Source organism: Capnocytophaga sp. oral taxon 412 str. F0487, assembly GCF_000271925.1.
GTDB classification, from domain to species: domain Bacteria; phylum Bacteroidota; class Bacteroidia; order Flavobacteriales; family Flavobacteriaceae; genus Capnocytophaga; species Capnocytophaga ochracea.
The window spans coordinates 1-57671 of the sequence record NZ_AJZR01000054.1 but is presented as its reverse complement, the minus strand read 5'-3'; the positions used below and the strand labels follow the sequence as shown (position 1 = coordinate 57671).

Annotated in this window: 48 protein-coding genes and 1 pseudogene (1 of these 49 running past the window's edge); 31 read left to right on the top strand and 18 right to left on the bottom strand. The window is 38.2% G+C overall.

Annotated features, from left to right (window positions below; all coding sequences use genetic code 11):
* Positions 1–152, bottom strand: partial view of a hypothetical protein gene (locus tag HMPREF1321_RS09080; RefSeq protein WP_009422313.1) — the 5' portion only. 364 nt of this gene lie to the left of the window's left edge; 152 of the gene's 516 nt are visible here — the first part of the coding sequence; its start codon is at positions 150–152; its stop codon lies beyond the left edge, outside the window.
* A 596-nt stretch (positions 153–748) separates the two neighbouring features.
* Here HMPREF1321_RS09080 and ctlX point away from each other — a divergent pair.
* From ctlX to ruvB, 11 genes are all read left to right on the top strand, one after another.
* A complete protein-coding gene (gene ctlX / locus HMPREF1321_RS09075; RefSeq protein ID WP_009422288.1) occupies positions 749–1681 on the top strand; it encodes a citrulline utilization hydrolase CtlX in 933 nt (310 codons plus the stop codon).
* A 15-nt stretch (positions 1682–1696) separates the two neighbouring features.
* A complete protein-coding gene (locus HMPREF1321_RS09070; RefSeq protein WP_009422286.1) occupies positions 1697–2215 on the top strand; it encodes an adenine phosphoribosyltransferase in 519 nt (172 codons plus the stop codon).
* A gap of 162 nt (positions 2216–2377) precedes the next feature.
* Positions 2378–3445 carry a F0F1 ATP synthase subunit A gene (gene atpB / locus HMPREF1321_RS09065; protein ID WP_009422330.1) on the top strand — a complete coding sequence of 356 codons (1068 nt, stop codon included), beginning with the start codon at positions 2378–2380 and terminating at the stop codon, positions 3443–3445.
* 40 nt (positions 3446–3485) lie between these two features.
* On the top strand, positions 3486–3686 hold the full coding sequence (gene atpE / locus HMPREF1321_RS09060; protein ID WP_002671466.1) for an ATP synthase F0 subunit C: 201 nt from the start codon (positions 3486–3488) through the stop codon (positions 3684–3686).
* Between the two features lie 155 nt (positions 3687–3841).
* Positions 3842–4333 (top strand): F0F1 ATP synthase subunit B, encoded by a 492-nt coding sequence (locus tag HMPREF1321_RS09055; RefSeq protein WP_009418426.1) that lies wholly within the window; start codon positions 3842–3844, stop codon positions 4331–4333.
* A gap of 7 nt (positions 4334–4340) precedes the next feature.
* Positions 4341–4889 (top strand): ATP synthase F1 subunit delta, encoded by a 549-nt coding sequence (gene atpH, locus HMPREF1321_RS09050; protein ID WP_009422342.1) that lies wholly within the window; start codon positions 4341–4343, stop codon positions 4887–4889.
* Positions 4890–4986: 97 nt separating this feature from the next.
* Positions 4987–6567, top strand: a complete 1581-nt coding sequence (atpA, locus tag HMPREF1321_RS09045; RefSeq protein ID WP_002671460.1) for a F0F1 ATP synthase subunit alpha — start codon at positions 4987–4989, stop codon at positions 6565–6567.
* 29 nt (positions 6568–6596) lie between these two features.
* Complete coding sequence (locus tag HMPREF1321_RS09040; RefSeq protein ID WP_009422340.1) at positions 6597–7310, top strand: DUF1266 domain-containing protein; 714 nt, start codon at positions 6597–6599, stop codon at positions 7308–7310.
* Between the two features lie 36 nt (positions 7311–7346).
* Positions 7347–8210 (top strand): ATP synthase F1 subunit gamma, encoded by an 864-nt coding sequence (atpG, locus tag HMPREF1321_RS09035; RefSeq protein WP_009422323.1) that lies wholly within the window; start codon positions 7347–7349, stop codon positions 8208–8210.
* Positions 8211–8250: 40 nt separating this feature from the next.
* Positions 8251–9399, top strand: coding sequence for a pseudouridine synthase (locus tag HMPREF1321_RS11710; RefSeq protein WP_009422295.1), 1149 nt, complete (start codon positions 8251–8253; stop codon positions 9397–9399).
* A 38-nt stretch (positions 9400–9437) separates the two neighbouring features.
* A complete protein-coding gene (ruvB, locus tag HMPREF1321_RS09025; protein WP_009418380.1) occupies positions 9438–10463 on the top strand; it encodes a Holliday junction branch migration DNA helicase RuvB in 1026 nt (341 codons plus the stop codon).
* Positions 10464–10538: 75 nt separating this feature from the next.
* Here the strand turns inward: ruvB and HMPREF1321_RS09020 are convergent, their stop codons facing one another.
* Positions 10539–12167 carry an acyl-CoA carboxylase subunit beta gene (locus HMPREF1321_RS09020; RefSeq protein WP_009422320.1) on the bottom strand — a complete coding sequence of 543 codons (1629 nt, stop codon included), beginning with the start codon at positions 12165–12167 and terminating at the stop codon, positions 10539–10541.
* Between the two features lie 648 nt (positions 12168–12815).
* On the opposite strand from HMPREF1321_RS09020, the gene HMPREF1321_RS09015 reads away from it, so the two are divergent.
* The 5 genes from HMPREF1321_RS09015 to lipB all read left to right on the top strand — a co-directional run bounded on the left by HMPREF1321_RS09015 (position 12816) and on the right by lipB (position 17581).
* A complete protein-coding gene (locus tag HMPREF1321_RS09015) occupies positions 12816–13838 on the top strand; it encodes an OmpA family protein (RefSeq protein WP_009422283.1) in 1023 nt (340 codons plus the stop codon).
* Between the two features lie 102 nt (positions 13839–13940).
* Entirely contained in the window at positions 13941–14939 is a 999-nt protein-coding gene (locus HMPREF1321_RS09010) for a cellulase family glycosylhydrolase (protein ID WP_009422312.1), read from the top strand.
* Between the two features lie 24 nt (positions 14940–14963).
* Positions 14964–15971 carry an aspartate--ammonia ligase gene (asnA, locus tag HMPREF1321_RS09005; protein ID WP_009422332.1) on the top strand — a complete coding sequence of 336 codons (1008 nt, stop codon included), beginning with the start codon at positions 14964–14966 and terminating at the stop codon, positions 15969–15971.
* A gap of 61 nt (positions 15972–16032) precedes the next feature.
* The gene (locus tag HMPREF1321_RS09000; RefSeq protein WP_009420053.1) at positions 16033–16908 is read left to right on the top strand and encodes a neutral zinc metallopeptidase; all 876 of its coding nucleotides are present in this window, start codon (positions 16033–16035) and stop codon (positions 16906–16908) included.
* Positions 16886–17581 carry a lipoyl(octanoyl) transferase LipB gene (gene lipB, locus HMPREF1321_RS08995; RefSeq protein ID WP_009422319.1) on the top strand — a complete coding sequence of 232 codons (696 nt, stop codon included), beginning with the start codon at positions 16886–16888 and terminating at the stop codon, positions 17579–17581. Before HMPREF1321_RS09000 ends, lipB begins: the two co-directional genes overlap by 23 nt.
* Positions 17582–17644: 63 nt before the next feature.
* Here the strand turns inward: lipB and HMPREF1321_RS08990 are convergent, their stop codons facing one another.
* From HMPREF1321_RS08990 to bioD, 11 genes and pseudogenes are all read right to left on the bottom strand, one after another.
* Positions 17645–19627 carry an OmpA family protein gene (locus tag HMPREF1321_RS08990; protein WP_009422339.1) on the bottom strand — a complete coding sequence of 661 codons (1983 nt, stop codon included), beginning with the start codon at positions 19625–19627 and terminating at the stop codon, positions 17645–17647.
* A 110-nt stretch (positions 19628–19737) separates the two neighbouring features.
* A complete protein-coding gene (locus HMPREF1321_RS08985) occupies positions 19738–21690 on the bottom strand; it encodes an OmpA family protein (protein WP_009422299.1) in 1953 nt (650 codons plus the stop codon).
* A gap of 57 nt (positions 21691–21747) precedes the next feature.
* Positions 21748–22659, bottom strand: a complete 912-nt coding sequence (locus HMPREF1321_RS08980; RefSeq protein WP_009422290.1) for a type IX secretion system membrane protein PorP/SprF — start codon at positions 22657–22659, stop codon at positions 21748–21750.
* Positions 22660–22804: 145 nt separating this feature from the next.
* The gene (locus HMPREF1321_RS08975; RefSeq protein ID WP_410492495.1) at positions 22805–27190 is read right to left on the bottom strand and encodes a gliding motility-associated C-terminal domain-containing protein; all 4386 of its coding nucleotides are present in this window, start codon (positions 27188–27190) and stop codon (positions 22805–22807) included.
* Positions 27191–27668: 478 nt separating this feature from the next.
* Positions 27669–28694: an endolytic transglycosylase MltG gene (gene mltG / locus HMPREF1321_RS08970; protein WP_009422297.1), complete on the bottom strand. Its 1026-nt coding sequence runs from the start codon at positions 28692–28694 to the stop codon at positions 27669–27671.
* A 12-nt stretch (positions 28695–28706) separates the two neighbouring features.
* Positions 28707–29501: a Fic family protein gene (locus tag HMPREF1321_RS08965; protein WP_009422306.1), complete on the bottom strand. Its 795-nt coding sequence runs from the start codon at positions 29499–29501 to the stop codon at positions 28707–28709.
* Between the two features lie 6 nt (positions 29502–29507).
* Positions 29508–29927 carry an HXXEE domain-containing protein gene (locus tag HMPREF1321_RS08960; RefSeq protein ID WP_009422285.1) on the bottom strand — a complete coding sequence of 140 codons (420 nt, stop codon included), beginning with the start codon at positions 29925–29927 and terminating at the stop codon, positions 29508–29510.
* Positions 29914–30327 (bottom strand): annotated as a pseudogene (locus HMPREF1321_RS12415) (hypothetical protein). Before HMPREF1321_RS12415 ends, HMPREF1321_RS08960 begins: the two are co-directional and overlap by 14 nt.
* Before the next feature lie 127 nt (positions 30328–30454).
* Positions 30455–32662 carry a polyribonucleotide nucleotidyltransferase gene (locus HMPREF1321_RS08950; protein WP_009422341.1) on the bottom strand — a complete coding sequence of 736 codons (2208 nt, stop codon included), beginning with the start codon at positions 32660–32662 and terminating at the stop codon, positions 30455–30457.
* 112 nt (positions 32663–32774) lie between these two features.
* Positions 32775–33044, bottom strand: coding sequence for a 30S ribosomal protein S15 (rpsO, locus tag HMPREF1321_RS08945; protein ID WP_002671426.1), 270 nt, complete (start codon positions 33042–33044; stop codon positions 32775–32777).
* A gap of 236 nt (positions 33045–33280) precedes the next feature.
* Entirely contained in the window at positions 33281–33889 is a 609-nt protein-coding gene (gene bioD, locus HMPREF1321_RS08940) for a dethiobiotin synthase (protein ID WP_009422333.1), read from the bottom strand.
* 184 nt (positions 33890–34073) lie between these two features.
* Here bioD and HMPREF1321_RS08935 point away from each other — a divergent pair, with 184 nt between their 5' ends.
* Entirely contained in the window at positions 34074–35006 is a 933-nt protein-coding gene (locus tag HMPREF1321_RS08935) for a malate dehydrogenase (RefSeq protein ID WP_009418361.1), read from the top strand.
* Between the two features lie 117 nt (positions 35007–35123).
* On the opposite strand, the gene HMPREF1321_RS08930 is transcribed toward HMPREF1321_RS08935, so the two are convergent.
* From HMPREF1321_RS08930 to HMPREF1321_RS08915, 4 genes are all read right to left on the bottom strand, one after another.
* Positions 35124–36848, bottom strand: coding sequence for an MBOAT family O-acyltransferase (locus HMPREF1321_RS08930; protein ID WP_009411884.1), 1725 nt, complete (start codon positions 36846–36848; stop codon positions 35124–35126).
* Positions 36845–38395 carry a LysM peptidoglycan-binding domain-containing protein gene (locus tag HMPREF1321_RS08925; RefSeq protein WP_009422329.1) on the bottom strand — a complete coding sequence of 517 codons (1551 nt, stop codon included), beginning with the start codon at positions 38393–38395 and terminating at the stop codon, positions 36845–36847. Before HMPREF1321_RS08925 ends, HMPREF1321_RS08930 begins: the two co-directional genes overlap by 4 nt.
* Before the next feature lie 37 nt (positions 38396–38432).
* Positions 38433–40178 (bottom strand): GDSL-type esterase/lipase family protein, encoded by a 1746-nt coding sequence (locus HMPREF1321_RS08920; RefSeq protein ID WP_009422296.1) that lies wholly within the window; start codon positions 40176–40178, stop codon positions 38433–38435.
* Positions 40179–40250: 72 nt separating this feature from the next.
* A complete protein-coding gene (locus HMPREF1321_RS08915) occupies positions 40251–41387 on the bottom strand; it encodes a trans-sulfuration enzyme family protein (protein ID WP_009422325.1) in 1137 nt (378 codons plus the stop codon).
* A gap of 588 nt (positions 41388–41975) precedes the next feature.
* Between HMPREF1321_RS08915 and HMPREF1321_RS08910 the strand changes: the two genes are divergently transcribed.
* From HMPREF1321_RS08910 to HMPREF1321_RS08850, 13 genes are all read left to right on the top strand, one after another.
* Positions 41976–42977, top strand: coding sequence for an AAA family ATPase (locus HMPREF1321_RS08910; RefSeq protein WP_002671404.1), 1002 nt, complete (start codon positions 41976–41978; stop codon positions 42975–42977).
* Positions 42978–43051: 74 nt separating this feature from the next.
* Positions 43052–44221 carry an aspartyl protease family protein gene (locus HMPREF1321_RS08905; RefSeq protein WP_232205447.1) on the top strand — a complete coding sequence of 390 codons (1170 nt, stop codon included), beginning with the start codon at positions 43052–43054 and terminating at the stop codon, positions 44219–44221.
* Between the two features lie 126 nt (positions 44222–44347).
* Positions 44348–45211: a DUF58 domain-containing protein gene (locus HMPREF1321_RS08900; protein WP_009422301.1), complete on the top strand. Its 864-nt coding sequence runs from the start codon at positions 44348–44350 to the stop codon at positions 45209–45211.
* A 42-nt stretch (positions 45212–45253) separates the two neighbouring features.
* Positions 45254–46894: a hypothetical protein gene (locus tag HMPREF1321_RS08895; RefSeq protein WP_009422294.1), complete on the top strand. Its 1641-nt coding sequence runs from the start codon at positions 45254–45256 to the stop codon at positions 46892–46894.
* A 1-nt stretch (position 46895) separates the two neighbouring features.
* Positions 46896–47897: a vWA domain-containing protein gene (locus HMPREF1321_RS08890; RefSeq protein ID WP_009422293.1), complete on the top strand. Its 1002-nt coding sequence runs from the start codon at positions 46896–46898 to the stop codon at positions 47895–47897.
* 26 nt (positions 47898–47923) lie between these two features.
* Entirely contained in the window at positions 47924–48376 is a 453-nt protein-coding gene (locus tag HMPREF1321_RS08885) for an HYC_CC_PP family protein (RefSeq protein WP_009422302.1), read from the top strand.
* 86 nt (positions 48377–48462) lie between these two features.
* Positions 48463–50718, top strand: a complete 2256-nt coding sequence (locus HMPREF1321_RS08880; RefSeq protein ID WP_009422305.1) for a TonB-dependent receptor — start codon at positions 48463–48465, stop codon at positions 50716–50718.
* A 76-nt stretch (positions 50719–50794) separates the two neighbouring features.
* On the top strand, positions 50795–51145 hold the full coding sequence (locus tag HMPREF1321_RS08875; RefSeq protein WP_002671387.1) for a heavy-metal-associated domain-containing protein: 351 nt from the start codon (positions 50795–50797) through the stop codon (positions 51143–51145).
* 119 nt (positions 51146–51264) lie between these two features.
* Positions 51265–52164 (top strand): DnaJ C-terminal domain-containing protein, encoded by a 900-nt coding sequence (locus tag HMPREF1321_RS08870; protein ID WP_009422336.1) that lies wholly within the window; start codon positions 51265–51267, stop codon positions 52162–52164.
* Between the two features lie 2 nt (positions 52165–52166).
* Complete coding sequence (locus HMPREF1321_RS08865; protein WP_009422326.1) at positions 52167–52439, top strand: chaperone modulator CbpM; 273 nt, start codon at positions 52167–52169, stop codon at positions 52437–52439.
* Positions 52439–52624 (top strand): hypothetical protein, encoded by a 186-nt coding sequence (locus HMPREF1321_RS11920; protein ID WP_034575972.1) that lies wholly within the window; start codon positions 52439–52441, stop codon positions 52622–52624. Before HMPREF1321_RS08865 ends, HMPREF1321_RS11920 begins: the two co-directional genes overlap by 1 nt.
* Positions 52625–52806: 182 nt before the next feature.
* Positions 52807–53634 (top strand): S-adenosyl-l-methionine hydroxide adenosyltransferase family protein, encoded by an 828-nt coding sequence (locus HMPREF1321_RS08855; protein ID WP_009422314.1) that lies wholly within the window; start codon positions 52807–52809, stop codon positions 53632–53634.
* Positions 53635–53772: 138 nt separating this feature from the next.
* A complete protein-coding gene (locus HMPREF1321_RS08850; protein ID WP_034554435.1) occupies positions 53773–54852 on the top strand; it encodes an efflux RND transporter periplasmic adaptor subunit in 1080 nt (359 codons plus the stop codon).
* 8 nt (positions 54853–54860) lie between these two features.
* Here HMPREF1321_RS08850 and HMPREF1321_RS08845 read toward each other — a convergent pair whose 3' ends face one another.
* Entirely contained in the window at positions 54861–55418 is a 558-nt protein-coding gene (locus HMPREF1321_RS08845; RefSeq protein ID WP_009422292.1) for an L-threonylcarbamoyladenylate synthase, read from the bottom strand.
* A gap of 36 nt (positions 55419–55454) precedes the next feature.
* Here HMPREF1321_RS08845 and HMPREF1321_RS08840 point away from each other — a divergent pair, with 36 nt between their 5' ends.
* Positions 55455–57647 (top strand): FUSC family protein, encoded by a 2193-nt coding sequence (locus HMPREF1321_RS08840; protein ID WP_009422316.1) that lies wholly within the window; start codon positions 55455–55457, stop codon positions 57645–57647.
* The last annotated feature ends 24 nt before the right edge of the window (positions 57648–57671 follow it).

Sequence of the window (57671 nt, the reverse complement as noted above, 5' to 3'; positions counted from 1 at the left end):
TTTCTTAGGCAACTATTATTTTTAGTTATTATTATGTATGTATACCCAACTTTTAAATTCGAAAAAAGTATATAGCTACCAGTGTTGTCAGTAATATTTTGTCCCCTTATTGATTTTGTACCATCAATAGTACCTTCTTTATCTTGTTCCAATAGAGTAACTGCTATCTTTTTAGGGTCGTTCTCTATAACAGGAAATTATAAAGCGAAACGCTAATTTATGTCTTTATGTAAGTGTTTTTTCTGTTTCTTCTAAATAGTGTTTAAATGGTTTTTAAATTCGCTAGAAATGTACAACTAATTTTTAATTGTACAATTTTTTGGTGCATATTTTTTAGGTACGAGCTACAAACTCACACTAGCAAAGAGATTAATGGTTAATGGTGAAATTAGGGGTAACTTATACAGAGCTTAAACGATAAACGAACAATGAGTGGCTCTACAGTGGCTCTACAGTAGCTCTACAGTAGCTCTACAGTGGGTCTACAGTGGGTCTACAGTGGGTCTACAGTGGGTCTACAGTGGCTCTACAACGAACGAAAGACGAACAAAAGACGAACAAAAGACGAACAATGAACGAAGATAAGGTGAAGATAAGAGGAAGATAAAATAGAGACAAGGTGAAATTAAAATGGAGCCTGATAAAATCGGAATTGTAGCGTTTTTGAAAAAATAATTTTTCTTGCTTCATTGTTAATTACTGATTATTTTGTACCTTTGTCGCTTTGAGTGCTAACCATTGTTTACTGATGAAAAAACAAATTACCAATACTGTACTAATGGTGCGCCCTGTGCGCTTCCGTATGAACGAAGAAACCGTTGTGAACAACTATTTCCAAGAGGAAATGGATTTGAAGAACGAGGAAATCAATCGCCAAGCGCAACAAGAGTTTGATGCCTTTGTGCATAAACTACGTGAGGTAGGAGTAAAAGTGATTGGCGTAGACGATATTTACGAGCAAAACACTCCTGATTCGGTATTTCCGAATAATTGGATTACCTTTCACCAAAATGGCAACGTAGCAATTTACCCTATGTTTGCCGAAAATCGGCGTCGTGAGCGTCGTGAGGATATTTTGGACAAGGTAGAGGAAGAAGGTTTTCTCATCGAAAATGTGTATGACTATACTGATGCTGAGCAAGAAAACATCTTCTTGGAAGGTACGGGGGCTATGGTGCTCGACCGCGTGCATCGCAAGGCTTATTGTGCGCTCTCGCCCCGCGCTGATGAGGAACTATTTATTGAGTTCTGTGAAGATTTTGAGTATACGCCTGTAATTTTCAAGGCTTACCAAGAGGTAGACGGTAAGCAAGTACCTATCTATCACACCAATGTGATGATGGCTTTAGGTGAAGATTTTGCGGTGGTGTGCTTAGATACTATCACCGACAAGAGTGAGCGCAAGAACCTTTTGCACCACCTAAAAGAGGACAAGAAAGAGATTATCAGCATCACCCCTGAGCAGATGTGTCAGTACGCAGGCAATATGCTACAAGTGCAGGGTAAGGACAGTACTTATTTGGTGATGAGTGATGCCGCTTATAACGCCCTTACCCCTCAACAGATACAAACGATTGAGAAATATACCCAGATGCTCCACAGCAATTTAGAAACTATTGAGACTTGTGGAGGAGGCAGTGCGAGGTGTATGCTAGCAGAAGTGTTTAATCCACGTAATTAGGTAACAAGTAAAAAAATGGACAAAAAAGAATATATCAAAAGTAAAATCAGAGATATTAAAGATTTTCCTAAAGAGGGAATTATCTTCAAAGATATTACACCATTGCTAATGGATGTGAAAGCAGGGCAATATGTAATCGACTTGCTCGTGGAGAACCTGCACGGACAGAAAATAGACAAAGTAGTGGGTATGGAAAGTAGAGGTTTCTTCTTCGGAATGTTGCTTGCACAACGATTGGGGGCTGGCTTTGTACCGGTACGCAAAAAAGGAAAATTACCTTACAAAACCCTCTCACAAACCTACGATTTGGAGTACGGACAAGACGTATTGGAAATTCACACAGACGCTATTATGAAAGGTGAAAAAGTCCTCATTCACGACGATATCCTCGCTACCGGTGGTACTGCTGAAGCGGTAGTAAAACTTGTAGAACGCCTCGGTGGCGATATTGTACAACTAGATTTCTTGATGGAACTCCATTTTTTGAACGGCAGAGAGAAACTCAAAGGACACCCTGTGTATAGCATTTTATAAGAATTAGAAGTTAATAATTAGAGCGAAACCTAAATTTCAACTGCTAAAATATAACTTCTGTATTTCAGTAGGTTATATTACATTAAGTGAAAAAATGTGTTAAATAATTTCGCCACTTAAATAAAAACTCCTACATTTGCACGAATAAAAACAAAACAAGTAATGAAAGTAAAGAATTACATTCTATATATCGCTTTATTTGTAACCTCACTCATTCCTCTACAAGGTTTTGCAACTGAAAATGAGGAAGGAGAACCTTTTCAAATCAACGATTTGATTGATGAACACATCAACGATTCACACGATTTTCACTTGTTTGATTATAAAGGGCACACTTATTCGTTACCCTTGCCTATCATTCTTTATACCGATAAAGGATTAGTGACTTTCCTATCGAGTGCCTTCCATCACGATAACAAAGGTACGGTAGTAGTAGATAAAGACGGACAGCGATTTGTGCGCTACAAAGAAGATATTTACTACGCAAATGCTGATACACCTCTCTCTTTCAACGAGAAAGGAGAAGTAACCAATACACGTCCGTTGAACTTTTCTATTACTAAGAACGTGTTTTCATTGCTTTTAGTATCGGTATTGATGGTGCTCATCTTCACCTATATGGCACGTTCTTACAAGAAGAACCCCAAAGCCCCTAAAGGCTTAACAGGAGTTTTAGAACCTATAGTGCTTTTTGTGCGCGATGAGATAGCGATTCCTAACATAGGCGAAAAGTACTACAATAGGTATATGCCTTATTTGCTTACTGTGTTTTTCTTGATTTGGATAGGAAACCTCTTCGGATTAATTCCGTTTTTCCCCTTTGCTGGTACGGTAACTAACAATATTCTTTTCACAGGTATGTTGGCTATCTTTACCCTTATTCTCACTTTATTTAGCAGTAACAAACACTATTGGAAGCATATTTTTGCTCCCCCAGGAGTTCCTACCTGGATATTACCAATTATGATACCTATTGAAATGTTGAGTGTTTTTACTAAGCCTTTTGCCTTGATGATACGTTTATTTGCCAATATGACGGCAGGGCACATCATTGTACTGAGCTTGATTTCACTCATTTTCATCTTTGGAACGGTGTATATATCGCCTGTGTCGATAGTTTTTACCTTGTTTATCTCTATCTTGGAGCTATTGGTAGCTGTTTTGCAAGCCTATGTGTTTACACTGTTATCAGCTTTGTTTATAGGACAAGCAGTGGAAGAAGAACACTAATCAATTGATAATTAACAAGTAACTAATTAATTTTATATATATGGTTTTAGCAGGAATTGGGGCTGGATTAGCAGCCATTGGAGCCGGAATCGGTATTGGTAAAATTGGTGCTTCTGCTGTTGAAGGAGTAGCACGCCAACCCGAAGTGTCTTCAAAAATTCAAACTGTGATGATTATTGCTGCAGCACTTATCGAAGGGGTAGCCCTTTTTGCTGTGGTAGTAGCACTCATCGCAAAATAGGACGACAAAACCGTTGTGCAACGGTTGGTTGCACAACGGTTTTATAAAATTAGGGCGTATGCCACTAATGGTGAATTGCCTTTTATCCCTACATAAAGGGACACAAAAGAGAATAAAATAATCATATTATTAAAGACTAAATAACAACTAAAGAAATGAATTTAGCACACCCCGAAAGTTTATTATTCTGGAATACTCTCATATTTCTGATATTGCTTTTCCTCTTAGCAAAATATGCTTGGAAGCCCATAATGAATGCGGTAAAGCAACGCGAAGACTCTATCAATAAGGCTTTGGAAGCTGCTGAAGAAGCTCAAAAACAAATGGCAAATCTCAAAGCCGATAATGAGCGTCTTTTAGCTGAAGCACGTGCCGAGAGAGATATAATCTTGAAAGAGGCAAGAGATGTTAAAGATAAAATCGTAACAGAAGCCAAAGAAGAAGCACAACGCGAAGGTGAAAAACTTATCAAGCAAGCGCAACAAGCGATTGACAGTGAGAAGAAAGTAGCCTTAGCACAGCTGAAAGACCAAGTAGCAGCTCTTTCTGTTGAAATGGCTCAGAAAGTGATGATGAGCGAACTCTCAGACGAGAAGAAACAAACTGCCCTCATCAACGATTATCTAAAAGGTGTTACGTTAAACTAAATAGGTTATGTACGGATTGAGAGTAGCAAATAGATATGCCAAGGCACTCTTGGAATACGCTCTTCTACAAAATGCATTAGAAGGGGTTTTCGCTGATATGACCTTGATAGATAAAACAATAAAAATGAATAAGGACTTGGAGCGTATGCTCATTTCGCCTATTGTGAAAACAACGGTAAAGAAGAATGTCCTTACTAAAATATTTACAATGGTTACTCCTGAAACGCAACGTTTGTTCGACTTGCTTATTCAGAACCGACGCTTGCCAATACTCGGAGCAGTAGCCGAGAAGTTTGTTGTATTGTACAACGATTATAAGCATAACAAAACAGCAGTAGTAACTACGGCAACTCCGCTTAATGAAGCTACCCGCAAAGAGATACTCGAAAAGGTAATGATGCTTACTAAAAATAAAAATGTCACCCTTGAGAACAAGGTAGATAAAAATATTATTGGGGGTTTTATTCTTCGTGTAGATGATGTGCAATACAACGCCAGTGTAGCGCATAAACTTAGCAGATTACAACAAGAGTTTCAAGAGAAACTGTTTCTGTAAGTAAGAGATGAATGGTAAGGAGAAAGAATTGTTTAAAGATTGATATAAATAAGACTGACAACTAAAAACTAACAACTAAGAAATAAAAACTGAAAAAATGGCAGAAATAAAAGCCGCTGAAATTTCAGCAATTTTAAAAGAACAATTAGCTCACTTCGACGCCAATGCTTCTTTAGAAGAAGTAGGAACGGTATTACAAGTGGGAGACGGTATTGCGCGTATCTTCGGACTATCAAATGCGCAATATGGTGAATTAGTGAAATTTGACAACGGACTACAAGGGATTGTCCTCAACCTCGAAGAAGACAACGTAGGGATTACCCTCTTAGGACCGTCAACCGATATTAAAGAAGGGGATACCATAAAACGTACAGGGCTTATTGCCTCTATCAATGTAGGTGAAGGCATCGTAGGGCGTGTGGTAAATACCTTAGGACAACCTATTGATGGAAAAGGACCTATTACCGGCAAACTATACGAAATGCCTTTGGAACGCAAAGCCCCTGGGGTAATCTTCCGTCAGCCTGTAAACGAACCTCTACAAACAGGTATCAAGGCTATCGACGCAATGATTCCTATCGGTCGCGGACAACGTGAGTTAGTGATTGGTGACCGCCAAACGGGTAAAACTACCGTGTGTATCGACACTATCCTCAACCAAAAAGAATTCTACGATGCGGGCAAACCAGTATATTGTATCTATGTGGCTATTGGTCAGAAAGCTTCTACCGTAGCAGGTATCACTAAAACCTTAGAAGATGCAGGTGCTTTGGCTTATACTACCATTGTAGCAGCTAATGCTTCCGATCCTGCTCCTATGCAGGTATATGCACCTTTCGCAGGAGCTGCTATTGGGGAATACTTCCGTGATACAGGTCGCCCAGCTCTTATTATCTACGACGACCTTTCTAAACAAGCGGTAGCTTACCGTGAGGTATCACTTCTATTACGCCGCCCACCTGGACGTGAAGCTTACCCTGGTGACGTGTTCTACTTGCACTCTCGCTTATTAGAGCGCGCTGCCAAAGTAATTAATGATGATACTATCGCACGCCAGATGAACGACCTACCCGAAAGCATTGCACCACTCGTAAAAGGGGGAGGTTCTCTCACTGCCTTGCCAATCATCGAAACTCAAGCGGGTGACGTATCAGCCTATATCCCTACTAACGTGATTTCTATTACTGACGGACAGATATTCTTGGAGTCTGATTTGTTCAACTCAGGGGTACGTCCAGCTATCAACGTGGGTATTTCGGTATCGCGTGTAGGAGGTTCAGCACAGATTAAATCGATGAAGAAAGTAGCGGGTACCCTCAAATTAGACCAAGCACAATACCGAGAACTCGAAGCTTTTGCTAAATTCGGCTCTGACCTCGATGCAGCTACTATGGGAGTTATCGAAAAAGGGAAACGCAATGTGGAAATCTTAAAACAACCACAAAACGACCCTTACCCCGTAGAAAACCAAATTGCGATTATCTATGCAGGTTCTAAAAACTTATTGAGACAAGTGCCTGTGGACAAGATAAAAGAATTTGAGAGAGAATATTTAGAGTTCCTCAATGTATCCCATCGTGACATTTTAGACGAGCTAAAAGCTGGCAAACTCACTGATGAGATTACAGCTACTCTCGAAAAAGTAGCAAAAGATTTGAGTGAAAAATACGCGAAATAGTAAATACATCTTTTTAAACATTTATTCTTATGAGTGTTATTATATGGGTAATTATTGGAGCCGTCTTTTTATTTGCGCTAAAGATTTATGTAAACAAAGTTTATACAAAAAAACATTTGCAAAAACAAATAGGGCACATCAATCAAAACCCTTTAACAGAGGAACAGATACGATTGCTTACTTTTGGGGCGATACTAACGTATTACCGTGGTGAAAATCTACTAAACCTGATACCTACTGAAATATTAGAAACATATCAGAAAGGATTACGTCGACAATGGGAAATAACAGATACAGCATCTGCTAAAGAAACTATAAGTAACTTATTGGCAGAGAAACGTTCGTTACAGTTCCGACATCTGCTAACGCAAACCTCACCTGAGCTTAGCAAAATACAGAAACAAATAGCCAAAGGGTTGGAGATAGAATTAGCACAAGTAGAAGCAGTAAAATCGGCTTATGCGTGGGATTTGTGTAGAGCAGCTTCTTTGGCTAAATGGTGTTATTGGTGCCAATATATCACAGAAACTGAAATGTGGGATATATTGCAAAAAGTATCAGAAATAGCAAAAGAACAAGGTAAGAATTGGCAAGAATATACCATATCTTTCCTTTTAGGACGTACTATTCAGGGTTTTGATTTGGAAAACCTTATTATTCTAACCTCTCAGCTATTCCATAGCAAATCACCTTCATTAAGGAAGATAGAAGGAATAGATGTTTATCAAAGGTATTCTTTTTAACAGCAATGATAAAATTGCTAACTGTTAATTCATAAAATGGCAAATTTAAAAGAAATACGAAGCAGAATTTCATCGGTAAGTTCAACGATGCAAATTACAGCAGCGATGAAAATGGTATCGGCAGCCAAACTGAAAAAGGCTCAAGATGCTATTGTAGCGATGAAGCCTTATGCTTATAAACTCAAGCAGTTGTTAGAACACCTTAGCGCTGCCTTGGGTGATGAGAATGTTTATAATCCGCGCAAAGGAAAAGTAAGAAAAGTACTTTTGGTACCTATCACCTCCAATAGAGGACTCTGCGGGGCGTTCAATGCCAGCGTGATTAAAAAAGCGTTAGAGTTAGAACAAACTACCTATAAAGACAAGCAGGTGCGACTCTACACCATAGGTAAAAAAGGCAATGATGTGCTGAAAAAATACGACAATATTATAGCTCATAACAGCGAGATTTTCGATAAGCTCACCTTTGCTACAGCTGCTGCTTTGGCTGAAGAACTAATGGAATTGTACACTTCGGGTAAATATGACCAGATAGTATTGGTGTACAACAGCTTTAAGAATGCAGCTACTCAAATCCTTACAGAAGAAACTTTTTTGCCTATTCAGCCTATAGCGACTAAAGCAAAAGGCAAAGAACTAAACACAAATTATATTTATGAGCCTTCTAAGCAAGAGATCGTAGAAGAACTCATTCCGCGTTCGCTAAAAACAGAAATTTTCAAAGCCTTACGCGACTCAGTAGCTGCTGAGCACGGTGCTCGTATGACAGCTATGCACAAGGCTACCGACAATGCCCAAGACCTTAAGAACGAACTCATACTCACCTACAACAAAGCCCGTCAGGCTACTATTACTGGTGAGATTATAGAAATTGTAGGAGGTTCAGAAGCCTTAGCATAATGTAATGCGTCGGCATACATAATAGAGAGATTTAATTTATATGGAAAACAAAAAATTTAATAATTACAAGAAGAATAGCTATTCCTCTAATGGGAATTCAGAGAAAAAGCCTTACAATTCTTCTTATAACAGCGGTAACAATCGCAACAACAACGGCAATAGTTCATTCAAAAAGAAAACTTACGGACAGAACGAAGGACGCAGTTACAGCAATAACAGTGGCAACCGTTATGAAAATAATAACGGTAATCGTTATGAAAATAACGGTGGCAATCGTTACAACAATAGTAACGAAAACAGAAAATCTTACAATCCTAACTTCAAAAAGAACGAGGGATATAACAAGTCTAACAACTACAACCGTAATGAAGGTTATAACCGAAACGATAATTATAAAAAACCTTTCAATAAAAAACCTTATAACAATACCTACAAACCTCAAAACAATGCTCCTATAGACTATCCTACTACCACTCCAGCTGAAGTGCGCTTGAACAAATTCATCGCCGATGCAGGTATCTGCTCACGTCGTAATGCCGATATGTACATTTCCGCAGGTAATGTAACGGTGAATGGTGAAGTAATGACCACGCTCGGCTATCGCGTAAAGCCTACCGATGAAGTTCGTTTTGATGGAAAACTCCTTTCTTCTGAAAAGAAAGAATACATCTTGCTCAACAAACCCAAAGGTTTTATCACCACTACCAACGATGAGAAAGGACGCAAAACTGTAATGGATTTGGTCGCAAATGCTACTAATGTACGCATCTTGCCTGTAGGTCGTTTAGACAGAGCTACTACAGGTTTGTTATTGCTTACGAATGATGGAGAACTTACCAAAAAACTCACTCACCCCACTCACGGTGTGCGCAAAATATACCACGTAATTCTCGACCGCAAACTCGACTACAAAGACTTTATGAAGGTACAAGATGGCTTGGAGTTAGAGGACGGTTTAATCGAAGTAGATGAAATCAGCTATGTGAACGACAAACCTAAGAATGAAATAGGCATCAAAATTCACAGTGGTCGCAATCGCATTGTACGTCGTATTTTTGAACACTTGGGCTATCAAGTAGAAAAACTCGACCGTGTAGTATTTGCTGGGCTTACTAAAAAAGATTTACCTCGGGGTCATTGGCGTCGTCTCACTCAGCAAGAAGTAATCAATCTTCGCAATATGAAGTGATACTATCTCCTAACTCGTATTACCTAAATCCTAAAATCTTGAATAAAAACTTAGACCCAAATAAAGAAAATTATTCGGCGCAAGAACTCGATATAGAAAGAGCCTTGCGCCCTTTGTCGTTTGATGATTTTGCAGGACAAGAAGCAGTTTTAGAAAACCTAAAAGTATTCGTAAAAGCTGCTAATATGCGTCACGAAGCACTCGACCATACCCTTTTTCACGGACCTCCTGGACTTGGAAAGACTACCCTCGCTCATATTTTAGCTAACGAATTGGGCGTAGGTATCAAAATTACTTCAGGTCCTGTGCTTGATAAACCTGGTGATTTGGCAGGATTACTCACTAATTTGCAAGAGCGTGATGTGCTTTTTATCGACGAGATACACCGCTTGAGTCCAGTAGTAGAAGAGTATCTCTACTCGGCTATGGAGGACTACAAGATTGATATAATGATAGAATCAGGTCCTAACGCCCGCACAGTGCAAATCAATCTCAATCCATTTACACTTATAGGGGCGACTACCCGTTCAGGGCTACTTACAGCTCCTATGCGTGCACGTTTTGGCATTCAAAGTCGATTGCAGTATTATTCTACCGAACTTTTAGCAGATATCGTTCAGCGCAGTGCTTCTATCCTTAAAGTACCTATTTCTATGGAAGCTGCTATAGAATTAGCGAGCAGAAGTAGAGGTACCCCGCGTATTGCGAATGCTCTTTTGCGCCGTATTCGTGACTTTGCTCAGATAAAAGGCAATGGTGAAATAAATATTGCTATTACCCGCTTCGGACTTAAAGCCTTAAATGTAGACGCACACGGATTAGACGAGATGGACAACAAAATTCTCTCAACCCTTATTGATAAGTTCAAAGGAGGGCCTGTGGGAATTACCACTTTGGCGACTGCCGTTTCCGAAAGTGCTGAGACTATTGAAGAGGTGTATGAACCTTTCCTCATTCAAGAAGGATTTATCGTGCGTACTCCTCGCGGACGCGAAGTAACCGATTTAGCTTATAAACACTTAGGTAGAGTGAATCCTGCAAGGCAAGGCACTTTATTTGATTAAACAAATAACAATTAGATAGAAAAAATCCCTTAAAGTATGATGTTACTTTAAGGGATTTTTTATTGTTTATCTATTTTATACTTGTATCACACCCAAATTAAACGCTCTTTCGATGGGGGCGTTGTTGGCAGCTTCTATACCCATTGCTATCCATTGGCGGGTTTCTAATGGGTCTATAATAGCATCCGTCCAAAGGCGTGCGGCAGCATAGTAGGGTGATATTTGCTCGTCGTATTGCTCTTTGATATGAGCAAAAAGCACGGCTTCTTTTTCAGGGGTAAGTTCCTCTCCTTTTTTTCTTAGGTTGGCAGTTTCTATCTGCAAGAGTACTTTAGCAGCTTGCGTACCTCCCATTACCGAGATATTTCCACTGTGCCACGATACGATAAGACGCGGGTCGTAAGCTTTACCGCACATTGCGTAGTTACCAGCCCCATACGAGTTGCCTATCACGACCGTAAATTTAGGCACTACCGAATTAGCAACCGCATTCACAAGTTTAGCCCCATCTTTGATGATCCCTCCGTGCTCTGATTTGGAGCCTACCATAAAACCGGTAACATCTTGCAAGAAGAGCAAGGGAATTTTCTTTTGGTTGCAATTGGCTATAAAGCGAGTCGCCTTGTCGGCACTGTCAGAGTAGATTACTCCCCCAAACTGCATTTCCCCTTTCTTAGTTTTTACCACTTTGCGCTGGTTGGCAACAATGCCTACTGCCCAACCCTCAATACGTGCATAGCCGGTGAGAATGGTTTGTCCGTACCCTTCTTTATATTCGTCAAATTCTGAATTGTCTACCAATCGAAGGATAATTTCCTTCATATCATAAGGCTCTGTGCGCAATTTAGGCAAGATACCGTAAATTTCGTTAGGGTCTTTCAGCGGTTTATGAGCTTCAATGCGGTTAAAGCCGGCTTTTTCGGCATCGGCGAGTTTAGCCATTGTACGGCGTACACGGTCGAGAGCGTCTTTATCATCGGTTGCCTTGTAGTCGGTCACCCCGCTAATTTCACAATGGGTAGTTGCCCCACCTAAGGTTTCATTGTCGATGTTTTCGCCTATCGCTGCCTTCACTAAATAGCTACCTGCCAAAAAAATACTGCCCGTTTTATCTACTATCAGTGCCTCATCGCTCATTATTGGTAGGTAAGCCCCACCCGCCACACAACTGCCCATTACTACGGCTATTTGAGTGATGCCCATACTACTCATCAGGGCGTTGTTGCGAAAGATGCGACCAAAGTGTTCCTTATCGGGAAAAATCTCGTCCTGCAAAGGCAAGTACACCCCTGCACTATCCACCAAATAGATGATAGGTAATCGGTTCTCCATTGCAATTTCTTGAGCGCGTAGGTTTTTTTTGGCAGTAATAGGAAACCACGCTCCCGCCTTTACAGTAGCGTCGTTAGCTACTACTACGCATTGTTTACCAGCTACATAGCCTATCACCACCACTACACCAGCCGAGGGGCAGCCGCCGTGTTCTTCGTACATTCCCTCACCGGCAAAAGCGCCTATTTCTATTTGGGGTTTATCGTTGTCTAACAGATACTCTATGCGTTCACGAGCCGATAGTTTACCTTGACTGTGAAGCTTTTCGAGGTTCTTTTTGCCCCCGCCTTCTTTTACTTTTTTCAAGCGTTTGCGTAGCTGACTAAGGGCTAATTTATTGTAATCTTCGTTTGTATTGAATTGAATGTCCATTGTAATGTTATGAGGGTGCAAAGGTAGGAAATAATTATGAATTACAAATGATGAATAATAAGTAACAAAATAATACAGAAAATGAATCGTATAGACCTTTTGTATTTTTACATCAGTTCAATATAACAAAGTAGTACTCTTCAATCACTTTTGCGTTGCTACAATCTCTCCCAGAAAGCAGGTCGATTTCGTTTTTCATCACTTTTCTTTCGCCAAAACCTCTTTTCATCCTTCACTTTTAACCATTCACTATCAACTACTTATATACCCTTTCTATACCAATCTTCCAAGATTCGTATAAGCTTCCTATAAGCTCTCTATAAGCTAAGCATACCCATTTACCCCTCATTTTTCACTTTTTAGCCAATTTACTCCTTCCGAACCTCTCCGAAATCTTTCGATAATCCAACTCTCTCAGCTTGCTAACTTAATCACCTGGATAGCTCGCACTGTCCATTATACCACAACTGCCCGTACAGCTTACACTTAATCTGCTAATCAAAAAAATTGGCACTAATTTTGTAAAGGTAGAAATAAGGTATAAGTTACCTAACTCTAACTAAGAGAGAAATTGTTAAAAATGTTAAATTAAAAAGGAAAACTGTACAACTTTTAAGAAGTTTTTGTACATTTGTGCCTTAATTTGAAATGAAAAATATGAAGATAAAAGTATTATTTGCCCTATTCTTAGGAGGTTGCTCCTTAGGTTTTTCACAAATAAGAGTTTCTCCTGTCGAAATTTATAACACAGTAGTAGATAGAGGATATGAAATACAAGAAGTTGTAGAACGATTAGGCGATTATTACTATGCTAGTAAAGATTATCCTAAAGCGTTCCATTGGTATGAAAAACTGATGAAAGACGGCAACTACTCTCCCCAACCCATCAACCGTTACCGCTATGCAGTGGTATTGCAAGCCTTAGGTAAAAAAGACGAAGCTAAAAAACAATTTAATCTATTTGAGGTACTCACAAAAAAAGGTGACGCTCCTCAAACTAACCCTACACCAGATTGCTCTCGTGAAATTATAGGCACTGTAACCGATGCCGAAACAGGTGCCAAGATTTCTGGTGCTCAAGTTTTTATATTCGATAGTGCTATGGGAGCTCTTTCCAGCAATACAACTGATAGTAAAGGCTCTTTTACTACCAAAAAACTGAACTGTAACTTCCAAAATGGCTTTGTGGAAATCGTAAAAAAAGATTATGATATTGCCGATGTTCCTATCGTTTTTGAGAACAATAACACTCTCAAAAAAACAATATCATTAGCCCCTCACACAATAAGCCTTAACGAGGGCGATGATTTAGCCCCTGTTTTTGCCATTGATAATATTCATTTCAACTACGGAAGAACCAATATCCGATATGACGCCTCTGTGCAATTAGCCAAAATTGTGGCTTTCTTGGAAGCCAATCCTACTGTAAAGATAGCAATTAAAGTGCACACCGATAGCCGAGGAGAAGACGGTTACAATATGAACCTCACCGAAACTCAAGCACAATCTATCTATCAATGGCTTGTAAGCAAAGGTATTTCTCCTAACCGATTAACTGCCAAAGGTTATGGCGAAACGCAATTGGTAAATGGTTGCGAAAACGGAGTACCTTGTAGCGAAGAAGAACACCAAGCCAATAAACGCGTAGAATTTATTATTATCGAAAAATAAAATACTTTTTTCATTAATTTTCATAGCTTCTACACTTTGTTAAACAGCAAGTTTAGCAAAGTGTAGTTTCTTTGATTTTAAAATTAAAAAAACTTACACAATATGAAAGGAAAATATTTACTCCTATTTTTTGTTTTACTAATCGCTTGTAAAGACGAAAAATCAAATCCTGAAAACAAAGAACCAAAAGCAGGAGTAGGATTAAGAATTGCTACTGCTTATGGAGCTCCTAATGTCGATAAATGGATTGCTAATGCTAAAGCTATGGGTATTAATTGTATGCGATTGACTGATATGATACAAAAAGATAAAGGTCATTTGCAAGATTTAACCAGTGACCCCGAGCATAAGTTTGACGAAATGGATAAGAAAGTAGCCAAAATAGTCGCCAGCGGTATGACTTATGTTTTAGATTTATCCTACATACGAAATCAACTCATAAAAGAAGGTATCAACCCTTATTCACCTTCTACCGATTGGACTCCGTATTTAGAAGTTGTTTTAAACAGAACCCCCATAAAGGGATATACTTATAAAAACGACCCTCACCTTGCTTTCATAGCCATAGCAGGCGAGCCTTTTAGTAAATACAGTGATAATCCAATAGAGAAAGCGGGTAATAAAGCTAATCTCATTGCCTTCTATAAACGGTTAGCCCTTCAGTTGAGGAAAATGGGAGTAACTCGCCCTATTTCAGCAGGTGGGTTTCTTCATCAAGGCAAAGACGGCTGGGGTACCGATGCCGATTTAGGTTTTAAAGAAATATGGTCGTTGCCCGAGATTGATATCCCCACCATACACGTATACGACGACGACGCTATTAATAGTATTCCCCAATTAGTTGCCTTTTGCCATAGCATTGGTAAACCTTTGGTTATTGAGGAAACAGGAAAAGAATACAAAGGAAATGATGCTGAGAGAGCTAAATGGTTTGAGAAGATTGCCTCCAAAATTAAAGACTCTAAAGCCTTCCCTGATGGTATAGGTTTGTGGAATATAGGCGAAATGAATGGTTATGATGTTCGTGCCGATGAACACCCTATAACTACCAAAGCAGTACGAGAACTAATGCTATTAACTCAAAGCAAGCTACTAAATTAACAAACAGCTTATTATCGTCTGATTATGACTATTATTATCCCTAAGAACTACTCAACTCCCTACGGAATAATGGATACCGAGCGAGCTATAAAACTAATCAAAGACTCTTTTGAGCAGGCTTTGGCGCGTGCTTTAAACCTCACACGTATTTCGGCTCCTTTATTTGTGAAGCGTTCCACAGGCCTTAATGATAACCTCAACGGAATAGAACGCCCTGTTAGCTTCGAAATGAAAGATTACAAAGGTGAAGTGATAGAAATTATCCATTCGCTTGCTAAATGGAAACGTTTAGCCCTGAAACGTTATGGTATTACAGCAGGCGAAGGCATTTATACTGATATGAATGCTATCCGTAGAGATGAAGAATTAGATAATACCCATTCTATTTATGTAGACCAATGGGATTGGGAAAAAGTGATAAGTCCCTCTCAGCGCACTTTATCTTATCTCAAACAAACCGTAAAACAGCTATATAATGCCTTTCTTGAAACAGAAGCGCTTTTAGTAAAAGAATATAACAAGTGTAAGGTTTTTCTACCTCGTGAAGTAACATTTATAAGTTCACAAGAATTAGAAGATATGTATCCTAACTTATCACCTTCTGAACGCGAACATAATTTCACCAAAGAAAAAGGAGCTATTTTTATTACTCAAATAGGCAAAACACTTCTTTCAGGAAAAAAACACGACAATAGAGCCCCCGATTATGACGATTGGGAACTCAATGGCGACCTTATTATTTGGAATCCTGTACTAAACAGCGCTTTAGAACTTTCTTCAATGGGTATTCGAGTAAACGAAGCCTCTCTACATTCTCAACTGAAAGCTTCAAAATCAGAAGAACGCGAGAAGTTAGAATATCATCAGATGCTATTACGCGGTGAATTACCCTTAACTATTGGGGGAGGTATCGGTCAATCTCGTATCTGTATGCTACTCTTGCAAAAAGCTCATATCGGTGAAGTACAAGCATCCATATGGACAGATGATATGGTTCAGTTATGCGATAAGAACGGAATTCATTTATTGTAAACGGATATTGTACATATTGAGAAAAGATGTATCTTTGCACCAAAATATAACAAGATAAACTATGAAATGGGAAGGAAGAAGACAAAGTAGCAATGTAGACGACCGTCGCGGAATAAGTGCTAAAGGTGGTCTTATAGCAGGCGGCGGTATCGTAGGTATCATCGTAGTATTGTTACAACTCTTTGGAGGCGAAACAGGACAACAAGTAGCCTCTGTAGTAAGTCAAGTAGCAGGTGGTAACCAAACTCAACAAGCGGTAGAACGCGTAGAACTTACTGCCGAACAAAAGAAAATAGGTGAATTTACCGCTACAGTACTCGCCGATACCGAAGATGTATGGGATAAAATATTTGCTCAAAATGGCTTAGGAACCTATAAGAAACCTACCTTGGTACTCTTTACTGCTAATGTAAATACAGGCTGTGGAACTGCCTCTTCTGCAGTAGGTCCATTCTATTGTCCTGCTGACCAAAAACTCTATATGGATATGGATTTCTTTGAAGAACTCAAAACACGCTTCGGAGCTAAAGGTGGGGACTTCGCTATTGCCTACGTAATGGCACACGAGGTAGGGCATCATATCCAAACACTTTTAGGTACTTCGCAACAAGTACGCCAAAAACAACAAGGGCTCTCCAAAGCAGCTGCCAATAAATGGTCGGTAGCACAAGAATTACAAGCCGATTTCTATGCGGGAGTATGGGCACATCACAACCAAAAATATTTAGATGCCGATGATATTGACGAAGCTCTTAGTGCGGCTAACGCTGTAGGTGATGACGCTATACAAAAACGTATGCAAGGACACGTAGTACCTGATTCTTTCACTCACGGTACTTCTGAACAACGCAAATATTGGTTTACCAAAGGGTACAATACTGGAGATATCCGTCAGGGTAATATTCAAACTATTTATGAACAAACAAGTAATCGTTAAGGATTTAGGTAATAAAGACTACAAAGAAACGTGGGACTACCAAGAGTCGCTGTTTGAAGAAATAGTCGCGCAAAAAACAAATAACAAAGCTAATGGCACAACCTTGCCTACTACTAATTATTTCCTTTTTGTAGAACATCCTCACGTATATACACTTGGCAAAAGCGGTCATATAGAGAATCTGCTCATCGATGAAGAAGGACTAAAAAATAAAGGAGCTACTTTTTACAAAATCAATCGTGGTGGAGATATCACCTATCACGGACCTGGACAAATTGTGGGTTATCCTATCTTAGATTTAGAAAACTTTTTCACCGATATTCACAAATATTTGCGTTCTTTAGAAGAAGTGATTATCCGTACTCTTTCCGATTATGGTCTCAAAGGCGAACGCAGTGAAGGTGAGACAGGGGTTTGGCTTGATGTAGGAACGCCTTTTGCTCGTAAAATTTGCGCAATGGGAGTCCGTTGTTCTCGTTGGGTAACAATGCACGGTTTTGCCCTAAATGTAAATACTGATTTAGGCTATTTTGATAATATCATCCCTTGTGGTATTCGCGGTAAAGCAGTAACGTCCCTAAATGTAGAATTAGCAAAAGATAAGGTGGATACTCAAGAAGTAAAACAACGTATCCTAACTCATTTTAAAGAAATCTTTGAAGCAACATTATAAAGAATAAAAAAGGGAGGTATCAAAATGATAACCTCCCTCCTATTTTATAGAAATATTCTTTTCTTACATTGATATAATAATAAATTCACTACGACGGTTTGCTTGATGCTGTTCTTCAGTACAGGGTACTCCATTTGAGCAACCATTTACTAATTGCGTTTCTCCATATCCCTTACCCGTAATCCTATCTTTGTGAATACCGTGAGCTATAAGCCACTTAATAGTTGATTTTGCACGTCTTTGTGACAAAGCTAAGTTATAGCTATCAGAACCTCTACTATCAGTATGCAAGCGCACATCTATTTTCATAGTAGGGTATTCTTCCATTACTTTTACTATTTTAGCCAACTGTTCAGCTGCATCAGGACGAATATTAGCTTTATCATAGTCGAAGTATATATTATCTATTTTTAATTCCTTTGATAAATCATCTCCTATTTTTATAGGTTTCTTCTCAACAATAGGAGATAACAATACTTCAGCATACGCGTCTTTTAATCCTGTTAAAGTAATATTTTGTTCGTCAGAAGAAAAACCTTCCCTTATTGTTTTAATTATTAGCTGTTCATCTTTGCAATTGGAAGTATAAAGAAAACTAAAAGACCCCTCCTTATTCGAGATTTGTTCTTCTATTAACTTCAATGACTTATCTAATAAAGTAATTTTAGCATCTGCTATTACTTCTAAACTTTTTGCATTTTTAACAACCCCATTAATGGCTTGTTTGCACGAGAACTGTACTGGGGCTTCTTCATAAAAACTATAAATATCATCACTTCCTTTACCTCCTGGTCTGTTTGAAGTAAGATAACCTATTTTAGTATGAGTGTTAATTACATAACAGAAATCATCTTCAGCACTATTGGCTGGGCGACCTACATTCACAGGTTTAGAAATAGGATTGTCTTCCTCATCTAATTTTACGGCATAAATATCTAATCCACCTAAACCTGGAAAACCATCTGATGAATAATACAATATGTTATCATCTGAAACAAATGGGAAAGACTCTCTACCTTGTGTATTGATAAGTGCTCCTAAATTCTCTGGCTTCCCATAACCGTTTTTCAGTATTTTAGCACGATAAATATCCGATGCTCCAATAGTACCTTTCATATCCGATGCAAAATAAATATATTTACCATCAGGACTTAAAGCAGGGTGAGCTACACTATGAATATTACTATTAAAAGGCATTTCTTTTACATCTTCCCACTTACCGCTCTTATTTTTGGTAGCTTTAAATATCTTCAACAATACTGTTTCGTCCCCATTAGTCTTTACTTCATTATGGATAAAGTTATTACGAGTAAAATAAACCGTATTTCCATCTTTGCTAAACGCAGCTGTCGATTCGTTAAACTTAGTATTGATACCATTGAGCTTTCCTTTCTTAAAAACTTGCAAGCTATCGGTAGTTGCCTCATACAAACTATAAAAATTATCTCCTGTCCAATCTGCACGCTTCTTTAAGATACCACCTTTGCTAGTAGCATATACTATATTATTACCATAAAAAGCTGTCCCATACTCTGATTTATTAGTATTAATCTGCAAGGGGTGTAATACCATTCTATCAGAATTCCGCTTAATTTCTGCCTGATAATCTCTGTTCTTTTGAAAGAGTACTGCACGCGAATCACTATTCCCTTTAAGAGCCACAAACTTATCCATCATTTTGTCAGAAGCTTCATAATCTTCCACTGATTTTAAAGTTTGCGCATAACGATAGTAATATTCAGGATTAATATTATAAGGTTTTCCTGTCTTAACATCAGTATTTGCAAAGAGTTTTGCATACCACTTATTCGCTTGTTTGTAATCGGCATTATAGTAGTAAGCATTAGCCAAATTTTCTAATAGCTCTTGGGGTTCTACTCCTTTACGGGCAATACTTTCATAGGCATTAATAGCCTGTACATAATCCAAGTTCTTGTAATAGTTAGCTGCTTTCTGTAAAGCTTCTTTTTCACTTTGTCCACAAATAGTTTGTGTGAAAGTACTTACAAGAATGGCTAATAAATAGAAAGGTATTTGTTTCTTCATAAATCAATAAAAGGAAAAAATTATAAAAAAGAAGGTTTGTAATATCAACTGGGTAAATAGAAAAATAGGAGTTAATTTATAACTCCTAATCTTCCATTACAATATTTCTATTAATCCATACTTACCACAATAAACTCACTACGGCGGTTAGCTTGATGTTGTTCTTCAGTGCAAGGCACTCCATTTGAGCAACCATTTACTAATTGCGTTTCTCCATAGCCTTTCGCTTTCAATCGCTTGCGGTCAATACCTTGCTTAACTATCCATTCAAGAGTTGATTTAGCTCGGCGGTCAGATAAAGCTAAGTTATAAGCATCTGTAGCTCGGCTATCGGTGTGCGAACGAATATCTATCTTCATCTTAGGATATTGTTTCATCACTTCCACAATCTTAGCTAATTCTACCGCTGCATCTGGTCTGATGTTCGACTTGTTTAAATCGAAGTATATTTCTTTTATCTCAAATACTTTAGCTAAATCAGTATCCTTTGAGATAGCTATTTCTCTCGGTTTTAACAAGAACTCGTAGAAGATATCTCCTTCTTTACCCGTTAATACTTTCACTTCTGTGGTTTCATATTTATCTTTTTCAGCTCTTAGGTAATAATATAATTCTTTACAATCCACTTTCTTGAATGCAAAAGTACCATCTTCTTTAGTTCTTTGAGTATCTACCTGTTTCATTGTTCTATCTGATAGTACTATAAGAGCATCTACAATAACGCTTTTTGTATTAGCATCTTTCAGTACTCCTTTCAGCATTTTCTCACAGTCAAAGGATAAAGGTTTCTCTTCATAAAAGCTGTAAATATCATCTTTACCCTTTCCTCCAGCTCTGTTAGAACTTAAAAATCCTATCTTGCTGTCACTATCCATTATAAAACAAAAATCATCATCAGCACTATTACCTGGCTTACCTATATTAATAGGTTTTGATACTGTTCCGTCTTCATAAAACTTTACCGCAAAGATATCCAAACCTCCTAACCCTGGAAAGCCATCTGATGAGTAATATAACACATTATTCTTAGAGATAAAAGGGAAAGATTCACGCCCCGACGTATTAATAACATCTCCTAAATTTTCGGGTCTACCGTATTTATTATTTCCTAAAATCTCTACGCGAAAGATATCCGAACTCCCTAAGGTTCCTTTCATATCTGAAGCAAAATAAAGATATTTTTCATCAGGACTCAAGGCTGGGTGCGCTACATTGTATTGGTTACTATTAAATGGCACTTCTACCACATTTCCCCAATCTCCTTTTTCATCTTTCGTTGCTTTAAGTATTTTTAGTAAGATAGTATTTTCTCCATTCGTTCCTATCTTTTTATTTATATAGTTATTACGGGTAAAATACACTGTTTTTCCGTCTTTTGTAAATACAGCCGTAGATTCATTAAACTTTGTATTTAAAGCTGATGAAAAAGGTTTCTTATTACTTAATTCTTGCTTATTGCGGTCTGCTATATACAGGTCATAAAAACTCTCTCCTGTCCATTGTGAAATTTCTCCTTTAGAAGCTCTACCGCTATTAGCTGCTGCAAAAACTATTTTATCACCATAAAAAGCTGTCCCATATTCTGAATATTCGGTGTTAATAGCTACTGGGTGTAATTGCAAACGTCCTGAGTTACTCTCTATCACTTCCCGATAGTCTTTATTCTCTTCATAAAGTACAGCACGCGTATCATTATTACCTGTAAGCTCAGCAAACTGAGACATTAGCTTATTCGCTTCGTCATATTTCCCTACTGATTTTAGTACTTGTGCATAGCGATAGTAATATTCAGGTTTGATTTTATATTTCTTATTCTCAAATAGCTGTTTGTACCAAGGTAATGCTTTCTTGTATTCTGCATTGTAGTAGTATGAATTACCAAGATTTTCTAATATATCTTGATTCACAAATCCTTTCTTAGCAATGCTTTCATATATTTTTATAGCATCAACATAAGCAAAGTTTTTATACATTTCCTTTGCCTTTTGCAACTCTTTCTCATTCTGGGCAAACAGTACAGATATTCCACAAAATAAGGCTATTATAAAAGTGTATTTTCTCATCAACAATTCAATTTTAAGTAATTTATAAAGGCTTATACTCTCTGTTCTCCTTCCTAACTAAAAGAAACGAGGAGACACTATTTTCTTATAGGTTTTGAGCAGTTCATAACGCAAAAAGATTTCGTGTGAACCTGAGTTATATTTTGATAATTCAGTCGTCTCAAAGTCATAAGCATATCCCGCAAACCAACGTTCACTTATCTGAAAACCTGCCATTACACTCACTGCTGCCGACCATCTATAAGCTGCTCCCAACACAAACTTCTCATTAAACATAAAGTTTGCCGATAAGTCCAATTGCAAGGGTGCTCCAAAAGCTATCTTAGAAAGCACTGCGGGTTTGAATTTTGTGTTTTCTGACAAGTTGAACACATAACCACCGATTAAGTACATATGCTGCGTATTCTTCAACACAGACACTGAACTCTTGTTGTAATGAGTGGTTTCCAACATATTAGGCACTGAAAACCCTAAATAATACTTATCAGTATACCAATAAATACCCGCTCCTATATTAGGTGAAAAAACACTCTCACTGCCCGATAAGTTAGGGTCTGCTTGGTCTTGTTTGTTTAGCTCATCATAATTTATTTGAAATAAGCTTCCCGAACCATTGATACCAAAAGCTAATTTGGAGTTCTCAAAGTTCAAAGTATATGAAAAATCAATCGCTAAATCCGTCTGATTTTGAGGTCCTATACTCTCTCTAAAAATACTTCCTCCCAAACCTACATTGCGTAAGCTCTCCATTGGTTGGTGATAACTAATGCTTCCATTAGTGGGGGCTCCTTTGATGCCTACCCATTGGGTACGAAACATACCAAAGAAACTGCCTACCTCTCTTGAGCCTGTATAAGCTGGGTTAAACATCATAGTGTTGTACATATACTGGGTATATTGCGACTCTTGTTGTCCATATACCCCTACACTAAACATTGTTAATACAAAAATAAACGCTTTTTTAATCATTTTTAAACTGTGTATTACTTAACTATTTTTCTTCATTGCTGTTAATCAAGTAGATAATAAATCTAACTGACTTTTATTTCGGCAAAAGTACAACTTTTTTACATTTCTACCACTTTTTACACAATATTTTATATCTATACCCTTATTATTTTTGTATATACAGCCACCCTATTTGTGTTTCTTTTCGTTGAGCATCGTAATATTCTAACACATAGTAGTAAGTTCCTAAGGGCATTTTATCTCCTTTTAATACGCGAGAAGTATTGTCATATCCTTTTATATCAAACACTTTTTCACCTGCCCGATTGTATACCTTAACTCTATTATTGGGGTAATACTCTATCCCTCTGATATAAAAATAATCATTCTTTCCATCTCCGTTTGCTGATAAGCCATTGTAAACAGTAATTCTTTTCAATTCACTTGTTGTTGTAAAAGTATCTGCTTTTACCTCTATTTTGGCTACTGAACTCGTTACAGTACCACATCTATCGGTTATAGTCACATAATAATACCTCTCCCCTACTGTTTCAGTTGAAGGTGTATAACTATTCGCGTGAGAATCTATTGCCTTACCACCGATATTTGTATTCATAGTACTCTCATACCACTGATAAACAGGTGCAGTGGTACCCTTCACTATTACATATAAAGGCGATGGTAAAGCTTTCTGAATATAAACACCTGAGGTAGGTTGTTGTTCGATAGTTAAATAATTCACCTTCAATATTGCTTCCTCAGAGTACTGAACGGTAGCAATTTTTACGTCTGTATAACTATATTTCACCCTATACTTATTCCCGTTTAAGTCAGCATTGACAGCTTCAAAAACTAAGGTTACTTTATCTCCTCTTCTAACAGAGCCCTTTTCTGTATCTATATTCTTCCATTGGGTGCTTTTATTAGTTAATTCTTGCCACTGATAGCCGATGTTTTTTCCTGTAGCACTTGCTGAGATAAGTTTAGCCTCAGAAGTAAATACAGCTCTTTCTCCATTGCATAACACTTGACTCTCAGGTTGTGTTACAACAACAATATCAGGTGTTACTCCTTTTTCACTTTCTACATTATACACAAGTTGTTGCATATTGCACTCCATTAAATTATCATTACAATTCCTGCCTGCATAAACCTCAACGGTAAAATGTGTCATATCGAAGTTAGTCACTCGGTATTCCAATCTATAAATTATATCTGTATAGGCTCTTAGCTCACTTAAAGAATAATACTTCTTGCCTTGCACATCTTGGGCTGTGATAACTCTTTGCTCTTCCTGTTTAATAGGGTCTACTGCTAACAATCTCAATACTTCTATACCTTGTATATTGGGGAGCATAAGCCAAATATTATCTATGGGCTCCCTATTCAAATTTTGTAACCTAAAGTCTATAAAAAAGGTCGTGTTATGTATTTTTATATTCTGAGGGGTGATGGACTGCAAAGTAATAGAGCGCTGTCCCCCATAAAGCAAAGTATTCGATGTGTTCTGTTTCGTAATCTTCGTCTCTCCACTATTGGCATAATGATAATAGAAACCTTCATAGGTTACCCCCATAATTACTAATTGATTATGGTTAAAGGCTTCTTCTTCGCTTGTACATACTTTTGCTTTACAAGTAGGCTGTACAAAAACTTCTATATACTGAGTCTCATCATTTTGTCCCGAAATAATTTCTGGAGGTAAATACCCCTCCGTTCCTTTCACATGGTTAGTATAAGTATACACTTTAAAATCCTTATCTTCTTCTGTTGTAAAGCTTTCTAACGGAATATGCACTACATTAGTTGCCGTGTTTTCTAAATAATGATACGCCACCGGCTTTACCAAATCATAACCCTTAGGCACTTTTATCTCTATAATCTTTACAAGCCTCTTAGGGCGATATTCATCTTTAAATATTCTATCGGTAGTCTGCTGAATAACACTACTCTCTGTCTTATTTCGTAGAGAAAATAACACACAATCTTTCATCTTATAGCAAGAATAAACATCTTCATCAGGTATATTTACAATATAAAATACACTCTTACTCTCTTCTCCACAATGCAATTCCTCCGTATGATAACCTCTTTCATTTATGTTTTGTTCTTTTGTTCCATCAATTCTATAAAAAAAAGAACCTATCTCTTCTTTTAATTGAGAGGTTAAAGTAACATCTTCGGCAGTACAACTCTCCACTTGATAAGTAACAACAGCAGTAAATTTCTCATCTGCTAAAACTCCTCGAGAAGGTAATGCCTCTGTTAAATTCCACAAGAAATAATTATTTTCATCATCGGTGGTCTGACGAAGGACACCCTGCTTGGCAACCAATGTTATGAGATGCTCTCCTATTTTTAAACTAACCTGTTTAGGCAATAATACCACTGTTTTAGGTACCTGCACATAATAATAAAGATTCTTAGTAGAGCCCCCTAATTGTACACCCTCCGATATTATTTCAATATCGTCTAAGTAAAGTGCTCGTTTGCGGTCTTCTTGTCTCACTTTTGTACGCTTTTGCCGTTGGGTCATTGTATAATCTGTCCAACCATACGAATTTTCAGCCCTTTCTATTGTTGTTGAAAGTGTTTTAGGGGCATTCTCAAAACACACATCAGGACACTTGGCAACTATCGCCCTTTGTGTACAAATATAGGGTATTTTGCAATAAGTATTATACCTATTCTTATCCATTTGCCAAATTGAATATTGCAAAGAAACCTTGTTTGCCTTGCAAGTTGTTAAAATCATATCAAAAGTGATATATCCCCAAACCTCATCTGCTGTGGTATAACTGAATGTTCCTCCCGAAAGGACATCAGGCAGAGTTATTGCAGATGCTACCGAACCCCCATAAGCATCGGCTTTATAAAACTTTATATTCATCATTGCCATTCCTTCGGGTAACAACAGCTCATAACGATACTTCCTTTCTGCTATTTCTTTGTGATGTGATTGTAATTGTTGGATATTGTCTTGTGAAGTTACAGAAGCAGTAAAAGATATTGAAGCCGGTATAGGTTGGTTAAGTGCTAATAAGGTAGGAAATTTTGAAGTGTCTTTCACATCTTTTATTTTTCGTTTAAAAGTATGGTCACTTAATGACTCTTGTTTATGAAAAGAAATACCACACAAGTTATGGTAAGAAAGCTCACCAATAATACTTACTCCAAATATCCCTTCGGTAGATGATAAGCAGGGAATATTATCATTTCTAACTAAATCAAAACGTATTTCTAACTTTTCTTCTGGTGCCAAATCATCTCTTACCCCGTCACCATCTTCATCAGTAATACCTATATCGCTTTGCCCTAATGCTAAATCCTTAAAGCTCTCTAATTCAGTAAAGCTAATGATGCGTTTTCCTAACACACCATCAGGCATTTGTATGGCTTTATCAGGGATAATAATTTCTTTTTTCTCACTATCTATAATACGGAAATTCGTAGGTTTATAAGCCTTAAATTTCACCGCATCCTCTTCTTCATAAAGGGTCAGTTGAAGGTCATAAGCCGTTGCATTCCCTTTATTAATGTATTGTGCAGTAAATATTCCCAAAGTATTTCCACAGAAGCCTTCACTCCATTTAAAATAAGTTGCTGTACTTTGTGGATTTAAAATAACATTAGGGTTTTCATCAGTTGCCACTTGCATTGTAATCGATTGAAGAGCACTACTCACTCCATATAATTCCAAAGGATTTTCTCCCCAATAAGCCTCATAACGCACCTCCCCATTAGCTTTACAACCTTTCGCCGTATACTCTTCTGTAATCCAAACTCCTTCCTTCTCTTTTAATCCTTCCGAAATTCGTATCACATACAAATCCTCTCCTCCATTTTGCCCTATATGCTGTGGCACTTTACCTATGGGAGTAAGTACTTTTTTATTGTAAATCATTTTTCGTGTTTTAACCCCTAATGGGTGTTTCACCGAAAAATAAATATCGTTTATGATACCTACTCTTTTCCCTTCTATGGTTTTATTCTCAATACTGAATACTTTCGAATAATCCCCCATAGGATTCTCTTTCACCTTTTGTGTCGTAATTTGCAGATTAGGAGTATTTAAAAAATATTCATTAGATTTTTTAGTAGCAACCGTTACCTCATCAATCATTACACCCACTTCATCTTGAAGAGATAGATGTGTTTTCAGATAGTTGTACCCTCTTTTAGTAATTCTGCGTTTCACTAAAAGATGTGTTGTACTTCCTGGTCTACTTAGTACAGTAAGCACAGGGTTATTAGGTAAATTTATATCTTTGGGAGTAACTTTTCGTATGGCACTGTTCTTTTCAAGAGTATATCCCGCATATTCAATTCCTTCAGGAAAAGTAAATCTTATATCTATCTTTTCTTTATCTTTAGGAAAAATTATTCTCACGGAAATATAAGTGCCTTCTTGAAAACCAGAAGTAGTAAATTTTATATTCTCTGAAATTACAGTTTTTAGTTGCTGTGCTTTAAGAATCTCTGTTGAAGAAAAGAGTATAAGTAGTAGTATTAGAGTAAATACATTTGCTGTTCGTTTAAAATCCCACATCATTATTAAGCCTTAAAAAACTTCTTTCTGCAAGACAAAATTACGTCTTCACCCATAAAAACGCAAGATTTTTAACATTTATTTTTTATCAGTGCCCAATAAATATATTATTCATCTATAATAGCTGTCATTACACTACCCGCTTAGCAGGTATCAGCAATTGGAAAATAAGTGAATAAAGAAACCTTTTAAATATATCTCTCCTTCACTTTACTTCCATTTTACATTCGTTCTTCCTTCGTCTTTCCCTCACCTGCCCGTGCGGCTCGCACCGTCTTTTGTTCGTCTTTTGTTCGTTGTAGAGCCACTGTAGACCCACTGTAGAGCCACTGTAGAGCCACTCATTGTTCGTTTATCCTATAAGCTCTGTATAAGTTACCCCTAATTTCACCATTAATCATTAACCATTAATCATTAACCATTAATCATTAACCATTAATCATTAACCATTAATCATTAACCATTAACCATTAATCATCTTCTATTTAATTCCTTTGTCATCAACCCATCTTGTATATTGCTTTTTCCCTTGTAGATGTTGCATATAGGTACGCGAAAATTTGTGATAACCGTAGTTTTCAGTATCAGCAACAAAAAAGAGATAATCGTGTTGCTCAGGGTTGAGCACAGCTTCAATACTCGATATGTCGGGCATCGTGATAAGTCCCACAGGTAAACCGTAATTCCGATAAGTATTATAGAGGTTTTGCAAACTTGTATGCACCTCGGTAACGCGTTTTATTACCATATTGTAATCACCCGTATGGTTTTTCATAGCAAAGATAGCAGTAGGGTCAGCTTGCAATTTCATATTGATATGTAAGCGGTTCAAGTAAACCCCTGCTATGCGAGGACGCTCGTCTACCTTAGCCGTTTCTTTCTGTACAATTGATGCCAATATACTCACTTCTATGGGTGTAAGCCCTTGCTTTTGGGCTTGGGCTTTGCGCTCAGGTGTCCAAAAACGATCATACTCTTTGAGCATACGATCGCGAAATTCTTCGGCAGAGGTATTCCAATAGAACTCATACGTATTGGGGATATACATTGCCAATGCAGTAGCATCGGTGAAACCGTTTTCTTTGAGGAAGTTAGGGTTTAAGAAAGCACGCATTAAAGTAGTGCTATCAGGCTCTATTTGTGTAGCGATACGTCCTGCAAAGTCTTCTAATCGCTCCTGATTGTTGAATTTGAGTTTCACAGGAGTATTGCGATTGCGAAGAGTGCGTATGATATCTATATTGGTTGCCCCTTTTTTGATGATGTATTTACCTGCTTTTACTTTATCGGCATAGCCTATACGTTTGGCTACTTGCACAAAAGACATACGGTCTTTCAGTAGCGGACTCATCACGTGCAACACATCGCTAAAATCGGATCCCGTAGGGATATATACTATTTCTTCTTGGGTTTGAAAAGCTGTATTGCTCACCAGTACAGCGCGATAAATAAAGAAGCCTAATACGGCTATCACGGCAATCACCGCTCCTATAATCCATTTTTTCATTGTATTTCTATTTTAAAATTTCCATTCTATGGTTTTGTCTTCTTTTTCTCTAAAATCCTTCTCTTTAGCAATCTCATTTTGTAAATGCTTAGTATACTGACTGAACATAAAAGCATTATATGCCTCAAAGTTTTCGTTTGTTCGCACAGAGTTCAAAGCTTCGTAATAAGCTGCTTTATCCTCTGCAAATACAATACCCAAAGGCAAACCATACCACTGCTGAATAAAGTTCATCAGCAGGCGTGAGGTTCTGCCGTTGCCATCGAGAAAAGGGTGAATGTTCACTAACTCATAATGAGCATAAAATGACAGTGCTAATTGAGCTTCTTCGGTAGTTTGCTCAGGGAGTAGTTCATTTAGTTTTTTTACTAACTGCTCTAATGCTGCCGGTACTTTTTCAAAACTCATAAACGATACACCTCCTGCGGTTACTCTCACCTTACGCAATTCACCTTTGCTGGCATCTACAGTACCTAAGGCATTAGTAAGCACTTCTCCTGTAGTTTTCATCACTTTGGCAGCTATTTCCTGAATAAAAGTTACTGATAGAAGTCGTTGTTGTGTAGCTTCTTTTAGTACAAAATTCAATGCCTCATAATGATCTTTGGTTTGATTGGCAAACAATAGAGGCTTACCATTAGGAGTGTTGCCTTCTTCAATCAGTACGCGAGTTTCGTTTAAAGTTAAAGTAGAGCCTTCTATACGGGTAGAATGACTGGTAATGAGAATTTTGTTAAACTCATTATAATTCAACGAGGATTCTAAACCAAGTGCTCTATAAGTTTGTATGATTTCTGAAATAGTCATTGGCTTCTATCTTTTAAACAACTGGCACCCCCATTTTGGGATGAGATAAACCCCTATGAGGCAGGTTACCATTACGGGAGAATAAGAATGGGTAAAATAGCTTACCAAGATATGCCATACCAAGAAGAAAGTCAATCCTGCGAGGTATATCCCAAGAGCAATTCTTGTAGCTTTTTCGTTCTTTCGACATAAAAAAGCAAAGACTGCTACCAAAGTAAGTTGCCCAATAGAAGCTCCTATAAAATATTCAGGGTGTTCATTAGCTAAATGAGCATTCTCAGCAATTCTAGAGAGTTGCAACCATTGGGGTATCTTATCTACAAAGTCGATATACCATTGCCAGAATGAAATACTCTCTTCTACTTGATGTAAAGCGTGTAGTCCCATTATAGGTAACCACAAATGTATATATTTATTTGTTTCCATATACTTCTGCTTTTAATGCGGTAATATAGTTTTGTTGTATCCGTTTTAAATTCCAAAAGAGAGGCGCAATAAGTCTTAAAAAGAAGTTTTTGATATGTATTTTCTCTTTAAAGCAAACTTTAGTACCTCCGTTATACGATTCAAACTTTCCTTCCCATTCTCCATAGAATAGTTTGTGTTGCATTATAAAGGCATAATACTCATTTTCTTTCTTCTGAATATTCTTAAAAAACGTGTGTCCCCCACCTTTGTAATATTCAATAAAGCCGTCTTACAATAACTCAATATTCTCCACTTCCTTTCGCCACTGAAAGTTCTTGTTATCAGTAACAATGTTATATACCAATGCTATAGGTGCATTAATCACATCAGTTACTATTGAAATTAGAAAGGATTTCATTTTTAAAATCTTTTATCTGATGGCAAAGATACTAAAAAAAAGAAAAACCGAAAACTTTATACTATAAAAGTACAAAATCTTCGGTTTTAAAAATATTATGAATACAAAAATTCTTATAACATAACGCCTATTCTTGACGCGGTTTTTGGTGATTATTGTGTCCTTTATTGCGGTCGTTACGAGACTTTTCGTTGTAAGGCTTGTCAGACTTAGGACGATCTTCACGCGGTGGACGTGGCAACAAAGCTTTGCGCGATACTCTTGTTTTCTTGGTTTTGGGGTCGATACCGAGGTATTTAACTTCTATAATATCACCCTCTTTAAGAACATCTTCTATTTTGTCAATTCTATCCCAAGATACTTCAGAGATGTGGAGCAAAGAGTCTTTACCAGGAACAAACTCTACAAAAGCCCCAAATTCTACCAAGCGCACTACTTTTACAGTGTAAGTTTCTCCTTCTACAGGTTCAAATTTCACTGCGTTTACTGCCTCAATAGCTTCTTGAATACCAGCTTCGTCGGTACCTAAGATTTCTATGATGCCCAATTCGCCCACTTCTTCTACCACAATAGTAGTATTGGTGCGCGCTTGTAAGTCTTGGATATTCTTACCACCCGTACCGATAAATGCCCCGATGTATTCCTTAGGCATATCCATCTTAACGATTTTAGGCGCATGAGGTTTCACGGTAGGGTTAGGTTTTGCAATCGTATCAGTGATTTTACCCAAGATGTGCATACGTCCTTCGCGAGCCTGGTTCAAAGCTTTTTCGAGTATTTCGTAAGAAAGACCTTTTATTTTGATATCCATTTGGCAAGCGGTAATACCATCGGCAGTACCGGTTACCTTAAAGTCCATATCACCTAAGTGGTCTTCATCACCTAAGATATCGGAAAGTACTGCATAACGCTCGCCATCGGTGATGAGTCCCATAGCAATACCCGATACAGGTTTTACCATTTGTACCCCTGAATCCATCAAGGCTAAAGTACCTGCACACACAGTTGCCATTGAAGATGAACCGTTAGATTCCAAAATCTCGGATACTACACGCACGGTATATGGGCAATCCTCAGGAATCATACGTTTGAGGGCGCGTTGTGCTAAGTTACCGTGACCTATCTCACGGCGTGATGTTCCGCGTAACGGACGTGCTTCACCGGTAGAGAAAGGAGGGAAGTTGTAATGCAAGTAGAAACGTTCTTCACCTTGTTCTGAAGGCAAATCGATTACGTTTGCTTCGCGTGAAGTTCCCAACGTAACGGTAGTAAGCGATTGGGTCTCACCACGTGTAAAGATAGATGAACCGTGTGCTGATGGCAAATAGCCTACTTCGCACCAAATAGGGCGTATTTGGGTAGTGTTACGACCGTCTAAACGAATATTTTCGTTTAAGATAAGGTTGCGCACGGCTTCTTTTTCAGCCTCGTCAAAATAACGAGTGATGATAGGAGTAAGCTCTTCTAATTCTTCTTCGGTGAAGAGTGCCAAGCATTCTTCTTTTACCGCATTGAACTTTTCACCACGTTCTTGTTTGGTTGTATTTTCTTTGGCAATAGCATAGCATTTTTCGTAAGCCAAAGGATATACTTTTGCTTTTACCTCTTCGTTTTCTACTTCTGGCTCATAAGTACGTTTTTCGGTCTTACCTACTTTTTCAGCCAAACGCAATTGTGCTTCGATATGAGGTTTGATAGCTTCGTGTGCAAATTTGATAGCTTCAGCCATATCTTTTTCGCTCACCTCGTCCATTTCACCTTCTACCATTGCCACAAAGTCTTTAGAAGCACCTACCATAATATCAATATCAGAAGCTTCTAATTGTTCACGGCTTGGGTTTACGATAAATTTACCGTTTACACGACCTACGCGTACTTCGGAAATAGGACCATCGAACGGAATGTCAGACACAGCCAAACAAGCAGAGGCAGCAAGACCTGCCAAAGCGTCGGGCATTACATTCTCGTCGTGAGAAATAAGCTGAATCATCACCTGAGTTTCAGCGTGATAATCTTTAGGGAATAGTGGACGCAATACGCGGTCTACCAAGCGCATTGTAAGGATTTCTTGGTCGCTAGGGCGTGTTTCACGTTTGAAGAAGCCCCCAGGGAAACGACCTGCTGCTGCAAACTTCTCACGATAGTCTACAGTAAGAGGCAAAAAGTCAGTTTCAGGATTGATTTCTTTAGCCGATACTACTGTAGCCAATAGCATCGCATTGCCCATTTGCACCACAACAGCACCGTCGGCTTGTTTAGCCAACTTGCCTGTTTCGATAGTGATGGTACGGCCATCACCTAATTCGATGATTTCTTTTTTTACTTCTGGAATCATTCTTTAATTGTTAATTAATAATTAATAATTGTTGTGTTGTGGGCTTTAGGGTCTAACCAATGAAAAACTGCTGTAATAAACAAAAGGAGGCACAAAGCCTCCTTACTATTGCTTATTTTCTGATGTTTAGCTCTTTGATAATCGCACGGTATCTTTCGATATCTGTGTTCTTCAAATAATCGAGCAAACTTCTGCGTCTACCTACTAATTTCACCAAGGAACGCTCGGTATTAAAATCTTTGCGATTTACCTTTAAGTGTTCTGTAAGGTGATTGATTCTAAGGGTAAAAAGAGCGATTTGCCCTTCTGCTGAACCAGTGTTGGTTTCTGAACCTGCGTACTTTTTGAAAATTTCCGCTTTTACTTCTTTTGTTAAATACATTCCAATATTAATTTAATGATTATTATGTAATTTTTTTCGGGCGCAAAGATAAAAAGATTTTATAAGCTGTGCAAATTTATAAATAGATTTTTCTTCTTCTCAACTTATGCTTAGCTTATACAGAGCTTATAGGAAGCTTGGACGAATCTTGGAAGATTGTTATACAAAGGGTTATGACACATTGATTATCATTAAATTACTAATTTGTTTTTCACTACAAAATATAACATTTTGTATTATATTTTTAGTTTGCTAGCATATTCTTTAACAACTTGCTTATCGAAATAAGGTTCTTCATCTATACGTAAGAGCACGGGGAGTCCTGTTTTATGAAGAATAAACTCCTCGGTAGACGGTGTGGGGGTACCACTGAAAATAATGCCGTGAACGTTGAGTCCTTTGTTTTTAAGGGCTTCATAAGTGAGCATTGTATGATTAATGCTACCCAAATAGTGGCGAGAGACGAGCACTACCTTATCGGTGGGGAGGATAAGATCGAGCATAGTATCTTCATCATTTAAAGGAACATAGAGACCTCCTGCTGCTTCAATAATTAATGTGTTATTGGTAGTAGGGCGCACAATTTTGGAAAGCTCAATACGAACGCCATCTAACTGAGCGGAAAGATGTGGACTGGCTGGTGTGTGTAGCCCATAACTATTAGGGTGAAATACTGTGCGGGAGTTGCTAATGAGGCGTTTTACTTTATGAGTATCGGAGTTTTCTAAATCGCCAGATTGGATTGGTTTCCAATAATCGGCTTGGAGAGCTTCGGTAAGGATAGCCGAAACGACGGTCTTACCGACTTCGGTGGAGATGCCCACCACAAAATAAGTGTCTTTCATTTTGAATGGTTTATTAGTTTTGAAAGTGCAAAAGTACATAAAAAGCACATAGCATAAAATGAAAAAGTAAAAAGAATGTTAAAAATATTTTTAAAGATAATTTGGAGGATTTGCTAAAAGTCCTTACTTTTGTTGCTTGAAAATAACCATCAGGAGGCTTCTCCTGACTTAAATAATAGATTATATGAAAGTTACAGTAGTAGGCGCTGGTGCCGTAGGAGCAAGTTGCGCAGAGTACATTGCTATTAAAGACTTCGCGTCTGAAGTAGTTTTAATTGACATCAAAGAAGGTTTTGCCGAAGGTAAAGCTATGGATTTGATGCAAACCGCCTCCCTCAATGGGTTTGACACTCGTATTGTGGGGGTAACCAATGATTATTCAAAAACAGCAGGCAGTGATGTAGCTGTGATTACCTCAGGTATTCCTCGTAAACCAGGTATGACTCGTGAAGAGCTTATAGGCACCAATGCAAACATTGTGAAATCGGTTGTAGAACAATTGGTAAAATACTCACCTAATGTGATTGTGATTGTAGTAAGCAACCCTATGGACACTATGGCTTATTTGGTACACAAAGCTACTAAATTACCTAAGAACCACATTATTGGTATGGGTGGAGCACTCGATAGCGCTCGCTTTAAATATCGCTTGGCAGAAGCGCTCAACAGTCCGATTTCAGACGTAGATGGTATGGTAATCGCTGCTCACAGCGATAGCGGTATGTTACCTCTTACTCGTTTGGCAAGCTATCGTGGAGTGCCTGTAACTGAGTTTTTAAGTGCTGACCGCCTCAATCAGGTTGCTGAAGACACTAAAGTAGGTGGCGCGACTCTTACTAAACTCTTGGGAACTTCGGCTTGGTATGCACCAGGGGCTGCCGTATCAGCTTTAGTACAAGCAATCGCTTGCGACCAAAAGAAACTCTTCCCTTGCTCTGTATTGCTCGAAGGAGAATACGGACAAAAGGATGTGTGTGTAGGGGTACCTGTAATCATCGGTAAAAATGGTGTAGAAAAAATTGTAGAGGTAAAACTCAACGATGCTGAAAAAGCCAAATTTGCTGAAAGTACCGGAGCAGTACGCGAAGTAAACAAAGCGTTAGCAAGCGTATTATAGTTGGGATAGAACAACTATATAAACACTAAAAAAGTGATTATTTTCAAGAGAAAGTAATCACTTTTTTATTTGTTCTATTTGAGTAAAAAACTAAGTTTTTACTTAGATGTATATCGTCTAAAACTGGAAGTAAATAAAGGGTTGTGCTCCACTTGAAGCAGTGGCATATACCACCCAAAAAGTAAGTGCCAAAATAATTGCTTTAAAGAGAATAGGCATTGCACCAAATACCTTTTTAAGCCATTCGTTTAAACTAGTGGGGAAAAAGTGCCAAACAAAGCCTATTGCCATTAACAAAAATACATTTTGATAGCCCTTGGCAATAACTTGAAATTGATGAAGATCATAAGTTATAGACTGGATATTGTAGATTACACTTAAAGCGATATCGAAATCTTTGGCTCTGAAAAATATCCAGCAAAAAGCTACAAAGTGGAAAGTAATCACTACAAAAATGATATTAGCGATACCTTTAAAAAAAGTTCTTTTCTCAGGATTCTTATTAGGGAAGAACTCCGTAAAGGTTTTATGGACAGCCAAAGCTAACCCGTGTAATGCTCCCCAAATAATGAAACGCAAATTAGCTCCGTGCCATAAACCACCTAGGAGCATTGTCGTCATCTGGTTGAAATGACTACGCACTGATTTTTGTCGGTTTTTAGAGATAAGTATAGCCAATACAAACACAACGATAGCTCCTAAGGTAATGTAAAGAGGCAACATTGTTTTTTCTTGCATATGAAATGCCCATAACAAAGTGGAAGCAAAAAAGACGGTTGGGAAGAAGTAGCCCCAAAAAGTACCTTTGCGGTTTCCTCCTACTGAAAAGTAAAGATAATCTTTTAGCCAAGTAGATAAGGAAATGTGCCAACGTCTCCAAAACTCAGTGATATTTTTAGACTGATAAGGAGTACGGAAGTTTATAGGGAGAGTGAAGCCCATTAGTAGCGCTAAACCTATAGCCATATCGGAATAGCCTGAGAAGTCGCAATATATTTGTAAAGAATAGCCATATACTGCCATTAAGTTCTCAAAAGCTGTATAACTGTTAGGAGCATCGAAAACTCTATCTACAAAGTTTAGGGAGATATAATCGGAAATAACTGCTTTTTTAATCAATCCTCCAATGATAAGGAATAAAGCAAAAGAAGTTTCTTCTTTCGTTAAGCTTATTTTTTTGTATATCTGTGGTATAAAATCCTTGGCACGCACAATAGGCCCTGCCACTAATTGAGGGAAGAAACACACGAAGAAAGTAAAATCTAAGAATGATTTAGCAGGTTCTATCTCTCGGCGATATACATCAATAGTGTAGCTCATTGTTTGGAATGTATAGAACGAGATACCTATAGGCAAGATGATATCTTGTAGGGCAAAGTTGCTTTGAAGTAGTGTATTGAGACTATCAATTAAAAAGTTAGTATACTTAAAATAGGCTAAAATACCCAAATCGGCAACCATACTCACTGCCAGGAAGAACTTGCGCAATGAGGCGTTCTGTCTTCTATAGATTTGTCCTGCAAAGAAATAATTTAACAATGAGGAGATTATCAGCAACACAAAGAAGTTACCTCCTGCCTTATAATAGAAGAATAAGGAAAATAAGGTAACATAAACAGTACGGAAATGAGCGTGTTTTTTGGTAATAATATACACCAAATAAAACACCAAAAATAACCCTAAAAACAAACTACTATTAAATAATAGTGGATGATTAGGGTCATAAATGAACCATTGTCTTACTTGTTCGGTTGTGAATGAGAAATTATCAACAAACCATTTAGAGATGTTTTCAGTTGTGAATGTATCAATAAACCATTGCAGTAAGGCATCTATACTCAATTTAGATAGGGTTTTAAAGATAGTTTATATTGTTTTTTATAATTCAAGTAATTGCTCATAAAAGCATCATAAAAGAGAGCGCCTTGCTCAGTATAGCCACTTCTTGTGTAATGTATGCGGTCACCAGCAATAAGATTTTGCTGAATAAAGCGTTGAATAGCTTCATTTCCTCCTACAGCTCGATAAAGGTCGAAAACACTGTAATTATCTTTTACTGAATTATCGATGAGAGTATCGGCGTATTCCATACACAAGGGGTTAGGACTTTTCTTTTTGTAAAGAGAAGGCGGAGGTGTAGTAAGCAATATAGGACATTGACCATATTGAGAGCGAATTGCTTTTATGAATTTATTTACCTCTTCGTCATAACGAGTTGCAGACATTCGACAATAAGCTTCATTAGTACCCAAAGATATAATGATTAAATCGGGTTCTAAGGCTTTGATTTGGTCGAAAAAGAGCTGCGATTTGTTATAATCAGAGAAATGAGCCCCATTTACCCCTATGCTGTGATATATAACTCCGTTTTTATCATTTTCTAAGACAATTCCATTAAGCGTAAATGAAGAGCTCTCGGTATTGGCTGTGAGATAAACCTTATCGGAAGGGGTTAGATTATCATAAGAATAATAGCTATATAAAGAATTACCGTTTAAAATGGTAGCATTAGATAAATCTACTTTTTGTTTAGGAGTAGAAGCTACCATCTCTTTAGTAGGGATACGCAATACTTGCCCTATTCTTATTTGTGCGCTTTTTAAGTTATTAGCTTGTTGTATTTTTTCTACTGAAGTGTGATATTTCTTTGAAATACCATAAAGTGTTTGCCCTTGCTCTACTTTGTGTGAAAGTGTTTTAGGTACACTAGGTCTCAAACGAGCTACTTTACCTACATTGGTAGCTAATTCGAACAAACGTTCGTTATTAGGGGTAATAATTTTTACCGTATTAAAGGTGTAGTTTTTATTTTTTAAGTCCAGTTCAATAACAAAATTCTTGTTACTGGTAGAAAGAGAATAACCTGTAATACCAACAGTTGCAGAAGAAGTATTCTTCTCACTATTCCAAGAGATATTGGAAGTAAAGCTCACATTATGTCCCCCATTAGTTCTAATAAGTGAATAAGGGAATACTAAACCTAAACCAGCATTTCCGAACTCTTCTTGCAAGCGTTGTCTTACAATATTAGTCATTACATCGGCTTGAATATGAGAGTCGCCAATATGAACAATATTAATCTTCCTATCTTTCAAGTTCTCCAAAGCAGCAAGCTTTTCGAAAAAAGGGTTCAAAGCTGAGGCATTGTACAAATTATTGTACTCCTTAGGAGAGTCATCATCACCTGCAGCATATGCCAAAGGCTGCGGAATAGCTTCCTTGAAGGCATCTTTATCAATTCCTTCTTTATTCTCTATATTTACTATCTTTGAAGTAAGTGAAGATAAATTAATAGCTGTAGTATAATTAACATTAAAATAGAGGGCTACTGTAATGATAAACAATACAGGAGCTATTAGTTTCTTTATGAATGGCGTTCGCTTTTTCATTGTTCTATTTTTTTAGTGTGTTATCTATCTTGTTATGTTATCTATGTAAATTGTCTTTTTTTTCTTTAATAGTATCTTTATGCACTTTATTTGTAATATTCTGTACTGCCTGAATTGTTGATGGTTGTACTCGTTGAGTCGTTGGTGATTGCACTCGCTGAGTAGTCGTACTTTGTACCCGTTGAGTGGTTGTACTTTGTACCCGTTGAGTGGTTGTACTTTGTACCCGTTGAGTGGTTGTACTTTGTACTCGTTGAGTAGTTGTACTTTGTACCCGTTGAGTTGTTGCACTTTGTACCCGTTGAGTAGTTGGTGATTGTACTCGCTGAGTTGTTACAGTTTGTGTTCTTGTTCTATTTACATTAGGTTGAGTAGTAGGAGTAACGGTTCGTACTGTTTGAATTTCTTTTATTCTTTCTTGGAACACATCGGCTTTTTCACTATTACGAGGATCTTTATAGTGCTCATACTCTTCCATAAGTTTATTATAGATGAGGTGGGCTACTTTTTTAGCTCCTCTTGGATTAAAGTGAGTATAGTCTTTACCTGCTAACGGTGGATTTGCCTCTACCCATTGTTTCATAGAGCCTCTACCCCCCATCAGTTCATATAAATTAATAAAACCAGAGCGAGTATCTTGTGCATATTTCCGTTGTGCATTTGCCAAAGGTACTACTGCTTTATCGGTTTGCATCTCCATATCTACTTTAGTAGACTTATCGGCGGTAGAGATAACAAGAATTGAGGTATGAGGGAAGCAAGCTCTTATCTGGTTAATCACCTTTGTCATTCCGCGTTCATACCACGAATAATCGAGTGTACCGTAATTGAGTACATTAGCACCAAAGTGTAATACTACAAGGTCATATCCGCCTAACGCTCTATCGAAAGCTCTCATTAAATCAGGATTAAAGAGCGATAAGGGTAAGCCTGAATTACCTCTGCTTGAAAAGTTATCTATATATACGCCTTTGCCTTGCATTGAGCCCACTCCATAAATAGGAATAGAATCGGACTTATAGAAAGTAATACGCACTGATTTAGTGTTTGCACCTTCGGTTAAAGGCAATACATTCAGCAATTTATCAGTGTCTAATGATTTTACTACCCTTACAGTATCGTTATAGGCAATTTCTACTTTTGCTTCTTTATTACCAGAAGCACCATAGAACAATGCTGGTGCATACAACTGACTAATATGAGCTTGGTTTGATGACCTATATTGTACCCACGTACCATTGCCTTGTGTAAAGAACACTTGCCCAGAGACACCAAAAGGACGTTTAGGGCGTTTTACATTCACATAAGATTGGGTTTTCCAAGTATTGGAATAAGAATGAAATACGCTTCCTCTTGATTTAGCCGACTCAGAAGCAATGGGCAAAAAGCCAATTCCTAACCCCCCGAAAGCGTTTTGGAAAAGAGCTCTTAAATCTTGCACGATGAGGTCGCCATCAGTCATCGAATCGCCGTAATAAGCGATTCTTATTTTACCATTTTTAGTTTGTTCTAACTCTTCTAATTTTTTAAAGAAAGAAAAAAGATACTGGTCGGACTTTTTAAGTCGTTGTTCTTGTGCTAAGGAATCATTGGCTTGGCTGAGTACTTTGTCGATTTCTTTACCTGAAATGGCTTCCAACATTAAGCTATCTACTACTACATTGCTTCCTGAGGCTTTAGTTTCGGGAAAAATACGCGCGGGCAAACAGTTCTTAAATCCAATGAAAATGAGTGTTGCAAATAAAACAATAAGAAAAGATTGTTTAAAATAGGGTGTCTTCACAAGTTAGCTTCTTTTTCTTCCAGCGGGCAAAGATACAAATAAATAATGAATCAACAGCAAATTTTTTACAAATTATTTTTCTAAGGCTTGTTTAAAATCGGCGATAACGTCGTCAGCATCTTCAATTCCTACTGCTACGCGAATGAGTGTACGGGTAACGCCTCGTGCTACTTTTTCTTCTTCGGGAAACTCGGTGTGAGTAAGCGAACTGGGGTGGGTTACCAATGTTTCGACTCCTCCTAAGCTCACTGCAAAAAGGGCTACTTTTAGACTCTCGAAAAACTTTTTGGCTTTGGCTTCGGTTTTTACTGTAAAAGAAAATACTGAACCTCCACCAGAAGCTTGGCGTTCTTGTATTGCTTTCCCTTTATTTTGTGTATCAGTAGGATAATACACCTTTTCTACTTCGGGGTGCGTTTTAAGGAAATTTAATAGTTTAAGGGTATTGGCTTGAGCTTTTTCGACTCTTAGTTTAAGGGTTTTCATACTGCGCAAGAGCAACCAGCTATCAAACGGAGAAAGCAATGCCCCTATGGCTACTTGTGCAAAACGTATTTTCTCGGCTAAGGTTTCATCATTTACCACCACAGCTCCTGCGATGATATCGTTATGACCTCCTAAATATTTGGTAGCACTGTGTAATACTATGTCGGCTCCTAACTCTAAAGGGCGTTGTAACACGGGCGACATAAAGGTATTATCGACCATAGTGAGCAGATTATGTTTCTTGGCGATTTCTATTACCCCACATATATCGGTAACGTCTAACAGAGGGTTGGAGGGTGTTTCTATAAAAATGGCTTTTGTATTAGGGCGAATGGCTTTCTCTATTTTGCTTAGGTCGGTCATATCGACAAAAGTAGCTTCAAAACCAAATTTATTGAAAATATCGTGCATAATGCGATAAGTACCTCCGTAGATATCTAAGCCTAACACAAAATGGTCGCCTGTTTTAAACATTGTAAAAACAGAAGAAATGGCAGCCATACCCGATGAGAATCCGAATCCGTGTATGCCATTTTCTAATTGAGCTATAAGACTTTCAAAATCCTTACGAGTAGGGTTTGAAACGCGTCCGTATTCAAACTCTTGTTCTACACCGTATTCTTCAATAGGGAAAGTAGAAGCCATATTGATGGTGCTTCCCCAGTTTTCTGTGTTTTTATTGGCAGTTCTTACGCCGTGAATGGCTTTAGTTTCAAACTTCATTTCTTATATCTTTGCTATTAGAGCGACAAAAGTAGTACTTTTTTATATGCTACGCAAAAAAAGTTAATTATTAATGATGAATGGTTAGCGGTTAATGGTTAGTGATTAATGGTGAATTAGGGGTAGGGAATTATACAAAGATTATAGGAAACTTATAGGACAGATGGACAAAGAGTGGGGTTACAGTGGGTCTACAGTGGCTCTACAGTGGCTCTACAGTGGCTCTACAGTGGCTCTACAGTGGCTCTACAGTGGGTCTACAATGGGTGAAAAGTGATTAATGAATGAAAGATAAATGAACAAATTATAAATGTAAGATGAATGTAAGGCGGAGGTAAGGTAAAGAAAAAATAAACTTTGTAAAAGGTCGTAGCACGATGGGCAAGTGAAAACTTTGGCAAAGTATAGGACGTAAAAGCAATGACAAGATGTAAGATAAGGTAAAGGGAGGTTAAACACAGCTTAGAAAATTATTTTGCAAAAATATTTGTAAGTTTAGTAAGAAAAAAATACTTTTGTAACCCGTACTAATAACAAGACGGCACAGTATTTGTATTAAAGAAAAACGCTAAAAAAATAATTTGTACTATGGAACAAAGAACATCTGTAGATATCAGTCAGATAAACGAAATGATAGAGCGTGAAAGTGTGTTTATCGATGCGCTCACCAATGAGATGAACAAGGTGATTGTAGGGCAAAAACATATGGTAAATGCCCTGCTTATCGGGTTATTAGGCAAAGGGCATATCCTCTTGGAAGGGGTACCTGGGCTAGCAAAAACGCTATCCATCAACACCCTTGCTAAATCAGTACACGGGTCGTTTAGCCGTATCCAGTTTACGCCGGACTTATTGCCTGCCGATGTGATAGGAACAATGACCTACAACATCAAGCAAAACGAGTTTTCTATAAAAAAGGGACCTATCTTTGCGAACTTTGTATTGGCTGACGAGATTAACCGTGCGCCTGCCAAAGTACAGTCTGCCCTATTGGAAGCAATGCAAGAGCGACAAGTAACCATTGGTGATTCGACCTTTAAGTTAGACGCTCCTTTTATGGTAATGGCAACTCAGAACCCTGTAGAGCAAGAAGGAACTTACCCACTACCTGAGGCACAAGTAGACCGTTTTATGCTTAAAACGGTTATCGACTATCCTAAATTGGACGAAGAGCAACGGATTATGCGCGACAACCTCAGCAATAGTTATGCAGTGGTGAACCAAACAGTGAGTTTGGAACAAATCCTAAAAGCACAAACAGCCGTGCGCGAGGTGTATATGGACGAAAAGATTGAGAAATACATCTTAGACATTGTTTTTGCGACTCGTTATCCTGAAAAATACAACTTGGCAGAGCTTAAACCACTTATTAGCTTTGGGGCATCGCCACGTGGTAGTATCAACTTGGCAATGGCGGCAAAATGTTATGCTTTCATCAAACGTCGTGGTTATGTAATTCCTGAGGACGTACGTGCGGTAGTATTTGACGTATTGCGCCATCGTATCGGTATCACCTATGAAGCAGAGGCTGAGAATATTACCTCAGTAGAGATGATTCACAAGATAGTGAATACCATTGAAGTACCATAGGAGGTAAAAGGTAAAAGGTAAAAGGTAAAAGGTAATTCTGAGATATTAAAATAACTGGTTTTATTATGAAAACAATGAGTACTTTAATACTGACCTTATGCTTGCCGTTGGCTATTAGTGCACAAAGGGCAGTTCTGCCTTTTGAGTTATTAGAGGATAAGTACGTGTTATTAAAGCTATCAGTAAAAGGTGAGGCAACGCCTCTTACCTTTTATTTTGATACAGGAGCCTCCACTACTATCTTAGATAAAAATGTTGCTGAGCAATATGGAATAAAGCCTAATCATACCCAGAAAGTAGAAGGTGCTGGAGGAAGTAAAGAATATCACATAGCATTATCACAAACAATAAATTTAAATCCTGAGTTACAAATTGGGAATGTAAATATTGTTTTAGAAGATTTAAGTAGGTTGAACAATGCTTTTGAGAAAAAGTTTGATGGTATCATCGGGAATGATATTATAAAGAATTATATTACAAAGATTGATTTTCAGAGGCGTGTTATCTCTCTTTATAATCTTAGTGAGACTCTAAACACAAAAGGATATACAGAAGTACCTTTTGAATTTAAGTTAGGAGTTCCTATTCCTCAGTTCCCTATCCGTATTAAATTAGAGAATGGGGAAGTGTTTGACGGAGATGTATTTTTTGACAGCGGAGCAGGACTTTCGTTACTCATCAACACTCCCTATAAAGAGCAACATAAGTTGATTGAAAAAATAGGAAAGACTTTGGTCTCTTCGAGTGATAATCTGAGCAAAAAGAGTACTGTAACAACCGGAATGATAAAGGAACTTACCGTTGCTGGATTTGACTTTAAAGATATTCCCATTAATTTATCGTCAGACAAAGAGGGAGTAAGTTCGTTTCCTAATTATTTAGGAATTTTGGGGAGTGAAATCATTAACAGATTTGATATTATCTTGAACTATGAAACACATAAATTATACCTAAGACCTAATAATTTATTTAGTAAAGAATTTGAAAAACTCATAAGTCCTATTTCTATACAACGGGTAAATAATGAGATTGTAGTTACAAGAATAATTGTAAACTCGGAGGCTTACCAAAAAGGGCTACGAGAAGGAAGTAAAATTATGAGTATCAATAAAAACAATACGGGGGACTTAGAACAATACCGACAAATGCTAAAACAAAAAGGTAAAACAGTTAAGATTGGATATAAAGCTCCTAATAGTGATGAAGAGAAGACAATAAAGATAAAATTAAAAGAATTGTTGTAATACTGAACTACGGCAACTCACTGAGTACTCTGAGGAGAATGTTGTGACAGAAAAAAAATTACTATGTTATAACTATATTATTTTAAGCCTTAATTTGTATTCATAACTTACAATAAAACAATAAAAGTGGATACCAAAGAACTATTAAAGAAAGTACGCAAGATAGAGATAAAAACGCGCAAGCTCTCCGATAATATTTTCGGAGGGGAGTATCACTCTACCTTCAAAGGTCGGGGTATGACTTTCAGTGAAGTACGTCCGTACCAATTTGGTGATGATATTCGCAATATCGACTGGAACGTAACGGCGCGCTACAACGAGCCTTTTGTGAAAGTATTTGAAGAGGAACGCGAACTTACGCTAATGCTGATGATAGACGTGAGCGGTAGTGAGCTTTTTGGCACGAAACAGGAATTCAAAAGTGAAGTGATTACCGAAATAGCAGCTACCTTGGCGTTCTCAGCTTTACAGAATAACGACAAGACGGGATTGATACTCTTTTCTGACCAAATAGAACTGTATATTCCACCTAAAAAAGGGAAATCGCACGTATTGCGCATCATCAGAGAGCTTATAGAATTTCAGCCTAAAAGTTTTAAGACTAATATTTCGGAGGCTTTACAGTTCCTCAGTAGGGTAACGAAGAAAAAGGCAATTGTGTTTATGCTCTCGGACTTTATGGATAAAGGCTATGAGAAACCTATACAGATAGCTGCCAGAAAACACGATATTACCGGTATTCGCATTTATGACAAAAAAGAAACTGAATTACCTAACTTAGGTTATGTGATGGTAAAAGATGCTGAAACGGGAGCACTGATGCGTGTGAACACCGCTTCATCGGCAGTGCGAAATGAATATGCAAAACAATATCAAGAGACGGTGAACTATTTTGAGACGCTTTGGCAAAAATCGGGTGCAGGGGTAGTGAGCTGTAGAGACGATGAGAGTTATACCCAAAAGCTGTTGGGATACTTTAAAAATAGGTAAAAGGTAAAAGGTAAGAGACTAAATTAAGTATTAAGCGGTAAAATGAGACGAATATTATATTTCATATTAATATTATTTGTATTTCCTACTCTTTACGCACAAGAGGTGAAGGTAGAGACTAATACAAAGAACATAAAAATAGGGGAACAGATAGAATACAAGATATCGGTAGAAGCCCCTGCTGATGCGGCCGTGGTATTTCCGGAAGGACAGAGTTTTAGTCCGCTAGAAATGGTAAAAGCCGACCCTACTGATACCTTGAAAGAGGGAGGTAAGTTTCGTTTGGAAAAAGCCTACTACCTTACCCAATTTGATGAAGGGAAGTACACCATTCCGCGACAAAGGATACACATCAGTAACAAAGACTACTATACCGATTCGCTACTCGTAGAAGTACATACCGTAGCGGTAGATACGCTCAAACAGCCTTTATACGACATTAAACCTATTACCGAAGTAGCCTCACCTATGGCTTCACGTATGTGGTTATGGATTATTTTAGGAATTATAGGACTCCTTTTAGTAGCAAGTGGATTATACTTCTTCGTCTTCCGCAAGAGAAAACTAACGGCTGAAGAAGAGCGCAAAAAGTTACCTCCTTTTGAGCGCGCCATACAAGACCTAAAAGACTTACAAAATTCTAAATACCTTATAGAATCGCAACACAAAGCCTATTATACTCGGCTTACCGATATTGTAAAAGAATACTTAGAAGACGAGGTGCATATTTTAGCCAAAGAGAGTACCACAGATGAGCTTTTGGCTAAAATTAATGTTTTGCAAGAAGCAGGAAAGCTACACTTATCGGAAGAGACTATCAGCAACCTCAAACGGGTATTACAAAATGCCGACTTGGTGAAATTTGCCAAGAGTAAGCCCTCGGACAACAATGCTGAATACGACCGTGAGACCATTGAGAACGTGGTTATCAAAACCAAAGAGGCTATCCCTGTGGTAGTAGCCGAAGGCGAAGTGCCTACACAAGACGCTTTCGCGATGAGCGTACTGAAAATAAGAGAACGCCGAAAAAGACGCAACCGAGTGGCTCTTATCGTCGCGCTTTGTTTTGTAGTATTAGCTCCTGTATTGCTTATGGGATATAGTATCTTGTACAACAAATACTTCAATACTTATGCGAGTATCAATCGCAGCGAGTGGGTAACAAGTGATTACGGTTATCCTATTACTGAGCTCACTACGCCAGAGATACTCATTCGCAAGCAAATAGTAGACGTAGCGGAATACAAATCGATTATAGATAAGCAATATACTTTCTATTACGGCAGTCTTAATTCACCTTTATACATAATGACCAATATCATTACCTTTAAGAAAGACGCCCAAAATACAGCACCCCAACAAGAGGAACAAGGCGGTGGACTTACCTTAGACCCACAAAAGGTGAATGAAATAGTGCTTTCGCAATTGGATAAAGCTAAGGCGAAGAACATCACTACCTTGCAGGAAGAATACACCTCGCCCAGCGGTGCAAAAGGTATAAAAGTTTTTGGCAAAATGAGTATTCCTAACGAGAAAGGTAAATATTTTAGCGCTTCTTATGAGCTGTACAGTTTTACTGAAAACAATGCGCTCCAACAAGTTCTTATCACCCATATAGACGAACCTAACGCCGATAAGATAGCACAAAGAGTTATCAATTCTATTGTATTTAAAACAGAATAATATGCTTAAAAATATTACTTTTGCCAATCCACAGTTCTTTTGGTTACTGTTAGTCTTACCACTAATGGTGGCGTGGTATTGGTATTGGAATAAGAAATCTAAACCGAATGTAACTATATCTTCCACTATCGCTTTTAAGAAGATGAGTTCGTGGAAAGACCATTTATACCATTCTTTATTTGCCTTGCGCTTATTGGCAGTAGCCTTACTAATTATAGCATTAGCACGCCCACAAACCCATTCAGAAAATGCACACACAAAGATTACTGATGGGATAGATATTGTAATGGCAATAGACGTATCGGCGAGTATGCTTTCAAAAGACTTAAAGCCTAACCGTTTTGAAGCACTAAAAAAGGTAGCTTCACAATTTGTAAAAGACCGTCCTAATGACCGTATTGGACTTGTTATCTACGCAGGGGAAAGTTATACTAAAACTCCTGTGACTACGGATAAAGGTATTATCTTAAACGCTCTTTCGGAACTTACTTATGGACAAATAGAAGACGGTACAGCCATAGGTATGGGACTGGCAACGGCTGTAAACCGACTCAAAGAAAGTAAAGCCAAGAGTAGAGTTATTATCCTCCTTACCGATGGAGTGAACAACACAGGATTTATAGACCCACAAACCGCAGCTGAGTTGGCTGCTGAGTACGGTATTAGAGTATATACAATAGGGATAGGCTCCAATGGAACGGCTCTCTCTCCTTACGCACTCAATCCTGATGGTAGCATAATGTACCGTATGTTACAAGTGGAAATAGATGAGCCTCTAATGAAAAAGATAGCTGAAGTAACACACGGGAGATACTTTCGTGCCACTGACAACCAAAAGCTCCAACAGATTTACGATGAAATCAACAAGATGGAGACTACCAAGATTGAAGAATTTAAATACACTGAGGTAGATGAGAAATTCAGACCCTTAGCGATAATTGCTGTTGTTTTATTACTTCTTGAGTTTTTATTAAAAAATACTATCTTTAGAAACGAAATATAAAAAATTGTCGTATCTTTGCCCCCGCAATGAAAAGAAAACTTATCAACATATTATTATCAGCGCTTATCCTGTTCTCCAATTCAGGGTGGGCGATTACTTTTCATTATTGTAAAGACACCTTATCGTCAGTGTCCTTAGAGTACCTTACTTCTGCAAGTGAGGAAGAGGAAGACTGTACTACAATGGACTCTTGTTGTGCTTCGGATGACAATGATGACGAAACAGAAACTTCACATAAAAAGTGTTGTGACGACACATCTATCACTTCTTCTATTTCTGATAGTACATCGGTAGTAAAGGTATTGGAATTGCAATTACAACCCTTTGTAATAGCTCCCCCTACCCTACCCATATTAGAAGAGGTAAGCATTACTGAGACAGTAAAGAAATCTATCACTACTGATTTCTTTACACAGCTGAATGCTCCGCCTCTGTACGAATTGTACTGCCAGAGAGTGTTTTATTCAAGTAACAGGTAAAAGATAAAAGGTAAGAGGTAAACTCCTTTACCTCTGTTTTCTAATCCTTAAATTCTAATTCCTGAACTGAATAAAACAGAACAATAATGTACAAAAAATATATCTTTTTATTAGGGCTGTTGTTGCCCTTGTCGCTCTTTGCTCAAAATTTTAGCAAAGGGTCAGTAGTCGATGAAAACAAGACGCCACTTATAGGTGCTGATGTATATTGGGAAGGTACCCAAATAGGGACTTCTACTGATAACGAAGGAGCTTTTACCTTAAAACGACCTGAGGGAAGTTCTACTTTAGTAGTAAGCTATGTAGGGTATAAAAAGAAAACTGTGAAAGTAAGCGGTAACACACCTTTACACATTCAGTTAGAGCCCGAAACTACTTTAGAAGAGGTAGTAGTAAGCTACAAACGTGCTAATACAATGAAATCGCAGTGGCAAGTAGCCGATGTGCACACAATGAGCAGTGGGGAACTGCTGAAAGCCGCTTGTTGCAACCTATCGGAGAGTTTTTCTACCAATCCGTCGATTGATGTGAACTTCTCAGACGCCGTTACGGGTAACAAACAGATAAAGATGTTAGGTTTGACCAGTCCGTACATATTAATGGCAGAGGAGAATATTCCTACGATGCGCGGAGCTTCGCAAGCCTACGGACTCTCGTTTGTGCCTGGTACGTGGATTGAGAGTATCCAGATTACCAAAGGAGCGGGGAGTGTGATTAACGGGTATGAAAGTATTTCGGGGCAAATCAATTATGAAATAGAGAAACCTATCAGTGCCATTCCTTTTTTCTTGAACTTATACGCATCGGAGGATAACCGCTACGAAATTAACGCCCATACCAATAAAAAGCTCTCTGATAAATGGGCGACTACCCTCTTTGCTCACGGCAATGTGCGTCAGCAAAAAGCTGACCACAATCACGATGGTTTTATAGATAACCCGATAGGCAATCAAATCAACTTGTTGAATCGTTGGCAGTACGCCGATGCTCAAAAGGGTTGGGTAGGCTTTTTGAACCTCCATTATATGAAAGATGAGCGCCAGGCAGGTGAATTGCGCTTTAATCCGCTGACTGACAAAGGTACTACCAATGCTTGGGGCAGTGAAGTAAACTCCGAACGCCTCAGCGCATCTAACAAAATAGGGTATGTATTCCCTGATACGCCTTATAAGAGCATAGGCTTACAGAACTCTTTCCAATCGCACAAGCAGGATTCCTACTTTGGTTTGAATCGCTATGATATACACCAAAAGAGTTGGTATGGCAACTTGATATACAACTCTATCATCACCAATACCAAGCACAAGTTTGCCACAGGGCTCAACGGTACTTACGACGATTACAACGAGATGCTTAGTACTAGGGCTCTCACAGAGGATTTTTCACGTGTAGACCGCTCGGTGGGTGCCTTCTTTGAATACACTTACGACAATTTGAGCAACTTCAGTTTTGTGGCAGGGATACGCGCCGACAGTCATAATCACTTAGGAAACTTTATCACTCCACGCTTGCACGTGCGTTACAATCCTTGGAAGCAAGCTACTTTTAGAGTATCGGCAGGACGAGGCAAACGAGCTGCTAATGTGATTGCTGAGAACCAACAGCTCTTGGCTTCTGCACGAGAGTTTACTATCGTAGGAAGTAATGGTGGTAAGCTCTACGGTTTGAACCCTGAAATCGCTTGGAATTACGGCGTGAGCTTTTTGCAAGCGTTTAAAGTATTGGGCAAGAACGCTGAGTTCTCTATAGACTTCTACCGCACTGATTTTGACAATCAAGTAGTAGTAGATTTGGATAATTCACCCCAACAAGCTTTGTTTTATAACCTCAATGGTAATAGCTTTGCCAACTCTTTACAAGCTGAGTTCAGCATCACACCTGCCAAAGGTTTGGACTTTAAAGCAGCCTACAAGTATTACGATGTGCAAACACAGTTTACCAAAGGACAATTGGAGAAAACTCTCACTCCAAAACACCGTTGGTTTGCCAATGTAGCTTACGAGACTCCCGAGCGTCACGAGAACAACCATTCGCAATGGAAGTTTGATGTAACCTTCAATTGGTTAGGAGAACAACGTTTGCCTACTACGGCTACGAACCCAGTGGCTTATAGGCTTAACGATTACGCTCCCTCATTTGCTACACTCAATGCCCAAATCACCAAAGTATTCTCTAAGACTTTTGAGATATATGTAGGTGGTGAAAATATCACCAATTATAAGCAAGAAAACGGAATTTTGGCTGCCAACGACCCTTTTGGTGCGTATTTTGATAGTACTATGCAGTACGCTCCTGCTTTCGGACAGATGTATTACGCAGGATTAAGATTTAAAATTCTATAATTAGCAAATAATCGTTAGTGGTTAGAAAGCTAACGACTAATGACTAAAAACGAACAACTAATAAGTATTTTTCAGAATGAAAACACGTATTTTATTATGGGTAGCTTTGAGTTTCTTTGGACTCACTACTGCAAGTGCTCAACAAGCACCTAACAAAAACAAGAAAGTAGAGTTTGCCGTAGGAGGCAACTGCGAACAGTGCAAAGCGCGCATAGAAAAAGCAGCTTACAGTGTAAAAGGCGTAAAGAGCGCTAATTGGAACATCAAGAGTGGGAATATGACCCTTATTTTTGACGAACGCAAATGTAGCGAAAGCGATGTACAAAAAGCCATTGCCAAAGTAGGACACGACGCAGGCAAAGAACGCGCTGACGACGAAGTGTACAATAAGTTACACCACTGTTGCTTGTACCAACGCTTGCCTTAGAACCTAAGCAAAAACACAATCATAGGAAGAGATAAGTCCATCTCTTCCTATTTTTTTATCATTTGTATACAAAATATATCAAATAAAGTAGTATCTTTGCGACTGTTAAATTATTAGAGATGATAGATTACTATAAAACCTTAGGGGTAGAAAAAACTGCTACCCAAGACGATATAAAGAAAGCTTACCGCAAGTTGGCGCGCAAGTATCACCCTGATATGAACCCCAACGATAAGACGGCAGAGCAGAAATTTAAAGAGATTAACGAGGCTAACGAAGTACTTAGCAATCCTGAAAACCGTGCTAAATACGACAAGTATGGCGAACACTGGAAATACGGAGAAGAGTACGAAAAAGCCCAACAACAGCAACGCTCCCAAGGTGGTTTTGGAGGATTTGAAGGCTTTGGCGGAGGTAATTACTCTGAGGGAGACTATTCTGATTTCTTCAGAGATATGTTCGGCGGACGGACTTCGGGATTTGGTAGAGGTTACGGTAGTGCCTCAGGTAAGTTTAAAGGACAGGATATTTTTGCGGATATGTCGCTACCACTGCGAGAAGTGGCAACTGCTCAGCAACGTACTTTTACGGTGAACGGCAAGAATATACGTATTACAGTACCTGCGGGGGTATATGAAGGGTTGCAAATTAAGCTAAAGGGTCACGGATACGAAGGATATAACGGAGGACCTAACGGTGATTTGTATATCACTTTCCATATTGAACCCGACGCTCAGTTTGAACGCAATGGCAACGATTTGAAAACTACTGTAAATATCGACCTATATACAGCTATGCTAGGAGGCGAAGTGCAGATAGATACCCTTAGTGGTAAAGTGAAAATGAAAGTAGCTCCTGAGACACAAAATGGAACTACGGTGCGCTTAAAAGGTAAAGGTTTTCCTGTGTACAAGCAAGAAGGCTCATTTGGCGACCTTTTTGTAACCTATCAAGTACAATTGCCTAAAAATCTTACGGAACAACAAAAAGCATTATTTGAACAACTTAAAAATTCATAATTATGAAAGATAGAATTTCAAGAGAAGACATCGTTCGTTTGTACAATATAGAAATCACATTCTTTGACGATTTAGAATCAAGCGGACTTATAGAAACGGAAGTGATTGACAACACTACTTACCTACATTACGACCAGCTTTCGGCTTTTGAACGTTTTACTAATTGGCATTACGACCTTGATGTGAATATGGCTGGGTTGGAGATTATTCATAGGCTATTACAACAAATTGAAGAATTAAAGGGAGTAAGATTGGAGGTAAAAGATAATGGTTAATGGTTAATTTGGGAGAAGCTTATAGAAAGCTTATAGGAAAGACGGTGCGAGCCACAAGAACAGATAAACAAATGACGGTGCGAGCCGCACAGGCAGATAAACAAATGACGAAGGAAGAACTAACAAAAGACGAACAAAAGACGAACAAAAGACGAACAAAAGACGAAGGAAGAACGAACAAATGACGGTGCGAGCCGCACGGGCAGATAAACAAATGACGAAGGAAGGGCAAACAAATGACGAAGAAATGATGAAGGATAATGGGGGAAAGCTTAAGGATTGATTATTGCAGATTTAAAGGAGGTAAGTTAACTTCATACTTATATATTTATGCTGTTTTAAACTTGATATCATTATAACAAAAGGAATGAAAATCATTACATTAACTACTGATTTTGGTTTACGAGATTACTCGGTGGGAGCTGTAAAGGGTGCTATTTATAGTAAGTGCCCCGAAGCTTGCGTGGTAGATATCTCGCATTTGATATCACCTTTTGATGTGTTTCAAGCTGCCTTCATCTTAAAGAATGCTTATGTACATTACCCAAAAGGGAGTATACATATCATAGGGGTAGATGCGGAGCGCACTCCTGAGAAAAGACATATGGTAATGAAACTGAACGGGCATTATTTTATCGGGGCTGATAACGGTATTTTTCATCTTTTAGCAGAAGATAAAAAGAACGCTGAACTGTACGAAATAAGAGGCGAACAAAGCACTGAACTTTTCCCTACGCTGTATTCATTCCCTTTGATTGCCCAGAAAATATGTGAAAATATCCCCCTTAACAAAATAGGCAAGAAAACCGATACGTATTTAGAGGCTACTCATTTTAAACCAGAGATATCTGCTGATAAACGTTTCGTTTACGGTACGATTATTTATATTGACCACTATGGCAATGCGGTGAGCAATATCAGTAGGAAATTATTTGAAGAAATAAGGCAGGATAGAGCTTTTGAGGTTATCTTTAATATGTATACTTTCAAAAAGATTTATAACCAATACAGCGAATTTATTGATTTTAGTGTTCCTCTTGACCTTCGCGCTCCTGATGGAAAACGAATGCTTCTGTTTAACGACCTCGACTATTTGCAGTGTAGTGTTTACAAAAGTGATACTCATACAGTAGGGGGAGCTTCTTCTTTATTAGATATCAATTACCTTGATAGAGTGAGTGTTCACTTCATTTAATAGCAAATAAAACAACCCAATGAAGAATGAGAAAAAAGTGAATGAAGGTAAAAATATGGAAACTTTTTTTGTTTATTAAGTTTTTTTGTTATACCTTTGCCCCCGATTTAGAACACTTAATACAGTAATTTAAGAAAAATGAAAAAAATAATTACTACAGTTATCATAATAGTCCTTGTAGGATTAATGGGGCTCCGCCTATATTCTAACAAACAAAAAAATGCTGAAGAGGTGGCTATTGTAGCCCAAAAAGAAGCCCAAGTAGCCGTACGTGCTGCCAAAGTAACAGAAGAAAAAGTAGCTGACCTTTTTACGGCTAACGGTACTTTTGTAGCGGAACAAGACCTAAATGTATCTTCAGAAGTAGGAGGACAAGTCATAAAAATTTACGTAAAAGAGGGTGATTTTGTGAGAGCAGGGCAAGTATTGGCGCAAACAAAAGCCGACAGAACCAATGTGCAGTTAGACAATGCCAAAGCGGTACTCGAAACTGCAAAATCGGATTTAAAGCGCTTTGAAAGTGCTTACCAAACAGGAGGAGTTACCGCACAACAATTGGAACAAGCGCGCTTACAACTCAAAAACGCCCAAGCGAACTACAATTCGGCAGCTATTGTATCGGGTGATACAGCTGTGCGCAGTAAAATCAACGGGATTGTAACTAGCAAAGAGGTAGAAGAAGGAACTCTTGTAAGTGCCGGACAGACGTTATTCAACGTGGTAAATATCGACAATTTGAAATTGAAAATTACCGTAGATGAAAGTCAAGTAGGAGAACTAAAAGTGGGTGAAGTCATCAAAATAAAACCTAGTACTTCCTCAGAATTAGTAGACGGAAAGATTATTTTTATCGCACCGAAATCTAATGGAGCCCTCAAATTCCCCGTAGAAATATTGGTAGCCAACAAAGACAAAAAGCTAAAAGCGGGAATGTATGCGACTGCACAGTTTGGCAGTGGTAATGATGAGGTTACAGCTCTTGTGGTACCTCATTCTGCTTTCGTGGGTAGTGTGAGCCAAAATAAAATTTTTAAAATAGTAAGTAGCAAAAATGCTAAAGGTCAGGAGGTGCTTAAAGCTGAAATGGCAAATGTGAAAAGCGGTCGCAACTTTGGTGATAAGGTAGAAATCATCAGCGGACTTACTGTTGGTGAAGAAGTGATTACCAGTGGACAAATTAATATAGATAACGGAACACCTGTGAAAATAGTAGAGTAACTTACTATTTATCTTAATATTTGAATCTCTCCGTCTGTATCAAACCTAATCAGACGTGAGGGATTTTTTATTTGAGTATCGTCTTGACGGTAAGGTACTACATAATCACATTGCGCAATAATTTGGGGATTAATGAGTTGATAATACAAAGGTGTTGGCTCTCCACTGATATTAGCAGAGGTAGAGACTATGGGCTTGCCAAAATCGGCAATCATCTGTTGGCAGAAGGTATCTTGCACGACCCTAATGGCTACTGTATTATCAGCAGCTATCACATTCTTAGCCAAATGCAAAGGGTGACTATAAATAATAGTGGTAGGCTCTTGCAAGGTTTGAAGATAAACGAGCACCTTAGGAGGTATATCCGTTACATAGTGCTGTAACATCTCTGTATCACTCACTAAAATGATGAGGCTTTTGCTCTCACTGCGTTGTTTTATTTGGAAAATTTTAGCTACCGCTTCAGGATTTGTAGCATCACACCCCAAACCCCAAACGGTATCGGTGGGGTATAGAATTATCTTTCCTGCCTTTAATATTTCAGTTATCAGATGGTTATTTGCCATTAGTTTTGTAATTTTGCCCGCAAATATATGTAAAAAATGTATACCTCCATCATATCATTCTTTAAAAGTTTTTCTTTCTTCAAAGGGTGCCTCAAAACCATTGCGGTGCTTATTCCCTTAGGGTTGGGCTATTGCTTTGACCTAATGGATATTGGCATACCTATAGCTTTGAGTGTGATTGCGATTTCGCCCAGCGATATTCCAGGGAATCAAAAACACCTCTATGGTGGTCTTTTCATAGCAACATTACTAGCAACTATCAGTTCTACTTTGGTAAACCTCACGGCTCCTTACGAGTACTTATTACTGCCTACCATATTCCTACTCACCTTCGGAAACGCTTATATTTCGTTATACGGACATCGCGCTACAATGGTAGCTTTCGCGGGATTATTTGAGATAGCCTCTACTTTAGCCCACTTGCAAACAGGGTGGGGTATTGTTTTGTACAGTGGTTGTGTATTATTAGGAGGTTTGTGGTACAGTGTATTAGTGTATATATTTCTAAAAATACGTCCGCGTTTGTATAGTGAACAGCTGTTAGGGAAGTGCTTTGCTCTTACGGCAGAGTTTTTTTCGGTAAGAGCTGATTTACTCATCGCCAAAGACAGAAGCGAGGGACTCAAAAAGCTCATCAACCTGCAAACAAGCCTCAATGAAAAATATGAAAAGCTCCGTGAAGCCGTACTTGATTCACGGAGCAAATCAGGTAAAACCGATTACCTGCAACGCCAATTTTTGATGTTTATAGAGCTGGTGGATATCTTCGAATTAGCTTTAGCCAACCCTGTACAATATGAGAAAGTGGACAAGGCTTTTGCCGAGCATCGTGAATATTTACAAACTTATGTAGATTTCCTCAAAGAGCTATCGAGACAGCTACAACAAATGTCGGAATACATTGGGTCACGCAAAAAGATACAATTAGACAACTGTTTAAAAGGCTTATTAGCGCAAACCAAAGAGAAGAACGAAGCCTTGAAAGCACTTTCAGAAGTATCAGAAGAAGATAAAGAACGTGCTTTGCTGTTGCGAAATTTTTATATCTACATAGAAAGTCAGTATCATTCTATTGAAAATATCCGACATATTTTTGAGAACTATTATAGCAACGATGCAGGGGTACGCGATGAGAGTACTTATCGCAAGTTTGTGAGTTACCAAAACTACTCGTGGCGACGGCTCAAAGACCATATATCTTTAAAATCTACCTTTTTTAGGCACGCAATGCGTCTATCTATAGTGGTATTTTTGGGTTACCTCATAGGTGATATATTCCCTATCAACAATGCCTACTGGATTATCCTTACCATCTTCATTATTATGCGCCCAGGTTTTGGGATTACACAAGAACGTTCGCTCAGCAGGGTTTATGGCACTATGATTGGTGGAGTTGCTTCGTTTGCTGTGATTTACCTACTCCCCTACCCTAGTTTGTATCTCTATGTCGCTATTTTGTGTATGCCTATTGCTTTTGGGTTGATTCAAGAGAACTATATGTACGCCTCTATATTCATCACTATCAGTGCGATATTTATTTTTGCACTGATTACACCTAATGTTTACAGCCTTATTTATGACCGCCTATTGGATACCGTTATAGGGGTTGGACTATCGTTTGCAGGTAATTATCTCATTTTGCCTACGTGGGAACACAATACTTATAGAGAAGCGGTTAGCAAATCAGTAAAAGCTAATATCGGTTACTTACAGCAAGTAAAAGAGATTTTTAACACCGGAGAAGGGATTACCACTGCCTATAAAGTATCGCGCAAAGAAGCTGTGTTAGCACTCTCAAACCTAAATACCACTTTCCAACGAATGTTACAAGAGCCGAAGTTTATGCAGTATAAAAATCCATCGGTATACGGGATTATTGTGATACAGCAAACTTTCTTAGCCTCTGTGGCTTCGTTTGGCATTAGGTTGAACAGCAAGAAAGTAACCTTCCCTAAATCGGTATTCAACGAGGCAATTGAGAGTCTTATAGCAGCCTTGCGACACTGTTTGACGTTACTTGTTGAACCTAGGGCTACTGCTCAAACTGATTATAAAACGCCTATTGAACAATTCAATCAGTCCATTAGAGAAATAATAGACACTCCTCAAAATACGGATAGCTCTTCACCTATCTCAATGCGAGAGACACAATTCTATGGAGAACAGTTCAACTATCTGTTTGGATTAGCGAAGAACTTAGAACAAGCTATTCGGTCTATCAATACGTAATAAAAACTAAGGCGTCATCAAATT

Excerpts from the sequence above, each read along its gene's own strand:
- HMPREF1321_RS08845 (WP_009422292.1), bottom strand. The coding sequence starts at position 55,418 with ATGGCAAATAACCATCTGATAACTGAAATATTAAAGGCAGGAAAGATA.
- HMPREF1321_RS09000 (WP_009420053.1), top strand. The coding sequence starts at position 16,033 with ATGAAATGGGAAGGAAGAAGACAAAGTAGCAATGTAGACGACCGTCGC.
- atpB (WP_009422330.1), top strand. The coding sequence starts at position 2,378 with ATGAAAGTAAAGAATTACATTCTATATATCGCTTTATTTGTAACCTCA.
- mltG (WP_009422297.1), bottom strand. The coding sequence starts at position 28,694 with ATGAAAAAATGGATTATAGGAGCGGTGATTGCCGTGATAGCCGTATTA.
- HMPREF1321_RS09020 (WP_009422320.1), bottom strand. The coding sequence starts at position 12,167 with ATGGACATTCAATTCAATACAAACGAAGATTACAATAAATTAGCCCTT.
- HMPREF1321_RS08915 (WP_009422325.1), bottom strand. The coding sequence starts at position 41,387 with ATGAAGTTTGAAACTAAAGCCATTCACGGCGTAAGAACTGCCAATAAA.
- HMPREF1321_RS08985 (WP_009422299.1), bottom strand. The coding sequence starts at position 21,690 with ATGAGAAAATACACTTTTATAATAGCCTTATTTTGTGGAATATCTGTA.
- HMPREF1321_RS08880 (WP_009422305.1), top strand. The coding sequence starts at position 48,463 with ATGTACAAAAAATATATCTTTTTATTAGGGCTGTTGTTGCCCTTGTCG.
- HMPREF1321_RS08960 (WP_009422285.1), bottom strand. The coding sequence starts at position 29,927 with ATGGAAACAAATAAATATATACATTTGTGGTTACCTATAATGGGACTA.
- HMPREF1321_RS08925 (WP_009422329.1), bottom strand. The coding sequence starts at position 38,395 with ATGAAAAAGCGAACGCCATTCATAAAGAAACTAATAGCTCCTGTATTG.
- HMPREF1321_RS09070 (WP_009422286.1), top strand. The coding sequence starts at position 1,697 with ATGGACAAAAAAGAATATATCAAAAGTAAAATCAGAGATATTAAAGAT.
- HMPREF1321_RS08935 (WP_009418361.1), top strand. The coding sequence starts at position 34,074 with ATGAAAGTTACAGTAGTAGGCGCTGGTGCCGTAGGAGCAAGTTGCGCA.
- HMPREF1321_RS08840 (WP_009422316.1), top strand. The coding sequence starts at position 55,455 with ATGTATACCTCCATCATATCATTCTTTAAAAGTTTTTCTTTCTTCAAA.
- rpsO (WP_002671426.1), bottom strand. The coding sequence starts at position 33,044 with ATGTATTTAACAAAAGAAGTAAAAGCGGAAATTTTCAAAAAGTACGCA.
- HMPREF1321_RS08910 (WP_002671404.1), top strand. The coding sequence starts at position 41,976 with ATGGAACAAAGAACATCTGTAGATATCAGTCAGATAAACGAAATGATA.
- HMPREF1321_RS09010 (WP_009422312.1), top strand. The coding sequence starts at position 13,941 with ATGAAAGGAAAATATTTACTCCTATTTTTTGTTTTACTAATCGCTTGT.
- HMPREF1321_RS08980 (WP_009422290.1), bottom strand. The coding sequence starts at position 22,659 with ATGATTAAAAAAGCGTTTATTTTTGTATTAACAATGTTTAGTGTAGGG.
- HMPREF1321_RS11710 (WP_009422295.1), top strand. The coding sequence starts at position 8,251 with ATGGAAAACAAAAAATTTAATAATTACAAGAAGAATAGCTATTCCTCT.
- HMPREF1321_RS09055 (WP_009418426.1), top strand. The coding sequence starts at position 3,842 with ATGAATTTAGCACACCCCGAAAGTTTATTATTCTGGAATACTCTCATA.
- HMPREF1321_RS09015 (WP_009422283.1), top strand. The coding sequence starts at position 12,816 with ATGAAAAATATGAAGATAAAAGTATTATTTGCCCTATTCTTAGGAGGT.
- ctlX (WP_009422288.1), top strand. The coding sequence starts at position 749 with ATGAAAAAACAAATTACCAATACTGTACTAATGGTGCGCCCTGTGCGC.
- atpG (WP_009422323.1), top strand. The coding sequence starts at position 7,347 with ATGGCAAATTTAAAAGAAATACGAAGCAGAATTTCATCGGTAAGTTCA.
- HMPREF1321_RS08850 (WP_034554435.1), top strand. The coding sequence starts at position 53,773 with ATGAAAAAAATAATTACTACAGTTATCATAATAGTCCTTGTAGGATTA.
- HMPREF1321_RS08965 (WP_009422306.1), bottom strand. The coding sequence starts at position 29,501 with ATGACTATTTCAGAAATCATACAAACTTATAGAGCACTTGGTTTAGAA.
- HMPREF1321_RS09040 (WP_009422340.1), top strand. The coding sequence starts at position 6,597 with ATGAGTGTTATTATATGGGTAATTATTGGAGCCGTCTTTTTATTTGCG.
- lipB (WP_009422319.1), top strand. The coding sequence starts at position 16,886 with ATGAACAAACAAGTAATCGTTAAGGATTTAGGTAATAAAGACTACAAA.
- atpE (WP_002671466.1), top strand. The coding sequence starts at position 3,486 with ATGGTTTTAGCAGGAATTGGGGCTGGATTAGCAGCCATTGGAGCCGGA.
- HMPREF1321_RS08890 (WP_009422293.1), top strand. The coding sequence starts at position 46,896 with ATGCTTAAAAATATTACTTTTGCCAATCCACAGTTCTTTTGGTTACTG.
- HMPREF1321_RS08950 (WP_009422341.1), bottom strand. The coding sequence starts at position 32,662 with ATGATTCCAGAAGTAAAAAAAGAAATCATCGAATTAGGTGATGGCCGT.
- HMPREF1321_RS08990 (WP_009422339.1), bottom strand. The coding sequence starts at position 19,627 with ATGAAGAAACAAATACCTTTCTATTTATTAGCCATTCTTGTAAGTACT.
- HMPREF1321_RS08975 (WP_410492495.1), bottom strand. The coding sequence starts at position 27,190 with ATGATGTGGGATTTTAAACGAACAGCAAATGTATTTACTCTAATACTA.
- atpA (WP_002671460.1), top strand. The coding sequence starts at position 4,987 with ATGGCAGAAATAAAAGCCGCTGAAATTTCAGCAATTTTAAAAGAACAA.
- asnA (WP_009422332.1), top strand. The coding sequence starts at position 14,964 with ATGACTATTATTATCCCTAAGAACTACTCAACTCCCTACGGAATAATG.
- HMPREF1321_RS08865 (WP_009422326.1), top strand. The coding sequence starts at position 52,167 with ATGAAAGATAGAATTTCAAGAGAAGACATCGTTCGTTTGTACAATATA.
- HMPREF1321_RS08905 (WP_232205447.1), top strand. The coding sequence starts at position 43,052 with ATGAGTACTTTAATACTGACCTTATGCTTGCCGTTGGCTATTAGTGCA.
- HMPREF1321_RS08870 (WP_009422336.1), top strand. The coding sequence starts at position 51,265 with ATGATAGATTACTATAAAACCTTAGGGGTAGAAAAAACTGCTACCCAA.
- atpH (WP_009422342.1), top strand. The coding sequence starts at position 4,341 with ATGTACGGATTGAGAGTAGCAAATAGATATGCCAAGGCACTCTTGGAA.
- HMPREF1321_RS08875 (WP_002671387.1), top strand. The coding sequence starts at position 50,795 with ATGAAAACACGTATTTTATTATGGGTAGCTTTGAGTTTCTTTGGACTC.
- HMPREF1321_RS11920 (WP_034575972.1), top strand. The coding sequence starts at position 52,439 with ATGGTTAATTTGGGAGAAGCTTATAGAAAGCTTATAGGAAAGACGGTG.
- HMPREF1321_RS08855 (WP_009422314.1), top strand. The coding sequence starts at position 52,807 with ATGAAAATCATTACATTAACTACTGATTTTGGTTTACGAGATTACTCG.
- HMPREF1321_RS08885 (WP_009422302.1), top strand. The coding sequence starts at position 47,924 with ATGAAAAGAAAACTTATCAACATATTATTATCAGCGCTTATCCTGTTC.
- bioD (WP_009422333.1), bottom strand. The coding sequence starts at position 33,889 with ATGAAAGACACTTATTTTGTGGTGGGCATCTCCACCGAAGTCGGTAAG.
- HMPREF1321_RS08895 (WP_009422294.1), top strand. The coding sequence starts at position 45,254 with ATGAGACGAATATTATATTTCATATTAATATTATTTGTATTTCCTACT.